This is a genomic window from Otariodibacter sp. (assembly GCF_029256985.1).
GTDB lineage: Bacteria > Pseudomonadota > Gammaproteobacteria > Enterobacterales > Pasteurellaceae > Otariodibacter.
On record NZ_JARIDQ010000048.1, the window covers coordinates 1 to 46,296 of the forward strand.

Genomic DNA, 46,296 nt, shown 5'->3' on the forward strand with positions numbered 1-46,296 from the left:
AGTCGAATATCACTACGTTGGAATTGATCCCTTACTCCATCAAAATAGGTCAATAATTTTTGCAAAGCACTGCGGTTTGGGTGTTGTACTAGCAACTGCCAGCGATAGTATCCTGCTTTTTTTGCCATAGCAGAGCTAATAGGTCCGAGTAATTGGAAGTTTTGCCATTGATATTGAGTAATCGCACTATCTAAACAAGCGGTCAGTTGTTGCACATATTCTTCAACTTTTTGATTATCCTTGCCCGTTGCTCGAAAAAGCACTTGAGAAGCATAAGGCGGTAGGCCCATAAGCTTTCGCATGTCCAATGCTTGTTGGGCAAAGGTTGCATAGCCTTCATTGAGTAAACTAGTCAGTAATGGATTATCAGGATAGTGGGTTTGTAATACCACGACGCCCTGTTTTTCTGCTCGCCCTGCTCGCCCTGCCACTTGGATATAAAGCTGTGCAAGTCGTTCTTCTGCTCTAAAGTCCGTAGAAAATAAACTGCTATCCACATTCACAATCGCAACCAACGTTACATTTGGGAAATGATGCCCTTTTGCTAACATCTGTGTGCCAATTAGAATTTGGCTTTTACCCGCTTGAATTTCACTTAAATGCTGTTCTAACGCCCCTTTTTTAGCGGTGCTATCACTATCTATTCGACTAATTTTATAAGTTGGAAATTGTTCCGCTAACACTTGCTCTAATTGCTCTGTACCTGTACCAGTAGTAATTAAATTGGTTGAGCCACAATGTTCGCATTGACGAGGAATAATATGTTGAGATCCACAATGATGGCAACGTAACACCCGATTTTTTTGATGATAAGTATAAGGCTTATCGCAGGCTTCACATTGACACATCCAACCGCATTCGTGACACAATAATACGGGAGCAAAGCCTCGACGATTGAGGAAAAGCATCACTTGATTGCCTTTTTCTAAATGGGCTTTCATCATTGTGATCAAGCCTTGAGAGATCCCAGAATGAATCTGCTCTTTCTTGAGGTCGATAAGCCTTTGCTTGGAAAATACCGCATTGCCCGCCCGATTATCGAGTTTTAATTCGATAAACTTACCGCTTTGTATATTATGCAAGCTTTCTAAACTAGGCGTTGCTGAGCCTAAAATAATGGGAATATCATTATTCTTCGCTCTGAGTATCGCTAAATCTCTAGCGTGATACCGCCAACCGTCCTGTTGCTTAAATGAGGAATCGTGCTCCTCATCAATAATAATTAAGCCTAATTGATGAAATTGAGTAAAGAGCGCAGAACGTGTGCCAATTACTATCGCACTTTCGCCTTGCTTGGCTCTTATCCAAGCATTTAAACGTTGGGTATCGTTTAAGTTGGAATGAAGTACATCCATTTCTACATTAAATCGGGCTTGAAAGCGTTGAATAGCTTGGGGTGTTAGCCCAATTTCAGGCACAAGTACTAACACTTGTTTGCCTTGTTTTAACACTTCTTCAATCACTTGCAAATAGACTTCGGTTTTACCTGAGCCTGTTACCCCATTCAGCAAAAAAGCTGCAAAGCCTTGTTGATACACTAGTCGGCTTGTGACTAAACTCTGTTGTTTATTGAGGGTTAATCGATTTTGCTGGTTGCAAATAGGTAAATTAGCTAACTTTTCTTGCCAAGATTGAGCTTGGTCTGGCACTTCCACAGGTTCGATATAACCTTTTTCAAGCAAACCTTTCCAAGCAGATGGACTACAAGCGGTCGGTTTGGTAAATAATTTTGCAAAATTAGATAGCTCCGTTAATAGCTCTTTTTGTTTCTTTGCCCGATTTAAGCTCTGATCGACTAATGCATTTTTGCCTAATTCAGTTATCGTGAAATAAGTGATGTCGGCTCTTTCAGCGGACGAGCCTTGACGAAGTTTGATTGGTAAAGCGGTTTGTAATACTTCGCCTAAAGGAGCGTGATAATACTTAGCCGCCCAAGCTAATAATTGCCAACTATCCTCATCAAAAATAGATTCGCTATCAAGCACTTCATCAATGGGTTTGAGTTTTTCTAGAGGCAAATCACTGGATTCAGGGAATTCAACCACAATACCGATTTTACGTTGTCGTCCAAAAGGAACTGCAACCCTTGCTCCGACAACAACTTCCATCATTTCTGGCAAGAGATAATCAAAATAGCGAAAAAGAGGAACAGGCAACGCAATGCGAATAACAGTCATAGTATTATGCTTTTTTACTAAAGCTATCAATAGTTAATAGTACAATGGCGACACTCAAACAAGCCATTAAAATGTAGGATTGTGAATCTAGCACTTCGCCAATGGCAAAAGAAATAATGAGCATCACCAATGGCTCAACATATCCCATTAACCCTAGCACATTAACTGGTAAAATATTACTTGAGGCAACAAAACACATAAATCCAAAACCATTTACAATGCCAAATAAGATCAGATAGTAGTATAAATACTTATTTTGACTAATGATTATAGACATATCTAATTGTAGCACATGGTATAACGCCCAAGGTAAACAGAGAATAAGCTCAATCACAAATGTCGCAAGAGTATTAATATTGAAATAGCGTCGAATCACAATATAGGTTGAATAACCAAATGCGACGACAAAAGTCGCCCAAGATATTTCACTATTTAAGAAAATACTCACGCCCACACCGATACAAGCAAAGACTAAAGCTAACCATTTGAATGGCGAAAAATACTCTTTAAATACAATCTTACCTAATGCGGCTGTAACAATAGGCAACAATAAATATCCAACAGAAACTTGGATTGCTTGGCCGTTATTCGGTGCCCATAAAAATAACCATAATTGTGTCCCTAAATTACAAGCCAACAACATAATAAATCCAATCAACCAAGGCTTTTCTTTGATTTTCCTTGCCAAATCTTTAAATGCACCTTGCTGATTAAATAAAAAGATTGCTAAAAGTAGCATAGGAATTAGCACTAAAATACGGAAACCAAACATTCCCATATCAGGTAAGGGTTGCAAAAGAATAGCAAAATAAAATCCCATGCCAAACAAGATATTTGCACCTAACGACAATAAAACTCCTTTTAGCATCTATTCCACCTTTATTCGTTGTTTTTTACGTAACAATAATATACCATCTAATCCTAAGAAAAAGAGAGCAACTGCCAGACAAATCATCAGTATATAAGCACTAGGTTGTAATGTTTCACCAATAATAAATGAAACCAATAATAATCCCAAAGGCTCTATATAGCCTAATAATCCCAGTAAATTAAATGGTACTAAAGTACTAGCCATCGTATAAGCTAACAAGGCTGCTCCACTTAATAAGCCTAATAAAAATAGGTAAATATAAATATTGTCGTTGCTTACTTTAACCTGTGTCATATCAACTTGACTAATAAAATAAATTGCTACAAAACATAGCAAAGTAATTTCTAACACAAAACTGTGAATATGACTAATATCAAATCGTTTTCGCAACATAAAATAAGCAGGATAACCCACCATGACCAAACTACTTACCCAAGATAATGTCCCCGAAAGGAAAATATTACTTAGCACGCCCACTAATGCAAAACTAATTGCTAGCCATTTATTTAAGGAAAGGTTTTCTTTATAAACAAATTTTCCTACCGCCACCATAATAATAGGCATTAACAAATAACCAATAGAAACATCAATAGCTCGCCCATTATTGGGAGCCCATAAAAAAAGCCACATTTGTACACCGACAAGACTGGCAGAAAGGAATAAAACTAAAATTAAATACGGTTCGTTTTTTATTCTATGAAGAAAACTAATAAATTCTTTTTGTTGCTTAAATCCAACAATTGCCCCCCACAAAACAGGTAACATTGCCACCATTCTAAAACCAAAGATATCTTCACCTGTAAGTGGTTTTAAAAAAGTGGCGAGATAATATAATGTACCAAACAAAACCGATGCAAATACTGAAAAGAAGATACCTTTATACATATAAAAATTGCTCTCGCTACAAAATAGGAAAATAATACAATAAAGAAAGGCGTATAACTTATAACTATACACCTTTACATCAACCTAAATTTATTTAGCTTTGGCGATATGTCTTAAGGAATTTTTCTAAACGTCCTATTGCTTCTTCTAATTGATGTACATAAGGTAAAGTCACAACTCGGAAGTGATCAGGCTTATGCCAGTTAAAACCAGAACCTTGTACAAGCAATACTCGCTCTTGTTGTAATAAATCTAAAATAAATTTTTGATCGTCTTTAATTCCAAATATTTCTGTATCAATTTTGGGGAACATATACATTGCTCCTTTTGGTTTAACACAACTAATCCCCGGAATTTGCGTTAATAATTCATAGGCTTTATTACGTTGCGCTAATAGACGCCCACCCGGTAAAATCAGTTCATTGATACTTTGATATCCACCTAATGCTGTTTGAATTGCATGTTGCATTGGAGTGTTGGCACACAAACGCATTGATGCAAGCATTTCTAGCCCCTCAATAAATCCTTTTGCTTGGTGTTTAGGTCCATTTAGTACCATCCAACCTTGACGAAAACCGGCTACACGATAAGTTTTTGATAGTCCATTATAAGTTACCGTTAATAAATCAGGAGCTAAAGCAGCAATATGGTGATGAACTGCACCATCATAAAGAATCTTTTCATAAATTTCGTCAGCAAAAATAATTAAATTATGTTGACGTGCTAATTCCGCAATTTCTAATAGTACCGCTCGACTATATACCGCACCTGTTGGGTTGTTCGGATTAATCACTAAAATTGCTTTAGTGTTTGGCGTAATCTTGGCTTTAATATCTTCAATATCAGGGAACCATTCATTTTCTTCATCACAGAGATAATGTACCGCCTTTCCACCGGCCAAGGTTGCAGCAGCTGTCCATAATGGATAATCAGGCATAGGAATTAAAATTTCATCGCCATTATTTAGCAATGCTTGCATTGACATCGTAATCAGCTCTGATACACCGTTACCAATAAACACATCATTTACATCAATCTCAAGCAAGCCTTTCAATTGATAATATTGAACGATTGCCTTACGAGCAGAATACAGCCCTTTCGAGTCGCAATAACCTTGTGCAGTAGGTAAATTTCTAATCACATCAACCAATATTTCAGCTGGAGCATCAAACCCAAAAGGAGCAGGATTCCCAATATTCAATTTGAGAATTTTATGCCCTTCTTCTTCTAGCCTAAGTGCTTCCTTATGTATTGGCCCACGAATATCATAACGCACATGAGCAAGTTTATCTGTTTTTGCAAAACGCTCCATTTCTACTTCCTAATAGATAAATTATAATATGATGAAAAATATCTCACTCTACTCTGATTTTTAAAGAAAAAAAAGAGGAATTGAGCTAGAATAACAATCTTTTTTTATCAATTGTGTTGGATTTACCGCAAAGTTTACTTATGTCTATTTTTACAGAATTAAAACAAAAATTATATACAGCATTAACAGAAATCAACACAGATCAAGGAATCGTTCAGCTGGTTGTAGAAACAACATTAGTTGCTGAAGATACTGATTTACTCGGTTGGTTAAAAGAAAATATAACTTATCCTCACTTTTTTTGGAAAAATCGTTCAGCTGAACTTACGTTTGCTTCGATAGGGCAAGTTCGCCAATTCTCCACATTAGAGTCAGCTCAACAATTTAGCCAACAAACAGGTTATAATCTCTTCGGTGGAATTAAGTTTGAATGTGAATGCAGATTTATTCTACCTCGTATCGTTATTACAAAAACCAAGGCGAAACTGACCACCTACTTATATATTGATACAACCCAACTTGCAGAAGAAAAACAACAAAGTGAAATAGCAATCAACAGCTTAGATACTATTCAACAATTAACTACACCACATTATCAAATTCTTGATCACGAAAGTGTGACTGATTTTACAACGTGGAAAAGTAATATTGAAAAAGCCATCCAGGCGATTCGAGCAAATCAATTTAGTAAAGTTGTACTAGCGAATGCCTCAACGCTTACCTTTAATCAATCGCTTTCAGCCTACGATTTACTGATAATAAGTCAACAAAAAAATCTTGGGTGTTATCATTTTCTATGGTCTGAAAAAGCGGAAAGTGCATTTATTGGCTCAAGCCCAGAAAAGCTTTATCAACGCAATGAACAACAGTTTTATACTGAAGCACTAGCTGGCACTGTGGCAGTAACGAGCGATCCACAACAGACAGAACGAAATGGCATGTGGTTATTAAGCGACTCAAAAAATATCCACGAAAATCAATTAGTGGTCGATAACATCTATCACCATATCAAAGATAGTATTGAAGATATTCAAGTAAGTAAGGCTGAAATTAAACGGTTACACAACGTTCAGCATTTACGTCGTAATATTCAGGCCACACTCAAAAAAGGTGTATCCGATGCAGATTGTCTTGAACGTATTCATCCAACAGCTGCTGTTGCTGGCTTACCTCGCTTGTTAGCCAAACAATTTATTGCAGAAAATGAAAGATTTAAACGTAATTGGTATGCAGGAACATTAGGCTATTTTAACCCAGCTCACGCAGAGTTTAGTGTTGCTCTACGCTCGGCTCAAATTGAAAAAAATAAAATCACTCTATACGCAGGAGCAGGCATTGTTGAAGGTTCTGATCCAGAATCAGAATGGCAAGAAATTGAGCGAAAATCACTTGCGATGGCAAGTTTGTTTGTGAAATAAACAGCCACACTATTTTTAGTCTCTTACAAGCGGTTAATTCGGCTCAAGTTTTTACAAAAATGTAGAGGAATCTAACCGCTTAATATAAATAAACTAATCTGAAAATCAATATCCCCAATACATACCTGAACGTCCCCATCCATGGTGATAGCCAATAGAAGGATAAATTATTGGGTAATTGTTATATACTCTAACTTTTACAACTTTATCACTATGGTTTAAATCGCTCTCATCATAATTTTGATTACCAACAGTATTTCCTGAAGCAACTCGTTGCTGATATTCCTGTACCGTTTTCATATCCATTGGTACCGTACTATGTTGTTCAGGTAGCGCACATCCAACAATAATAAAAGATGAAATAATCGGTAATAAATATTTTTTCATTCTTTACTCCTTTATTTAGCAAAAAGGCACCTCTAAGGTGCCTTTTCTCTATTCTTCAAAATTATTCAAAAAATTAAAGAGCAGATTTTGCTTTTTCAACTAAAGCTGCAAATGCAACTTGGTCAAATACTGCGATATCAGCAAGGATCTTACGATCGATTTCAACAGAAGCTTTTTTCAAGCCATTGATGAATTTGCTGTATGATAAACCGTTTTGACGAGCCGCAGCGTTGATACGTGCAATCCATAATTGACGGAATTGACGTTTACGTTGACGACGGTCACGGTAAGCATATTGTGCAGCTTTAACTACTGCTTGGAAAGCAACACGATACACACGTGAACGTGCACCATAATAACCTTTAGCAGCCTTAAGAACTTTCTTATGGCGTGCTCTTGCAATAACACCACGTTTTACACGAGCCATTATTTATCTCCTATTTGTCTAATTTAACTAAAATTTACTAATCGTACGCTCGTGCTTATGCGTATGGCAAGCACGCTACTACTAAAACTTGGTCTGCTTTTGCAACCATTGATTTATGACGTAGATGACGTTTACGTTTAGTGGTTTTCTTAGTCAAAATATGACGTAAGTGAGATTGTTTACGTTTGAAACCGCCAGAAGCTGTTTTTTTGAAACGCTTCGCAGCACCACGTACTGTTTTAATTTTAGGCATTGTTAAAATAACTCCGCATTGTTTAAGTTAATCACTAATAATAAGGCGAAAACAAGCGGTAAGTTCTGCTAAAAAATTAGCAAATCTTACCGTCATTCTACTTAGATGCACTTATTATTTCTTTTTTGGGGCTAATACCATCACAGCTTGACGTCCCTCAAGTTTGCCTGGTGCTGATTCCACCACTGCAATCTCGGCTAAATCGTTTTTAACACGATCTAACACGTCTAAACCGATCTCTTGGTGAGCCATTTCACGTCCACGATAGCGAACAGTGACTTTAGCTTTATCCCCATCTTCTAAAAAGCGAATCAGGTTGCGTAGTTTTACCTGATAGTCGCCTTCGTCTGTACCTGGACGGAATTTAACTTCCTTCACTTGTACAACTTTCTGTTTTTTCTTCTGCTCTTTTGCTGCTTTTTCTTTCTCGTAAATGAACTTACCATAGTTCATAATACGACAAACTGGTGGCTCAGCATTCGGGCTAATTTCAACTAAATCTAATTCAGCTTCTTCGGCTCTAGCTAGAGCATCTTGAATGGATACGATACCAATTTGTTCGCCATGTTGGTCTGTTAAACGAACTTCTTTTACACGAATTTCATCATTAAGGCGATGAGCGCGATTTGTTTGAACACGTTTTACGGGTTTAATAGTACTATTCCTCTAGTAAATTTAACTTACGATCATACCGCTTGCAGAAGATATGATTTCTTACTTATAGGCTCTACCTAGATAGAGCAAAACGGGGGACATTCTACTGAATTTTACATTTTCAATCAAGCCTAATTTGTATACATATTGCAAATTTACTAATCCAACAACTTTAAATTACTACTTGACTAAGCTGTGATATCGGTTCTATTTTTCGTATAATATATAATAACGCAATAATTATATTACATTATAAGGAAATTTATATGAAAAAAAGCCCATTAGCTCTGTTTCTTTTATTAAGTACTAGTACATTTGCTCAAGAGATCATTATTTTTGGAGACAGCCTTAGCGATATAGGGCAAAATAATTGGGGACATAAAGCCAGTTATTCTATCAATGGACAGGAAAATCCTTTATATAATGAATCATTAGCAAAATTATTAGATTCTGATATCAAAGCGTATACAAAAGGCGGTACAAATTACGCATACAGTGGAGGTGTGCTTTTAGCCTCTAATAGCACTAAATCAATCAAACAACCTAATATATTACTCAATAACCAAGTCGATAATTACTTAATGCATCAAGTAAATCCTGAATCGCTACATATTATGTGGATGGGAGGTAATGATATTGCTGCTATACTGCAAACTGCAATAAGCAAACAGACTTCTGGCGAACAGTTTTCTTATATTCTAAATTCAGCACAACAACTTGCTGATGAAAATGCAAAACAATGGGAAAAGCTCTTCTCAAAAGGAATAAATACAGTTGTAATGCCAACAATTCCTAATGTGCTATACACACCAGAGTTTTTTAACCAATTTGGTAATGCTATAGCTCAAAGCATCAGAGATAAGATCAATACACCACTTCAACAAAAAAACACTAGTATCAGTTTAACGGATCAATTTATTCTCAGCACTATACCATCTCATTTCGAAACAATTTTTAAAGAAGAACAAAATAAACTGCAAGATACAACACAAGAAAAATTCACTGATTTTGATCAGGCACGAAGAAGTGTATTACGAAATTCAGTAGAAAAATTGTACCAAGTATACGGTTCTCAATTAAGTAATTATTTAACAAAAGAAGAGGCTATCTTATTACTTAATTCCAAATATCAAGAAACCGCACAAAATGCTGAGCAAGTTACTTCATTGCTAAATACAACGATAACGAGAAAAATAAACCAAGTGGGTGGAAATGTTGTTCGCCTTGATACAAATGGATTATTTAAAGAATTATTATCTAATCCAACCGCCTATGGATTATCTAATACAGTTAGTATGGCTTGTACTGAAGGTACTGTTGATTTAGATGAATTATCTCATTCATGTAATAAAACAGATAGTTCAGCAAATTCAATGATGTTTGCCGATAGTTTTCACCCAAATGTATTAGTCCATAACATCATCGCTGATTATATTTTCACAACATTAAATTCACCAAAAGAGATGAAAATACTCTCTCATTTAGCCGATCATAATGCAGAAAATGCAATGAATATAGCTAGACAAGAAAGCAATCGTAATCATTTTTTACATCAAGATCCTAAAACGGTCAGTGCTATATCCATTTATGAGAAACAAAAAGATGGCGATAACCTATATGTTGGTGCAAAAATTCAATTTAATCCAGAATGGCAATTGAGTGCGATATTTGGACATCAACAACAAGATGGAAACCTTGGACTAACCAGCGCTAAAAGTAAAACAAAATTAGTTAATACTACGTTACGTTACGATGCAGAAAAATGGTGGTTCGGCTCTAGTTTACAAGTAAGTATTGCTGATTATGATAGTCAACGTAACATAAAATTAGGTAATGTTCAGCATACACACAAAGGAACAACGAGTGGTTCATCAATGTTAGCCTCATTATTTGGTGGATATGGATGGGATTGGGGAAATCATACACTTTCACCCACAATCGATATGACATATTCATTAGACAAAATTGATCCTTTTGGCGAAAAAGGAATGAAAGCGACAAGTCTAGCTTTTGATGAACAATCTCACCGTCAATTTAAAACAGGATTAGGACTTGAATATCGCTATAAAATTGCAAATTTCCAACCTTATCTATCCGCTCGTTGGGTTAATGAATGGTTACATAAAGATCAAACACTCCATGTTGGCTTAAATGGTAGCAAATTTAACGTATTACTTGAGCCACAAGATCACTCTTGGGTAGATTTACAGGCAGGAATACAATGGCAAGCAAAAAGCATTCCATTGCAAATTTATGCAGGTCTAACGCAAGAAGTGGGTAGAAAACATAGTTTAGCAAAAACAAAAGCAAACTTAGGTATTCAATATCAATTCTAAAGCCATTTCTAAGACAATAAAAAAGTTGCTATCGATATAATCTTTAGCAACTTTTATTTTCATAATTAAACTACAAATAACTTACTGCAAATATTACTCTTCTCCAAACAATTTCAACTCACGTTGTCTTACTTGGTTTTTAAGAATTTCGGTAAATTCTTCGATAGTGAATGTACCTAAGTCTTTACCTTTACGAGTACGCACTGCAACTTTGCCTGCTTCGATTTCTTTATCACCACAAACAAGCATATAAGGTACACGACGTAAGGTATGTTCACGAATCTTAAAGCCGATTTTTTCGTTACGTAAATCAGATTTAACACGTAAGCCTGCATCAGATAATGTTTTCACAACATTTTGTACATAATCTGCTTGGCTGTCAGTAATATTCAACACAACGGCTTGCACAGGTGCTAACCATGCAGGGAAGAATCCTGCGTATTCTTCTGTAATAATACCGATAAAGCGTTCTAACGATCCTAAAATTGCACGGTGGATCATTACTGGTGTCTTACGCTCATTATCTTCTGCAACATAAGATGCACTTAAACGTTCTGGTAAGAAGAAATCAAGCTGAATTGTGCCACATTGCCATGCACGATCTAAGCTATCATGTAATGTGAACTCAATTTTAGGACCATAGAATGCTCCTTCACCTTCTTGAATTTCATACTCAAGTCCGTTATGAGTCAATGCTGCTGCTAAATCTGCCTCCGCTTTTGCCCACATTTCATCTGTACCAATGCTGTTTTCCGGACGAGTTGATAATTTCACTTTGATATTATCAAAGCCGAAAGTGCTGTAGATGTCATATACCATTTTGATACATGAAGTTACTTCATTTTCCACTTGCTCTACAGTACAGAAAATATGTGCATCATCTTGAGTAAATCCACGCACACGCATGATTCCGTGTAAAGAACCCGATGGCTCATTACGGTGACAAGAGCCGAACTCCGCCATACGCAATGGTAAATCACGGTAAGATTTTAAGCCTTGGTTAAAGATTTGAATATGACCCGGACAGTTCATCGGTTTAATTGCATATTCACGGTTTTCAGATGAAGTAGTAAACATCATCGCACCGTAATTTTGCCAGTGACCTGTTTTTTCCCAAAGCACTCTATCCATCATAAATGGACCTTTTACTTCTTGGTAATCATACTGTTTTAATTTAGTACGCACGAAAGTTTCAAGTTCACGGAAGATTGTCCAACCATCATTGTGCCAGAACACCATACCCGGTGCTTCTTCTTGTAGGTGGAATAAATCTAATGCTTTACCGATTTTACGGTGGTCACGTTTTGCAGCTTCTTCTAAGCGAGTTAAGTATGCAGATAATTGTTTTTTATCCGCCCAAGCTGTTCCATAAATACGTTGCAACATTTTATTTTTGCTGTCACCACGCCAGTATGCGCCTGCCACTTTTTGTAATTTAAAATGATGACAGAAACGCATATTAGGTACATGAGGACCACGACACATATCAATATATTCTTGGTGATGATAAAGTGCAGGATGATCTGTTTTAGCAATATTTTCATCCAAAATTGCCATTTTGTATGGCTCGCCACGTTTCTCAAATACGTCGTGAGCTTCTTGCCAAGTCACACGTTTTTTAACAACATCATAATTTGTATCCGCTAACTCATGCATACGTTTTTCTAATGCATCAATATCTTCTTGAGTAAGCGAGCGATCAAGATCAACGTCATAATAGAAACCATTGTCAATCGTTGGACCAATTGCCATTTTAACGTTAGGGAAAAGTTGTTTGATTGCATGCCCTAATAAGTGTGCTGTTGAGTGACGGATGATCTCTAAGCCGTCTTCATCTTTAGCCGTAATAATTTCAAGGGTTGCATCTTGATCGATAATATCTGAGGCATCACGACGTTCGCCATTCACACGCCCTGCAATCGTTGCTTTAGCTAAACCAGCTCCAATACTTTGTGCAACTTCCATAACAGAAACAGGGTTTTCGAATTGGCGTTGAGAGCCATCAGGTAATGTAATAATTGGCATAATAAATTCCTTACAGTGGTAACCCATACGAGAGGTTACTTGTTATTAGTTTGAAGATTTTGCAAAAAAATGAAACGAAAAGACCGCTTCAAGCGGTCAGTTTAAGGTGATTTTTTGCAATTATTGAGTACTTTACTCGCCCTCACAAATGGGCGGACGAAAAAGCAGGGGGGATTTTACCATAAAAAAACATAAATTTTGATAAAAACCTAAAAATCTCACTGTTTCAATAAAATAATTATTTTTATTTTTAAAATATATTGAAATACTAAAAAATAATTCGTAAAGTATTAGTTACATTAACGTAAAAAATAATATACACAAAAGGAGATATTATGTCACCAGTTAAAAATAAAGATAGCATTCATAATGTTAATATTGCAGATGAAAAAGTGTTGATAACACCAGCGGAACTAAAGACTAAGTTACCTTTATCTTGTAATCTTGCCCAACAAATTGAGCAATCACGTCATACAATTGCCAATATCATCCATAAAAAAGACCCAAGATTACTTATTATCATTGGTCCTTGCTCTATTCATGATCTTATTTCTGCCATGGAATACGCACATAAATTAAAAACTCTTTCTGATAAGTTGCAAGATCAATTATATATTGTAATGAGAGTTTATTTTGAAAAACCAAGAACGACGGTGGGTTGGAAAGGTTTAATTAATGATCCTGATATTGATGGGAGTTTCAATGTAGAAAAAGGTTTACATCTTTCCCGCAAATTACTTTTAAACTTAGCTGAACTTGGATTACCTTTAGCAACAGAAGCACTAGATCCTATCAGTCCACAATATATTGCTGATGTATTTAGTTGGTCTGCAATTGGTGCAAGAACGACAGAATCACAAACTCACAGAGAATTAGCATCGGGACTTTCTATGCCCGTTGGTTTTAAAAATGGTACCGATGGTAGTTTAAATACTGCAATTAATGCAATGAAAGCTGCTTCACAAGGACATAGTTTCATTGGAATAAACCAAAAAGGACAAGTTAATTTACTTAAAACCAGCGGTAACCATGATGGACATATTATTTTACGAGGGGGTAAAGTCCCAAATTATCAAGCAGAATTTGTGATGGAGTGTGAAACAGCTTTATTACAAGCTAATTTAGAAACAGCTATTATGATTGATTGCAGTCACGGAAATTCCAATAAAGACTATAAACGTCAACCTGCTGTTGCTGAAGATGCTGTAAATCAAATTGTACAAGGTAATAAATCAATTATTGGATTAATGATAGAAAGTCATCTAAATGCAGGTAACCAAAATGCGAACCAGCCTCTATCAAAAATGAAATATGGTGTTTCAATTACCGATGCCTGTATTGATTGGGAAACAACAGAAACCTTATTAACTAATCTGGCTAATATATTAAAGTATAAACGACATCATATCTAATGTAATAGGTTCAATAATCTTTTTATTGAGCCTATTATTATTTTATCAAATTAGTTTTAAACTACTCTAACGTCTTACCTTTTAATTCTGGCACCAAAAAAATTGTAGCTAGTATATCTAATAAGTAAATTCCTGCTAGGAATGCGATGGCTGCTTGAAAAGAATAAATTGAAACTAATGTTCCAACAATTACTGGACCAAATCCACCAACAGCTCTGCCTATATTGAATAACACATTTTGAGCAGTTGCTCTTGCTTCCGTTGGATATGCCTCTGACATTAACGCACCATATCCGCCCATCATACCATTGACAAACATCCCTAAAATTGCCCCTGCAAACAACATATAGTTTGCATCAGATAATTGGGAATAGACTAGAATACTCACCACAGCTCCGCTTTGAAATATAAGGAAACTTGGTTTACGCCCTATCCTATCGGCTAATTGTCCAAATAACCAAATACCAAACATCATTCCGCAAATGGTAAATGCGGTCCATAACCCTGATTTAGTTAAACTTAATCCTAGCTGATTAGAAAGAAAATTTGGCATCCAAATCATAATGCCGTAGTAACCAAAATTTTGTACGGAGGTTAATACGACTACACCCAAACTCACTTTTGCTGTTGCTTTATCTTTAACTAATAATTTGAATGAATATAGCTTTGAGCTAGATTGAGATGATGATTGAGATAATTTCTCTACTTGTCTTCTCATAAACACTTCTGGCTCATGCAATCTTGAGCGTAAAAACCATGCGACAAACGCTGGAAAAATACCGACGACGAACATGCCTCGCCAACCAATTATTGGTAATAAAAATGGAGTTAATAAAGCTGCAGCTAATACGCCCAATTGCCAACCTAATGCAACATAGGAAGATGCTCTGGCCCTATGCTTAGCAGGCCATGCTTCAGCTGCTAACGCCATACCGATACCAAATTCTCCACCTAAACCAATACCTGCAATAGTGCGATATACAAGCAAATCCCAATAACCTTGTGCTAACGCACACAGTCCTGTAAAAACTGCAAATAAAAGAATGGTCCAAGTAAGCACTCGAATACGTCCATACTTATCACTTAATGCACCAAATACAATACCACCAAAAACAGCACCAATAAGTGTCCAAGTAACAAGTGAGCCTGATTGAGTGGGAGTTAATGCTAAATCAGCAGAAATTGCTGATAGCATAAAACCTAAGATGAGAAGATCGAATCCATCCATTGCATAACCGACAACAGATCCTAATAAGGCTTTCCAACCTTCTTTAGTGACTTGATTATTCATTTTGTATCCTTTTGCTACTCTCTGTTAGCCTATTAAAGTGAAATAAGATTTCTCCTCAAAGAAATCGGCAGGTATTCTACTAATTTTTTAAAAAGATAAAAGAAAAATCTCTTTCTTATAGCATTAAATTATTCATAATTTCATCACTTATAACTAAATGAATTATCTCCATTTAAAAAATCCCCAAATTACGCTATTCTATACGGCAATTTTCTCATTTAAATTCCAAGGTTATAAAATATGCAACAACAATATAATCCAAGTGTGATTGAGCCTAAAGTGCAGAAGTATTGGGCTGAAAATAAAGTATTTAAAGCGATTAAAGACGAGTCGAAAGAAAAATATTACTGCTTGTCTATGTTCCCTTACCCATCTGGTCGTTTGCATATGGGGCATGTGCGTAACTATACTATTGGTGATGTAATCTCTCGCTATCAACGTATGAATGGTAAAAATGTACTACAACCAATGGGTTGGGATGCGTTTGGTCTACCTGCGGAAGGGGCTGCGATCAAACATAAAACAGCACCAGCAAAATGGACTTACGAAAATATCGAATATATGAAAAATCAGCTCAAAATTTTGGGCTTTGGATTTGACTGGGATCGTGAAGTTACCACTTGTAAACCTGAATATTACAAATGGGAACAATGGTTCTTTACTGAATTATATAAAAAAGGCTTAATTTATCGTAAGACTTCAACAGTAAACTGGTGTCCGAATGATGAAACTGTATTAGCTAATGAACAAGTTCATGAAGGTTGTTGCTGGCGTTGTGATACTCCAGTGGAACAACGTGAAATTCCACAATGGTTTATTAAGATCACTGATTATGCAGAACAATTATTAAATGGATTAGATACTCTACCTAACTGGCCTGATCAAGTAAAAGCAATGCAACGCAACTGGATTGGTCGTTCAGAAGGGGTTGAAATCACTTTTGATATTAAAGATTCTGATGAAAAACTTCCAGTTTATACTACTCGTCCTGATACATTTTATGGAGTGAGTTATGTTGCAGTTGCAGCCGCTCATCCATTAGCAACCTTAGCTGCAAAAAATAATCCAGAACTAACCGCTTTCATCAATGAAGCAAAAAATACCAAAGTGGCAGAAGCCGAATTAGCTACAATGGAAAAGAAAGGGATGGCAACTGGCTTGTATGCTATTCATCCATTAACTAAACAAGAAGTGCCTGTTTGGGTGGCAAACTTTGTATTAATGCACTACGGAACAGGTGCTGTAATGGCAGTACCTGCACACGACCAACGTGACTTCGAATTTGCACAGAAATACGATTTACAAATTAAACAAGTGATCGCACCGCTTGATAATTCAGAGTGGGATTTCTCCCAATCAGCCTTTGTTGAACACGGTAAGTTAATTAACTCTGATGAATTTGATGGATTAGATTTTGATGAAGCATTTAATGGTATTGCAAATAAATTAGAACAGCTTGGTGTAGGTAAACGTCAAGTGAATTATCGCTTGCGTGACTGGGGTGTTTCTCGCCAACGCTATTGGGGTTCGCCAATTCCAATGCTTACATTAGAAAATGGTGATGTTGTACCTGTACCAATGGAAGATTTACCAATTGTATTACCTGAAGATGTGGTAATGGATGGCGTAAAAAGTCCGATTAAAGCGGATCCAGAATGGGCGAAAACAACCTACCAAGGTCAGCCTGCATTGAAGGAAACAGATACCTTTGATACCTTTATGGAATCATCTTGGTACTATGCTCGCTACACATCACCACAATATCAACAAGGTATGTTAGATAGTGATGAAGCAAACTATTGGTTACCGGTGGATCAATATATTGGTGGGATTGAACACGCAACAATGCACTTACTGTACTTCCGTTTCTTCCACAAATTATTACGTGATGCTGGACTAGTCAATAGTGATGAACCAAATGACAAACTACTCTGTCAAGGAATGGTACTAGCTGATGCATTCTACTATACAAGCCCAACTAACGAACGTATTTGGGTTTCACCAACAGAAGTGACTTTAGAAAAAGACGAAAAAGGCCGTATCATTAAAGCCTTTGATAAAGAAGGTCGTGAGCTTGTTCATAGTGGTATGACTAAGATGTCAAAATCCAAAAACAATGGTATCGATCCACAAGAAATGGTGGATAAATATGGTGCAGATACCGTACGTCTATTTATGATGTTTGCTTCACCGGCAGAAATGACACTTGAGTGGCAAGAGTCTGGTGTGGAAGGTGCAAAACGTTTCTTAGGTCGTTTATGGAATCTTGTATTTGAATATCAACAAGCGCCTGCGACTGTGGCATTAGATCCTTCATCACTTTCAAGCGAACAAAAAGCTTTACGTCGTGAAGTACATAAAACTATTGCTAAAGTGAGTGATGATATTGGTCGTCGTCAAACCTTTAATACTGCGATTGCAGCCATTATGGAATTGATGAATAAACTCACTAAAGCACCACTTACGCAAGCTCAAGATAAAGCTGTAATGGCAGAAGCCTTAAGTGCTATTGTGCGTATGCTCTATCCTATTACTCCACATATCTGCTTTGAATTGTGGCATGCTTTAGGTAATGAAAGCACTATCGACTTTGCCCCTTGGGTAAAAGCTGATGAATTAGCGATGGTTGAAGATGAAAAACTTGTAGTTGTTCAAGTAAATGGTAAAGTACGTGGTAAAGTTACTGTTCCTACGAATGCAACTGAAGAAGAAGTCAAAACAATAGCATTAAACGATGAAAATGTAGCTAAACATTTAAATGGATTAAATATTATTAAAGTGATTTATATTCCATTTAAAATGTTAAGTATTGTTGCTAAATAATCGTTCTCTATTTATCCTAGCTCAATAGAGCTAGGAATAGTAAGCGGTAATTTATTGGAAAAGTTTTACAAAACTTTTCCAGTTACTCATAAAATTAAAAGGAAAATCCATGTTTAATAAATGTACTTTTCTCCTCGTATTTTTACTTACTGCCTGTGGGTGGCATTTCAAAACGAGTGAACGTTTCCCTGAAGAACTCCGTACATTACATTATGAAAGTTCAGATATGTATAGTGATATGTCTCGTGTTTTACGTAATGAATTATTACTTAATGGAATTACTGTATTACCTAGTGAAGATAATTCCTCTGCGGCAACATTACGTCTAAATGCAACAGAAAATAGTTCCGTGGTAGCGTCGGTGTTTAAACAAGCAAGGGAAGCTGAAAAGATTCTTAGCCTGACTGTTAAAGCTACAATGACAATTCCAGAAAAAGGTAGCTACCCTTTAGAAGTAACCGTTCATCGAACTTTCTTTGATGATTCTCGTGCTGCACTTGCGAAATCAGAAGAAAGAACAGCCATTATTAATCAAATGTACGAACAAGCCTCACGCCAACTATTAGTAAAAATGATCGGATTACAGAAAGAATTGGCAAAACACAAATAACCTATGATTCAGCGTATTTTTTCTGAAGGATTAGATCTTGCCCTAGAAAAAGGCTTAAAGTCTTTTTATCTGCTCAATGGGCAAGATGTACTATTAGTATTGGAAAGTAAAGATAAAATTATTGCTACAGCTCACCAATATGGTTTTGATGAAAAAATAGAAATCGTTATCAATAATGAAACTAAATGGGATGATCTTGCTGATCAATTACAATCAACAGGGTTATTTTCTAGTAAACAGATCATTATTCTTAATTTTCCTGATAATCCTACCACTACGCATCAAAAGCAATTGACGAGTTTATTAGAGCTTGCCCATCCTGATGTGCTATTTATCTTGCATTTTCCTAAATTAACCAAAGTAATGGAAAAGCAACCTTGGTTATCAATCATAGAAAATAATGGAATCCAGATTCAGTGCCAAACACCTGATATTACAAAATTACCCACTTGGTTAAAACATCGAGCTAAATCAATGCAACTACAATTAGATCAAGGAACCATTGATCTACTCTGCTATAGTTATGAAGGCAATCTTCTTGCTCTCAAACAAACACTACAATTATTGCAGTTACAATATCCAAATCAAATAATCACACCACTCAAAGCTAAAGAAGTCATTGCTCAATCTGCTCAATATACGCCATTTCAATGGATTGATGCATTATTGCAAGGTAAGGTAACACGTGCAGCTCACATTCTAAATCATCTAAAAAATGAAGAAACACAACCCGTTGTACTAGTTAGAATTATTCAAAAAGAATTGATGATCTTACTTGAAATTACTCGTTCACCAATGGTGGTAAATAGTAATGAGCCACTATTTAATCGTAATTTACGAGTAGAATTTGACCGCTTGAAAGTATGGCAAAATCGTCGTCCAATTTATCAAAGTGCAGTACAACGATTAACTTATCGTAAACTTTACCAACAAATCCAAGCCCTTGCCGAACTTGAAAAACAAATCAAACAAGAATTTAGTGATGAAATTTGGGCAAGTATAGAACATTTAGGGCTATTATTTACCTAATGTATTACATAGCCAACGGGCTATTACCATCTTCTAATAACGATAATTTACAAAGCATTCCTATCATCTAATAGTTAGTTTAATACACTTAAATTTATGTTCGTATCCCATAAACATTAAATTTCCCAATAAATTGGTATTTCAAAATATACTATACTGGTGTATAGTATATTATCTATTTATATGAAGGACTAAATTTATGCCAAATTCTCTAGAAGATAAGAAAAAAATTATAACTAGAATAAAAAGAATTAAGGGACAGATTCAAGCATTAGAATCTAATCTAGATAATGTGACTGAATCCGATTGTCGCACAACTTTACAACAAATTGCGGCTATTCGAGGTGCAACAAATGGCCTAATGGCAGAAATTTTAGAAATTCATATAAAAGAGTCATTTAATTTGGAAAATAATCCTGATCCAAAAATAGATGAACCTATTAAAGACGTTATAAATATTATTAGAACTTATCTTAAATAAACCTAACTTAAGGAAAAAATAATGAAATCACGTGCAGCTGTAGCTTTTGAGCCAGGTAAACCACTAGAAATTGTAGAAATAGATGTTGAATCACCTAAAAAAGGAGAGGTTCTCATCCGTAATACTCATACGGGAGTTTGTCATACTGATGCATTCACCTTATCAGGTAATGATCCAGAGGGAGTTTTTCCTGTAATTTTAGGCCATGAAGGAGCTGGCATTGTTATTGAAGTTGGAGAAGGTGTAACAAGCGTTAAGCCTGGTGATCATGTTATACCATTATATACAGCAGAATGTGGAGAATGTGAATTCTGTAAATCAGGCAAAACTAATCTTTGCGTTGCTGTTAGAGAAACTCAAGGAAAAGGACTCATGCCTGATGGTACTACTCGATATTCTTATAAAGGACAGCCTATTTACCATTACATGGGATGTTCAACTTTTAGTGAATATTCAGTAGTTGCAGAAGTTTCTCTAGCTAAAATTAATCCTAAAGCAAATCATGAACATGTGTGCCTATTAGGTTGTGGAGTTACAACTGGTATTGGTGCAGTTCATAATACTGCAAAAGTTCAAGAAGGCGATTCTGTTGCAATCTTTGGATTAGGTGCAATTGGGTTAGCCGTGGTGCAAGGAGCAAGACAAGCCAAAGCTGGTAGAATTATTGCTATAGATATAAATTCTAGTAAATTTGAATTAGCTAAAAAATTCGGTGCCACAGATTGCATTAATCCGCAAGATTATGACAAGCCGATTAAAGATGTCTTACTTGATATCAATAAATGGGGAATTGATCATACTTTTGAATGTATTGGTAATGTCAACGTAATGAGAGATGCTCTAGAAAGCGCTCATAGAGGGTGGGGACAATCAATCATTATTGGTGTTGCTGGTGCTGGACAAGAAATATCCACGAGACCATTCCAATTAGTTACAGGGCGAGTATGGAAAGGCTCTGCTTTTGGTGGAGTAAAAGGTCGTTCACAGTTACCTAATATGGTTGAAGATGCGATGAACGGAGATATTGAATTAGCACCTTTTGTTACCCATACAATGAAATTAGACGATATTAATAAAGCATTTGATTTAATGCACGAAGGAAAATCTATTCGCTCTGTTATTACCTACTAATTTAATGAATAATACAATTGTATAATAAACTGATTATGCAATTGTATTGTTTTTGCAGGATAATCATTATGGAAAAACTTGAAGAATATTATTGTTACAATGGTACCCAAACAGTTTGGTCTCATTATTCATCTACTCTAAATTGTAATATGAAATTTGCCATTTATATTCCCGAACAAGCAACACAAACTAGACTTCCTGTCTTATATTGGCTGTCGGGTCTTACATGTACAGAACAAAATTTCATCACTAAATCAGGTTTTCAACGATATGCATCTGAAAATAACATAATTGTAGTTGCACCAGATACTAGCCCTAGAGGGGAAAATGTGCCTGATAATGACTCCTATGATTTAGGTCAAGGAGCGGGGTTTTATGTTAATGCTTCTCAAAAGCCGTGGAATGTAAATTATCATATGTATGATTATATTTTAGAAGAGCTTCCAAAACTTGTAGAAAATAATTTTCCTGTAACAGATAAAAAATCTATATCAGGTCATTCTATGGGAGGACATGGTGCTTTAGTCTTAGCATTACGTAACCCCGATATATATACCAGCGTTTCAGCTTTTGCACCTATCGTATCGCCATCTCAGGTAGAATGGGGGAAGAAAGCATTTTCTCATTATTTAGGTCAAGATGAGAAAAATTGGGAATTATATGATTCAGTTAAATTAATTTTAAATGGATATAAAGCAGATAACATTTTCATCGATCAGGGACTAGCCGATAGTTTTTACAAAACCCAACTACACACTTATCTATTAGAAGATGCCTGTAATAGTAAGCAAGTACCAATAACAATTAGATATCATAATAATTATGATCATAGTTACTATTTTATATCAACATTTATTGAAGATCATATCCGTTATCATGCAGAAAAATTAAGAGAGTAATAGAAGATAAGCAAACTCAAATTAACCTGTATAATATTTTAAATATACTTGAATTGAGTTTGCTTATCTGTAAAACCTTAATCTAGTACTTCTATACCACATTGTTTTAATAAATCAGCAGTTTCATACATTGGAAGTCCCATTACTCCGGTAAAACTTCCTGTTAGATGGCTAATAAAGCAACCGCCGATGCCTTGAATGCCATAAGCTCCAGCTTTATCCATTGGTTGTCCTGTTGCAATATACGCATTAATTTCTAAATCAGAAAGCACCTTAAAAGTTACTTCACTGGTTTGTACACAGCTATACTGTTTTTCTCCATCACTGATACAAACCGCTGTAAATACTTGATGAGTTTTACCCGATAACCTTTTCAACATTGAATAAGCTTCATCTTTATCCTTTGGTTTACCTAAAATCATCTGATCGATAGATACCGTTGTATCAGCGGTCAATATTGGAAAATTTGCTAAATTTTTTGCGGATCTAACCGCTTGTGCTGCCTTATTTTTCTCGATAGCAACTCGCAGACAGTAACTTTTCGCCTCTTCATTAGGATGAGGGGTTTCATCTATTTCACTTTGTAGTGAGTGTAAATCTAATCCCAATTGTTGCAAAAGCTCCCAACGCCTAGGGCTATTTGAGGCAAGATAAATTGATTTCATTAACTATCCTTTATTGACTGACTATTTACGCACTAGACGATACAAACGACTTAATATTGAAACAGGTAATAAACGAGGAATCGCTCGACATAAAAAAACCGCCATACCAGACATATAACTTTGTATATTTAGCCTCTGCTTTAATTTAAACAATCGCCATTCAGCCTTCGCCTGCTCAACACCTTGACGACGTCCAACCATTCCATTCCCTACTCTTGCATAGACGAGTGTATCTTCCAAATTTGCGACTTTTTTACCGGTGGCAACAAGCTTAATCCATAAATAGTAATCTTCTTGTAAATCCTCATATCCACCACAAGCTAAAACTTCACTTTTCTGATAAGCAATCGTCATATGATTAAATGGGCAACGTATTTTTGTAAATTCAATAATTTCATCGTGAGTAGTCGGCACTTGGCGATGCCCAACTACATCATCAATATTCTGTCCAAATTCGGTAATTTGCCCGCCAACAGCAATGGCATCGGGATTTGCTTCAATGAAAGCAAGCTGTTTAGCAAAACGATCGGGTAAACAGATATCATCGGTATCCATTCTAAATACCCATTCATTACTGCAATGCAATAACCCTTCATTTAAAGCTTTACCCAATCCTCTATTTTGCGGAAGTCGAATAATCACAAGCGGTAAGATTGTCGAAAAATTTTGCACAACTTGTTCTAATTCATCAGTTAATTTACCGTCAAAAACTAGCACTATTTCATCTGCTGGTTGTGTTTGAGCTTGCAAACTTTCAAAACACTCAATTAAATATTGTGGGTTTTCCTTAAAATATAAGGACATCAAAACCGAAAATTTCATTAAATAAACCTTTTTATATTAATCGCTAACTTAGGCGAAATGATCGTAACTATCGTGATTACTAAATATTTAATATTTTTACTGTGTTTAAACAATTCAAAATAATATTTTGCAGCTTTTCTCGATAAATTCATTACATAAGGGAATGCTAACATATACAACGAATTGAGCTGAAAGTTCTCGGCTTGTTCAGGTGTTTTCACAAATTTTTGTTTAATTTTTAAAATCGCTTGTTTCGTGTTGGTATTATTAGTCGATACACTTGAACGCTTAGTATGAAAGGTACATTTGGTCAGTGCTTGCGGTAAATACAATGGAGAAAAAGAGGAATCAGTAATCGCCTTCAAAACAAAATCATAATCTTCCAACGACAGTAGATCCGTTGAAAGTCCATTTAATTTCTGAAAAAACGACTTTTTCACCGCCAACATTGGCATCCCACCAATTTTATTTGCTTTTAAGATATTTTCTAAAGTAAGTTGATTGATATCCGTATAGGGATGAGTTGAATAAGAAAATCCCTCATTGACCATTTCACATTGAGCTGGATGATAGATAAAGTTAATCTCTTTATTGTTTAAAATCGCTTGTTCAATCACTTCGCACTTCTCATCGGCAAAGCGGTCATCATCATCTAGGAAAAGCAACCAGTCATACTGAGCAGATCGGACTCCTATATTGCGACTTTCTGCTGCACCTTTATTTTCTTGGTTGCGGACTAATGTCACCGTAAATGGATAATCTTGCGTGATTTCTACAGGCTCCGAAGAATTGTCATCCACTATCACCACTTCAAAATTAAAGCGAGTTTGATTGGTTAAGCTTTGCAATAAAGCAGTCACTTCACTCTTTCGATTATAAGAAGGCACAATAATACTTAACATCTGCTTTACTCCTGTAATCTAAATAACGTAATTCGTTTGCCTGCATTGCCAAATAAGGATAAAAACATCAGTAATACCATCATAATTCCGGGAAAGGCGTAAGTATCTGCTTTAACATTTAATACGCTCAAAATAACCAAAGTTGATAAAATAAATTTCCAACTGCCCTCAAACCAGTTTTGGGCAATACGGAAAACAAAATAAGCGGTAAAAGCAAAACACACAATCAGATAACCGATTCCGCCATACAATACTTGACGAATAAATCCAGAATCTGTTCCGCCATAGTAACCACCTTCAGGCGCATAGTAATATCCATCACCCCATAAAATTTGTTTTAGTTCAGGCATAAACAAGTGTTTTTGAACCAAGGTTTCTGTGGATGAGCTAATATGTCCCGTACCGTGAATAATGTTGATTAATGGCTCTAAAGCGTGAGCAACGTATTTATGCTCTGGATAATTGAAAGCTAAAAATAGACAAATCCCAGCAAATAATAGCAATGAAGGAATATATCGCCATTTAAAATAGATAAGAATACTCACTACCGATAAAGCTAGAAATGTTCTGCCCGATATTAACCCAATAAAGAGTAATAAAAATAGGAAAACACTATTAATCGTATTGTGCTTTGCGTTATAGGCAAGTAAAAAATGCAATAGCATTAAGTAAAAAATACTTAATTGGAAAAATGCCGATGAGGTCAAATTATATAAGCGATACTCTTGTTCAGAACCATAAAAACGAGGTAGCACAATATTGCTTGAGAGTGCAAAATCGATCATAAAAGGAATGCCAAGCAAAGCTAAAAAACCAATGATGGCTTGTACACTAATGCCAATTTTAAAATCGCTAATCAATTTTTCGGGTGGCTGTTTAACATAAAAAACATTATAAATTGCCACCCCTAATCCAAATAAAAGCAGTCCTTTGATATACATTAATGTGACAGAAAAGTCAGATGTGCCATAAACTAGAGCAGGAATTACACTAATTACAATTAACCCTAAAACAACACCTAAACTATCAACAGGAAGAATAATGCCTTGTTGAAATTCCCCTTTTATTTTTTTGTAGAGTATCCAAAAAACGGTAATCACTCCGACAAAGAGTGCCATTCTAAAAAAATGGAATAACCAAGGATCATAAATGTAAAATAAATTCACTAATGCTGACATATTACGTTCCTGATAACTTCAAATTACGCTTGATCGCCAGTAATTTTTTAAATGGATATTTGATTAACTTTTTGATGAGATTATTAGACACTGAACCTCTGATTGATTCTAAATTACTGTTTAATTTTGGATTTTCAATTGCCATCAATGGGCGAACATATTGAATATCGAAACCAAATTTATCACCAAAAAGGATAAAGTCATCTGCTAACCAATAAGGTTTATTACTCATTTCCTCAATAAATTTTTTCGCCACTGATTTCTTAATTAAATAAGCTACAGTGCCTGCGAAATAGTTTTTATAGGGGTAAACCATATTAAAATAACATCCATCCATTCTCTTTTGTAGGAATTGATAAGTTGTTGGATAATTGATTTCAAGCTCCAGATGGTTAAAATCGGCAATTTTAGATTGTCCCACTAAGACTAAATCTGCTGATATGCCTTGCCGAATAAGTTGTGTAAGTTGAGCCTGAAAATCCTGATTAAATAACGCATCATCTTCACAAATTAGACAGAACTCGTCATCAGCAATACTTTCATCATCAATAATCTGTTGATAAACACCTAAATGGCTTAACGTGCATCCCACTTCACCTTTTGTTACAGCCCTACCATATTTTTGCAAAAAATACTTACAATCAAACCGCTTACTAAGGCTATCTAGATCATCATTCATCGTATTAAATGCAGAAAAAACCTGAAAATCGCTTGTATCAGGTTGTGTAAAAAATAATTCTCTACGATGTTCATCTTTATCTAATGAAATCAAATATTTTTTCATCTTATTCTCGAATATCAATAATATTAATTCCTACTTTTTCAAGTAAAGCATAACTCTCAATAAAAGCAGGTTCATTCGTATCAATTCTTAGTCCAATCACTTCTATATTTTTATTATGATAAATATTCAATACTGCGCTACTAAAATATGTATAAATTTTACACTTTTTATTCTTTACCACTTGAGCGAGGTAATCTTCCAAAATAAGTGGTGTATGAATATATTCCACTTGATTTAATTGATACTGCTCCCTTGGGTGAGGTAAATAATATTGAATGTTAAACCGTTCAATTACTTTTTTAGCCAGCGTTATATTTTTCTCATTATCTAAATAAACAGGCTGACCTAATAATATAGAAATTGAATCATTATCATTGGATAAGGCTGACGATGGAAATAGATCAATATTAATCGTATTTTCGATAATATTAGAAAAATCGGGATAAATTGTATAATGGGCCTCAGATAATGATTTAAGCTTTGCTACGCTATACTTATTCTTTAATCCCCGATTGATTGCTTTACGAATAAACGTATTCGGCTCATCTTTATAATAGACACTCGAAGGAACAATATTAGCAGTACCATCATCAAAAGTATAAAAATGCTCAAAACCGATTGCACTCAGCAAAAATTGAATTTGAATATCATTAATGCTTGCCACAAACACACGCTGAAATACTTTACGAGAAAATCGGTATTTTAATTCTATGATTTCTTTAAGTAGGTTAAAACGATCCGTATGCTGATGTAATGAGAAAAATTGCTCACATTTAGCTTCTAATCGATCCGCATAATATTGATATTTTGCATTAGCTACTGGATAGATCATTACTCCATAAAACTGCTCATTGGGATAAAGATCAATGATTCGCTCCGCGATCAACACTTGTAACGGTGTATAACAAACTATTAAGTTCATACTTTCTCTCCTGCTTTACCAACTCGTGCAGTCATAAAATATAAAATAGGAATAATAGAAATTGAGCCTAAAATGCCGGCATAAGGAATATACTCAATTTTGGTATAAGTTAATCCAACTAAACTCACTAAATAAATGAGAGTTGATAAAACCGAACAAACAGAAATAAATTTGTTTTTCCCATAATAAAATAAGTAATTGACTAAAATAAAATAAGGAATCGTCATTGCTACTGATAATAAAAACAGCACCATATAGTATTTTGAACCTAAAAACTGATCACCCAACAACCATACCACAACGGATTCTGGGATCAGCCACATTACGATAGCAGGTATCGGCACGATAAGAAAAGAGAGTAAAGCCCATTTATGCACATCTTTTACATCAATCTTTTTCTGTTTCAATGCATCAAAAAAGTACGGAATACTCGCCTTATTCACGGCTTGTAATAGGATCATCAATATAGCTGCAATTTGAGCTCCCATCGCATATAAGCCTAAATCTGTTTCACTAAATTTATGAAAGATAAAAATTCGATCTAATTGCCCTTTTAGGAATAAACTGGAATTATGCAAAATGAGAGGCACACCAAATCCCAATAAATAGAACAATGCAGACTTATATTGTTTTAGGGAAAAGAATGTGGTTGTGACCTTTTTTCTATATAGTAAATAACTTCCCGCAAAAACGGTAATATTCCCCAATAAAATCGCAATTAGGCGCTTTTCAACTAAATCTGTATTAAATATTTCCAGTAATAAAATCGTAAAAAGTACCGATGTGATACTTGAGAAGAATTGAATGACGGTATAAGGAATTGCTTGTTTTTGGCATTGGCGAATACTGAGCTGAACCCCTAAAAAAGACTGAAAAATCGCAGATAATGCAACATACAGCAATATTTCATTATGAAAGATCAAACAAACCAGCAGAACGATTATCCCTGTAAACACCGTATAGGCATAACCTGTCGATACGACTAAATCAAGAGAACGCTTTCCATAAACATAAAAATAGCGAGTGATCGCACCTTCTTGGCTTAAGCCTACAATGATAAAAAATAAAACGGTAAATGTTTGGTAGTAAGAAAGCTCTCCAAACCCCTCTACCCCGAGTTTTCGAGATAAATAAGGCAATAGCAAAAATGGCATTGCTCGAGAGGCTAATTCACCGATTAGGTAAATAAAACTATCCTTAACCGCTTTCATTACATATCTTTCTCAATCAAACTTTCCGCCAATTGGAGATCTTGTGTCGCATCAATATCAACAGAACGGTAAGTAGGCATTAGATAAAATTTAACTTGGGGAATAAAGAAATTCTTTTCTTGCAATAAGCTACGAATATCATTGATATAAATTGCACCATTTGCTCGATACATTTTAGGGAGTTGTTGTCTTGGTGCTTCAAAGTCACTGAGTTCACGCACAGGCACAACATTATCACCCTCTAACGAGAAAGATTTATAGGGATGATGTTCACACTCACAGGCAGACACAACTGATTTACAGCTTCCTGAATGAAACAGCTCCATAGCGTTACGCACATCTAATGCAGTACGTAGTGGACTAGTGGGTTGAAACAATGCAGTTATCCCCTCTGTGATTGATAGTTCATTTAAAGCGTGTAACACCGCATCAATCGTTTTGGTATTGCTCTGGGCCAATTCAATAGGTCTATGCAACGATTTTGCGCCGTATTTTTCAGCCTCAGCTAAAATACGCTCACCATCAGAGCTGACAATAATCTCATCAAACATATCAGATTCTTTAGCAGCCAATACTGCTCTTCCCACTAAAGAAATACCGCCAACTAACTGTAAATTTTTATCTTTAATCCCTTTCGATCCTGCTCTAGCAGGAATAATTGCAATACGTTTCATTAAAGTGACCGCTTATATAATTTTTAAAGGTTATCATTCTAAAGTCAAAGGCTAATTTAAACAATAGCAAGCGAAATAATGGACAAGATCAAGTGAATCATGAATAATAACTCCCCTTTATTTCGTTTATTAGTAAAATATGTTTGCACTCACAAAAATTATTACAACTATTGTGTTATCACCTTTCAATGTACTAATTCTCTGGATACTATCGCTTATCCTATCTGCACTGAAGTATAAAAAACTAAGCTATTTTACTACGTTTCTAGGTATTTTTATTCTATATGCATTTAGTATTCCCTATACCTCTCAAAAATTACAGGATTCACTTGTTACTGAAGATAACCTCACCTTAGATGATTATAAATCAGCGCAAGCAATTGTATTATTGGGTGGTGGATTGCGTGATAGCAAGGAATTATTTTCTAAACTTGCTATCAGTGAAGTTGCTCTTGAAAGAGTACGTTATGCTGCTTACTTGCAAAAAGAAACAAAATTGCCCCTATTAATAACAGGAAGTAGCCCAAATGGAACTTCAGAAGCGGCAGTTATGGCTAGAGAGCTTAATATGTTCTTTAACGTACCAACAACATGGATCGAAGAAAAAGCCAAAACAACAAAAGAAAATGCGGAATTCAGTCACAAAATATTAGCAAAAGAAGGAATTAATAAAATTATCGTTGTAACAAATCAGTGGCATATGCAACGTGCAAAATTCTTATTTGAACGAGAAGGGTTTGAAGTGCTACCCGCTAGTGTTGGAGCTGGGATTACACCCGCAACCTATGGTTTAAACATAATGTATTTCATCCCGCAATCGGGGGCATTACACAGCAATATGCTAGCCGTAAAAGAATGGCTGGGATATTGGAAAGAAAAGTGGTAAAAATAAAAATACCCAGTCTAGTGTGACAAAATAGGTAACATTAAACTGGGTATAATTTCTACAAAATTAGAATTTCACTGGTGTGGCAGTTTTTTCTAAGACTTCAAGCAATTCACTGATATTTTTCTTACCTTGTGTTTTTAACCATTCACGTGCGGCATCAACACCTTTTTCTTTGTAGGTTTCTGCTGCACCAGCCCAAGTTGCACGACCGCATAACACACCATTAAATTGGCTACCTGCTTCTTTAGCAAACTTCAATGTATCTTGGAATAGTTTTGCTGAAACGCCCGCACTTAAGAAGATAAATGGTAATGGCGTTGCTTCACTTTGTTGTCTAAAGAAGACTTTTGCTTCTTCTTGAGTATAAAGTACTTCATCTTCAGCAAATCCTTCAACATAATTCATTGCCACAGGTACTTCTACCTTAAGTACATCGACACCAAAACGAGGATCTGCGAAGAATTTCATTGCTTCAATCACTTTACGCGGTTTCACTTTGGCATTATAAACTTTATCGTCATTACTTCCGTCATAAACAACAATTTCTAAAAATAGCGGTAATCCTTCTGTTTTAGCTTCAGAACCTACACGTTCAACAAATGCTGCTTTGCGATCATTAATTTCTTTTGGTTCATCAATATCAAAATAAATCAATAACTTAACTGCTTCCGCTTCTTTTTCTTTTAAGCGTAATACAGATACATCATCAATTAAATCAGGGAAACGTCCAACGGTTGTTTTATCATAACCAGTTTTTTCATAAGCCATAATTAAACCGCAATTTTCAGCACGTTTAGCAGATGCTGGCCAACCAAACTCTGGATCTAATAAAATAGATGAAGCATAAGGAGTTAATTCTTGTGAAATAAGTACTTTAAATTCGCTAACTTGTGCTGGTGTAATATCATCACCCATCATTCTGCGTAATGCACCACGTTGGTCAATAGCCAATGCTGCAATAATACCATCTTTAGTGGAAAGTTTTTTTAAGAAATCTTTTTTAGCCATCGGTTACTCCTTATTCATCATCATCTGAAGCTAAATTTTTTAATTGATATGCTACATCATAAATTTGCTCTTTAGCATTATCTAGCAAGCCTTCCGTACCTTCTTCGCTGACATAACTAATCACCATTGGTAAATTCATACCGCTATATAAACCCGATAATTGACTTAAATAACGCATTGCAACATTGCAAGGTGTGCCTCCCATAATGTCACAGAAGACAACAATTTCGCCTGTTGCTTTAGCGAGTGCTTGCTCGAATTTTTGTTGGAAATCTTCTGTCCCTTCATGCGGGTATAGACAGACGGTTTGAGCATTTTCAATCTCACCCAAAATCATTTCTGCGGTTTCCAATAATCCTTCGGCAAATTCACCATGGCTGATTAAAATTAAACTCATCATTTGCTCCTATTTAAAATTACAAATTCTTCGTATTTAATTGCTTATAAATTGGTTTATCACTGAATGTTAATTCTGTTGGTCTTACACCTTCTGTTTCAAACACAATAATCTGATTTTTACCCTTGTGGAGTAATGGTGCTGGCAGATAAAGGTAGCAAGTTGGGCCTTCATTCCAATAACGCCCTAGATTTTCGCCATTAACGATGATTATCCCTTTGCCTAATTTGCTAGTATCAATAAAGGTGTCTTTTGGTTCATCCTCAATCGTTAAATTAAATTGATAGAAAGAAGGAGTTTGTGGATCTTGCTTGCCTAAAAAATCAATCTGATCTAATTTTTCAAAATCAATCGCATATTGTTCCCATCCAGTATGGAAATGCAGATCGAGAATCGCCCCTGCCCCAATACCTTTATGTTGTGTTGGTGCAAGTAACTTACCGCCATAATTGACCCGTCCCATATTTTCAACCAATAGATCTAATTGAAATTGTCCATTTGGTGTTTGCAACATAATGTCATTACCAATTTCGTGTTGATATTGAGTTGCGACCTTTTGATGATCATTAAAGACTTGAACACGATCTCGGCATTGGTAAATTCTTAGCTTGATCTCACCGCTATGAGAGATAGGTTTTGCTCGATAAAGCATATAGCCATAATAATGTTCTAAGGTTTCCATTGTTTGAGTAAATGGACTATCGTGGCGTTTGCTAATGGTATCTAGAGTGCTAAATAGCGAAACTTCTTGCTCTACTGAAATAGCGGGATAAGCTGTAATTTGAGGTAAAATTGGATTTTTGATCTGACTAGCATCAGGATAAGTGGCGAGGAGTTTTTGCAACAAATAATATTTTTCTGACGGCTCTCCCCATTCTCGAACGGGAGCATCATAATCATAGGAAGTTACTTGCGGTAAATCGGTATCTAAACGAGCAGAACAGCCATTTAAAAAGCCAAAGTTTGTGCCACCTTGGAACATATAAAAATTGATACTGGCACGATCAAGTAACTCTTTGGTGCAATCTACCAGATCTTGTGCATCACGAGTAATAACAGGCTCTTTCCAGCGGTTAAACCAACCATCCCAGAACTCCATACACATTAACGGATAAGACTTATTATGATTATCAAAATAACGTTGTAATTCATCTAAATTTTGATTGGAACGAGAGCCAAAATTGCCCGTTGGTAGAATATCATCCTCAATCAATGCACCTGCTTCGAGTGCGTTTTGCCAAGCACCATCAGAGGTAAATAGCGGTACGTTCACCCCATACTTTTGTATTAATGCTTTAATCGCTCTTAAATAATCTTTGTCGTTACCAAAAGAACCATATTCGTTCTCGATTTGCATCATTAAAATATTACCCCCTTGGGTAAATTGATAAGGGGTAACACGTGGCAATAATCGTGAGAAATAACGATCTACTTGTGCAAGGAAAATAGGATCATTTTGACGTAGACGAATATTCGGAATATTCAAAAGCCAAGCCGGTAATCCGCCAAATTCCCATTCTGCACAAATATAAGGGGTTGGGCGTAAAATGACATATAAACCTAACTCTTGTGAAATTTGCAAAAATTTAGGCAAATCTGCCCGCTTGCTAAAATTAAATTGATCAGATTGCGGTTGGTGTAAATTCCAAGCAACGTAAGTTTCGACGGTATTGCAGCCCATCGCTTTCAAGTTATATAGGGTTTTATACCAATATTCCGGCACAATGCGGAAATAATGCACGGCTCCAGAAATAATTTTGAAAGGTTTACCATTTAATAAAAAGTCTTTTTGTCCGATTTCAAACTGCATATATCGTCCTTATTTTTCCAATTTTTATTCTGAGTAAAGTTGCTGAATAATAGCTAAAATCGCTTGCATATCTTTGCCTTTATAATCAGCTAGGCTTTGATCCATTGCGATACGATTTTCTTCATAAGCGATCACTTTTATTCCTGCACCTTTGGCAGATTTAATCCCGTGAGTTGAATCCTCAATAGCAATAGCCTGATCTGCTGATAAATTAAAATGCGCTAATACGTGCTGATAAATTTCTGGGTGTGGTTTACTTTTAGGGAAAACTGTGCCACTGACAACATAATCAAAATACTGTCTGATACCACAATCTGTGAGAATCTGTTCCATTCTTTTAGCTTCCGATGAGGAGGCTAACGCAAGCTTAATATTATTTTGTTTAGCAAATTGAATTATGTGTAGAATGTCTTTACGGAAGATAGAAAGATAATCAATATTACTTAAATGTTGTTTACTAAATTCACCTAGTTTTATGCCGATCTCTTTAATAGAGAGATCAGAGTGGCTTACATTTTTAATGGCAAGATAGAAATCATCATAAGATCGTCCAATGATTGCTGAATATTCTTCGTGGCTAATTGGAGTGGTTCTTTGCTTTATTTGCTCAACAAATTGTTGTAAATAACTAAAGCCTACAAATTCACTATCAACAATCACACCATCCATATCAAAAATGATTAAATTCAACATACACTCTCCTATTTATTTTTATTACAGCTTTAGGATTAGTAATCCAATCAATCTGATAAGTTTCAATATTCGTCCAAAACTAGCTCGTTATACAAAAAGATTCCCCTCCACATTGAGAGGAGAATCACTCAAACTATTAGCCTTTTGCTAATAATCCAGCCCAAGAGAGCAAGATACACAATAGGATAATAATCATAATCGCTTTATTGGAGTTCATTTTTGGTCTACCGATTAACCAATAGATAAAGAACACCACTAACGCAGGGACTAATCTTGGTAAAATTAAGTCTAAGTTAGCTTGTGCTGACACAACTTTCTCACCAATGGTTGCTGTTAATGGTACGTTGACATTCACCATAGTGGCACACATAACCCCTACAACGAATACCCCCAATACCGTTGCCGCATTAGTTAAGGCATTGAGTTTATGCCCTAAATTAGTCACAAGGTTTACCCCTTCACGATACGCAATTTTGAGTTGAACCCAACGGAATACCATTGTTGCAATCGCAACTAACACCCACAAACCAACACCAAGAGGATTACCATTTACTGCCATTGTTGCAGCGATTGCCCCCATAATTGCCGGAACAAGTGAACCGAAAATTGCATCACCGATTGCAGCGAAAGGTCCCATTAAACCAGATTTAATCCCTGCTACTGCTTCTAATGAATCGGTACCTTGTTTTTCTTCAAGCGCAAGGTCAATCCCTTTTATAATAGTGTTAAAGAACGGGCTGGTATTAAAGAATTGGTTATGCATTACCATCATTTTTTGTAATTCAGGAGTGTTATCACCATACATCTTACGAAGCTGTGGTAATATAATCCAAAGGTAACCAGAACCTTGCATACGTTCATAGTTCCAACCCAATTGGTTGAAAAATAAGTTACGAATGTTAATTTGGCGGAAGTCGGCTTCTGTTAATTTATAGCCTTTTGGATTACCTACTTGTTGATTAGAGTTCGTCATCTTCAATTTCTCCTTCTACAGAAGTTGCTGTATTTTTTGCAACAGGTGCTGAACCACCTTCTACACTACGTTGATAAACCATATAAGCGAATGCAAAACCGATAGCTGCCATTGCAAGCATTGGTACGCTGTTGTAAGAACGTCCAAGTGATTCTGGGAGTAAGCCATCTAACGCATTACCAATTGCAGCAACGTTGCCGAATAAAGTAATAAAGATTGCAGTTAAAGAGAAACTTAAAATTAAGTATGCAATATGACGTTTTGTTGGTAAGTAACGAAGTAAGATTGCAAAACCTAGAGCTGGTAATACACCACCTGCAAGGGTTAAACCATCTGCAATAACTTTTAAGAAACCGTGTTGCATTGCTTCTGCTAAGCTTGCAACAAATGGACCACCGAACACTAATGCGAGGAAGATTGGTAACGCACGAGAAAGCCCCCAAGCGATCATACCTGATAGATAATTGATACTGATTGATCTGTATGCGTGATCTTGGATATTTTTATCAATGCGGTGAGCAAAGAATACGTTAGACATTCTTGCTAAGATATCGGTATAAACCATTAATGCAGCAATTGGCACAGCCAATGTTGTTAATGCAAGTTGTGGATCCATACCCGCTGCAACAGAGAATGCTGTTGCAATAACAGTTCCTGAATTAGCATCAATACGAGATGCACCACCGAATGTACCTACACCAAGTACGGTTAATTGCATTGAACCACCAATTAACAACCCTGTGGTTAAATCGCCCATAATTAACCCTGTAACAAGACCTGCAAACACAGGAGAACCCGCACTAGAAACGATAGTAAGTTCATCTAAGATTTGATAAAACGCATAGATCGTTATCAAAAGGATCTGCCACCATTCGATCATAATCATTACTCCTCTATAAAAGTTTCATTAAGTCCACTTTTTCTTCATTAGGTACTAGCTGTGCTGTTAAATTAATACCTTTTGCAGAAAGTTTTTTAAACACTTCAACATCATCATCAGTTACGTGAACTGTTTTTCTAATAGGACGTGTTTGATCGGTTTTTGGCATATTTCCTGCATTGATATCAGTTAATACCACACCCTGTTCAACAAGTCTTAGTAAAGTTTGTGGATTACGAACAACAATTAATACTCGTTGAGAATCATAACGCCCATCTTTAATATTAGTTGCTGCTTTTTCAACAGGTAATACACTCAACTTAACACCTGCTGGACAAGCTAAGCGTAAGCCTGCTTTATCAATATCGCTCGCTGCTGCTACATCATCAATTACCATAATACGAGTAATATCAAGATATGATGTCCATAGATTTGCGACTTGACCGTGAATCAGACGGCCATCAATTCTTACATTCAAAATTGCCATACTAAGCTCCCTAAAAAATTATTTGTATGAATAGAGCGTAACACCTTGCACTACTCGATTTACCTCACCTGTTGGACAAGGATTGTCAGTGGTATAACCAAGATGTAATGAACTGTAAAATGAATAAAGCTGACCAATCACTAAGAATGGAAAAATTCTCGCTGCATCATTTAATTTGTAAATTTCTGCCTTAAACTGACCGCTTTCATCACCAAGTAATAACACTTGATTAGCTTTTTTATCTTTGACTAACTCGTTATACAGATCACGATCATATTTTGCGGTATACGCATTTTGAGAAAGGAAAACGAAAATTAATGTTTCATTTTGTACTAATGATTTTGGCCCGTGACGGAATCCCATTGCAGACTCGAAAAATCCTAAACGTTCACCTGCAGTTAATTCCAATAATTTTAAGGATGTTTCTCTCGCTAAGCCTTGGAAATGTCCACTCCCTAAATAAACAATCCGTTTAACAGGCAAATGTGCTAATTCTTGTATTTTTTTCGCATCATCATTTAGCAATTGCTCTGTCACTTGAGCAAACTGCTCAACCCATTGTTGATTAAACGCTTCAGGGGCAAATGTCATTAATGCCGCAACCATCATATTGCTCGCACTTGATGTCATAGCAAAACCTTGGTCGTGGGTTGAATCAGGAAGGGCTAAAGGATAAGCGGTCGGATTGTCACTACATTTTGTAAAAAGCGATCCTTTTACGTTGTTTGTTATCGCTAAATGATAAGCTTCTTTGACTATATCGTTTACACGATCAACTGCGCCAATACTTTCAGGACTGTTCCCAGAACGGGCAAAAGAAACTAATAAGGTAGGTTTATCTTCAAAAAGATATTGATAAGGGCTTGAAACAAGATCGGTACTGGCAATCGCTTCTACTACACAACCTAATTTCTCACTCAAGACAGGTGCAACCACTTCGCCAATAAATGCGGAAGTTCCTGCACCAGTAAAAATAATTCGTAACTCGCCTTTTTTAGCACGAGCAATCAATGGACTCACAAAAGACTGAACATCAGAATTTGCAATAATATTGCTGGTTTCTAACCAAGTTGCTGGCTGTTGAGCAATTTCTTTTGCTGTCCAAAAAGCATTTTGATTCTCTAATGTTTGATTTGAAATATTGAGGATCATTCCACTTTACCTCACTATATAATAAATATTTGTTCAGAAAAAATGAAAAGATGCTTAAATTAAAAATATCTCAAACAAGCTTTTAGACAATCAAGACTGAAACACCTGAATTTTCGAGATACTCTTGATAATTTCTCGGTATTTTATCGTCTGTCACTAATACATCGATCTGATTAACTGTACAAATAACAAAATCACTATATTGCCCAAATTTGCTTGAATCTGTTACAACAATAACTTGCTCTGTGGCCTCACACATTAAACGATTTAACTGTGCTTCTTGCTCATTAAAAGTTGTCACGCCTTTATGCAAGTCAAATCCATCAACCCCAAGAAAAACTTTATCAAAACGATACTGGCGTAAATTATTGTCTGCCATCACACCAGAAAAAGACATCGCATTCTTACGCAACACTCCACCTGTCATACGAATTTCTATGTTTGGACAATTAACTAATTCCAGTGCAATATCCAATCCATTGGTTAATACGGTTAATGATAAGTCCTTTAGATATCTTACGATTGCTTTCGTTGTTGTACCAGAATCTAAAATAACCCGCTCACCATTACTTAATAGTGAAGCCGCCATTTTGCCAATCTTTTGTTTTAATTCCGGACAATGAGTACCTTTATCTGCAATTGAAAGTTCTGTAATCAATCGAGAATTTAATACAGCAAATCCATGAGAGCGAGTTATGAAACCTTGCTCTTCTAAGTTATTTAAATCACTACGAATTGTTACTGTCGATACGCCAAAATGTTGTGCTAGAGCCTCGACTCTTTGGCTATTCGTTTGTTGTAACAACGTTAAAATATCGGCACGTCTTTCAACGCTACTTTTCATTTTTTCTCCTAAACCAAACAACCACAACACACTTCGATTGTTTTCGATAAGATTATAAAAAATACAAAAAACAAAAACAAACGAAAACATTCGAAAATGAGAGAAAGATCACAAAAATAAAAAATAAAAAAAGCGGTAAGATTTGCAAAAAAATGCAAGGATCTTACCGCTTGTATATAATGATTCGTTTTTTTACGTCTTTATTTAGCTAACTTCACTTCGTGTAGCCATTTATCAATTAAACGTTTTCCTTCTTCGCTTTTACCAAACTGCTCGAAGTCAATATTTACTAGATTTACTTCATCAAGTTTTACTGATTGTGGTGCAACTTCAGCAAATTTATTGGTTGGGATTTGATAAACGCCGTGTTCTCTCCAAGGGATTTCTTGTGCTTCTTTTGATAAGACCCAATCCATAAATAATTTAGCATTATCTAAATTTCTTGCGCCTTTAATAATACTCACACCACCCAATGCATACCCTGCGCCATCTTTTGGTAAGACATAATCTACTTTTGCACCTTTTTCTTTTTCTGTTTCGTAACTATGTACAAATCCAACTGAAACAGCACTTTCGCCACGGGATAAATTAGATGTTACTAAGCTACTTTTCACATACTGGGAAACATTACCATTTAATTTTTTAAAAAATTCGAAGGCTTTTTCTTCACCCCAAAGCTGAATAAGTGTCGCCATAATAGTATATGCAGTACCTGAACTACGAGGATCAGGAAGTTGTAATTCACCTTTTAACTTAGGATTAAGCAAGTCTTGCCAAGTTTGAGGAGCTGAAATGCCAAGTTTTTCTAATTTTTCAGTATTCACTCCAATTCCTAATACCAAAGCATAAACAAGTGAAGTATAATCGCCGTGTTCATCTTCAATAAGATGTTTAAATTGCTCAACGGTTTCGGCTTGTAAAGGTGAACGATATTTCTCTAACAAGCCTAACTCTCCTGCTTGTAAATGAGGTTCTAAGGTACCCCCATACCAAATATCCGCCTGAGGATTATTTTTTTCTGCTTTGATTCGACCTAAAATAGTACCTGTCCCGCCGTGCACGAATTGTGTTTCAACATTATGAGCTTCAGCAAATTGCTTGGTCATATCCTCACATACTACTGTTTGAACAGTACAATACACGGTCAATCTTCCCTCTGCTTGTGCAGAATGTGAAAATAAGATTACTGAACTTAGTAATAAGCTTGCCATAATAGGCTTAATTGTTGCTTGCATTTTATTCTTCCTAAAAAAAGTGAGCATCGAGTGTAACATCTACACTCTACATTGGAAATCAGAAGCCAAGAAATTTTATGCTAAAATACTCAAAACAAAGCGAATAATCAGGAAACTAAATGGAAATACTACATAATATTAAAATTGTTTTAATTGAAACCTCTCACAGTGGCAATATCGGATCTACTGCTCGAGCAATAAAAACAATGGGATTAACCCAACTTCGCTTAGTATCTCCAAAACAAGAAATTGATGAACAGGCTATTGCACTCTCGGCAGGAGCAAAAGATGTACTCGAAAACGTTGAAGTATTTGATAGCTTTAATAGTGCCGTTGCAGATTGTCAGTTAGTGATAGGCACGAGTGCAAGACTTAGACATTTACAAAGCACCTTAATTGAACCGAGAGCTTGTGGTGAATTAGCAATTCAACGAGCCAATCAAGGAAATGTTGCCATTGTATTTGGACGTGAACGTGTAGGACTAACCAACGAAGAATTACTCAAGTGCCATTATCACTTAAATGTTCCAACCAATCCAGACTATGGATCTTTAAATCTAGCGATGGCAGTCCAGTTAGTTAGCTATGAAATTAGAATGGCATGGCTAAATTTGCAAAATAAACCGCAGAACTTACCGCTTGTAGATTATCCAACAGCAGAAGCCTTAGAGCATTTTTTTGCCCATACGGAATCACTGTATAAAGAATTAGGTTTTATTAAAAATGATGCGGTGATGCTAAAACTCCGCCGTTTATACCAACGGGCAGAGTTAGAAAATACAGAATTGAATTTATTGCGTGGGATGCTAACTGCGGTAGAGAAATATAAAAAATAACTTAGTTAAATATTATAGGGCTTGTCGAAGTTTTCCTTGATTATCGGCAAGCAATTTTTCGGCAGTCGCTTTATCAATCTTAGCTAAGATCATCATAATGGCTAATTTCGCATTGTTATTGGCGATAGCTAATGTTTTTTCAGCCTCTTCTTTACTACATTCTGTCGCTTGCATCACAATACGAATGGCTCGAGCCACTAATTTTTGATTACTTGCTTGCACATCTACCATCAGATTTTGGTAGCACTTACCCATCAACACCATACTCGCTGTTGTGAGCATATTGAGTACCAATTTTTGGGCGGTGCCTGATTTTAAACGACTAGAGCCTGTTAGCACTTCTGCTCCGACAATCGTATCAATCACAATCTCAGCGATTTTACTCATAGCAGAATCAGGATTGCTGGCAATAGATACCGTTGTTGCACCTAATGATTTTGCATATTCTAATGCACCAATCACATAAGGTGTACGACCACTTGCTGCGATTCCCACTAAGACATCATTGTTAGAAAAATTGATACTTCGTAAATCAGCTTGTCCCTGTTGAGCATTATCTTCTGCTCCTTCAATTGGATGACGTAATGCCCTTTCTCCGCCCGCAATAATACCTTTAACCATCTCTGGTGATACACCAAAGGTTGGTGGACATTCAGAAGCGTCTAACACGCCTAAGCGTCCACTTGTACCCGCGCCGATATAAACCAATCGTCCACCTCGCTGAAAAGCTTCAACGATTTTTTCAACAGCTTGAGCAATCTGTGGTAAGACTTTTTCTATGGCTTGTGGCACTAATTTATCTTCTTGATTCATTAAGGTAACAATTTCTAAGGCTGACAAACGATCTAAATTCATTGAATGAGGATTGCGTTGTTCAGTGATGAGTTGAGTTAAAGTCTTTAATAAATCTTGTTGTGCCATTGTGTTGTCCTATGCTCTATGGGTAAAATGCTATTTCAAATTATTTTGGAAAAATCACACCTAAACTCACCGCTTGCGTTGCCCCTGTTACACTCGGTAAATTGGAAGGTAAATCATGCATACGTTGATAAGCCAGCCATGCAAATGCTGTCGCTTCAACATAATCCACATTAATACCGTACTCCGTAGTGGTAGAAACTTGCCAATCAGGTAATAATGTAGCTAATCGTTCCATCAACAATGGATTTCTTGCCCCTCCGCCACAAACTAATAATAAGCAAGGTAAGGTTTTCTGTTGAGAAATTTTTGTCAGATCTTGAGCAATACTTCTTGCAGTAAATTCAACTAAGGTTGCTTGAACATCTTGCGGTGCAAGCGGTGAGATCAATGCCAACTTTTGCAATAACCACGCTAAATTAAATAATTCTCGCCCAGTACTTTTAGGTGGTAACTGATGGAAAAAAGGTTCATCAAGTAATGCTTCCAGTAAATCATCATTCACTTTACCCGTTTTTGCCCATTGTGCATCTTTATCAAAACGCTGACCTAAATGCTTTTCAATCCAAATATCTAATAATGTATTACCGGGACCAATATCATATCCGATTGTATTTTGATTAGGGTCTAGCAATGAAATATTACTGATTCCGCCAATATTCAAGACTCCGACAATTCGGTTCGGATCACTGAATACGGCTTGATGAAAAGCGGGTACTAAAGGCGCTCCTTGCCCACCTAGTGCCATATCCTTACGACGAAAATCGGCAATTGTGGTGATACCTGTTTTTGTTGCAACCAGATTCATATCCCCAATTTGCATCGTAAATGGAAATTCACCTTTAGGAGAGTGCCAAACCGTTTGACCATGACAGCCAATAGCTTGAATTTGATGAGGTTGTAATTGTTGTTTTGACAAAAATTGATTAATACTATCGGCATACAATAAGCCAAGTTGATGATCTATTTCACCTAATTGCTGAAGGGTAATTTCCCCTGTTTTTAAAAGTTGAGATAGTGATACTCTAAGTGAATCAGGCATCGGTAAAAAATCACTAGCAATCAATTTGGGTATTGATGAGCTAAATTCTACTAATACAAGATCAACACCATCAAGGCTAGTACCTGACATTACTCCAATATAATACTGTTGCATACTACACCTTATTTGAATTGATTAACCCACTCTTGCGCTTGTTGTAAATCCTGTTGCCATTCATCTTGAAGTTGTTTTACCCACTTCTCGATATTCTCATCCCAAAATTCTTGACTATCTGTTTGCGCTTGTTGAGCTACATCTTGCAGTTTAATTAAGCCCACAGATGCTAACGCTCCTTTAATTTTGTGCGCTTCATCCAATACAGCTTTACGGCTTTCTTCACCCTTATTTTTAGTCCATTTTTTAAACAATGAAGATAAATTATCAAGATATTCAGGCATCAGTTTAGAAAATAATTCAAAATTCGCTAAGACAGAATTTTTGCCCATCACCTCAATCAACTCTCTTAATATACTACGATCAAATGCTAACTCATCTAGCGTCTTATCCGTAACATCAAAAGAAGAAATTACTTGTTCATTCAAGCTATTATCTAAAAAATTATCATCAAAATTGTGACTTAAACAATCAGCTAATGCCTCTAAAGAAAGTGGTTTACGCAATACATCATCCATTCCACGGTGTTGATAATCTTCTCTGGTATGAATAATATTAGCAGTCAAAGCAACTAATAACGGTAAGTAGTCAATTTCACCTTCTTCATACTGTTCTCGCCATTTTTTTGCAATATCAAAACCTGTCATATCGGGTAGTTGAATATCCAGTAAGACTAAATCATAACTATTCTGCTTAAATAATTCGAAAGCCTCTGCCCCTGTCATTGCTACATCAACATCACATCCAAATTTATTAAGCATAGCTCTTGCAACCACTACATTGACTTGAATATCCTCAACCAGTAATATTTTCAATGCATGATTATTAATTTCTACTGTTTTGCTATGAGCAACCTCATCTGCCTTAATTGTTAAAGTAAAAGTTGATCCCTTGTTAAGCTTACTATCAACAGTCAGATCTCCACCCATTAATTTAGCAATACGTTTAGAAATAGCTAATCCAATACCACTCCCAATTACTTTTTCACCTTGATTATTTTCTGCTTGATAAAACATAGCAAAAATCTTACGCTGATCTTTCTTATGTATACCAATTCCTGTATCTTTTAAAATAAAGCTAAAATGATTTTGATCATTACGAACAACATTCAAACAAATATGTCCTCCAGATGGTGTAAACTTCACTGCATTACTCACTAAATTCCATAAAATTTGGCTTAAACGAGCATTATCTACAAAAATAAATGTGGGTAAATCACAACTACATTGAATATGAAAATGGATCTTTTTCTGCTCTGCCATTAAATTTGCAAAATGGCTGATATTACTAATCAACTGAGAAAACTCAATTTCTTTTGGAAATAGTTCAATGCGACGACTATCGATCTTTTCTAAATCAATAATATCGCTAAAAATATGGCCTAAGGAAACCGCACTTACATTGATTGTTTTTAAATATTCACGTTGCTGATCGGATAATCCCCCCTCCAATAAAATCTGACTCAATCCGATAATACCATTTAATGGAGTACGTAATTCATGGCTAATCGTCGCCATTAAGACTGTTTTATCACGACTGTTTTTTTCTATTACTTCTTGGTAGCGTTTACGTTCAGTAATATCTCGACCAAATCCCATAATACAATGACGATCTTGAACCCTATCATAATAAGGAACTTTACGAACTTCAAAACAAGACAATTTATTATTTGAATAACGAATCCATTGCTCGTAAGTAACCCCTGTATTACTAATCAATGTATCTCTATCTGTAGAAAGAATTAATTTAGCCGTTTCTTCTGAATAAACATCACTAGGAGTTAAGTTTATTAATTCTTTTTCCGTTCTTCCCGTAAGTAATTCCATTGCACGATTACATCCTAAAAATCTTCCCTGATCATCACGGTAAAAAACTAAATCTGGTGAAGCATCAATAAAGGAACGAAGAAACTCTGCTTTTTGCTCTAATTTTACATTTAACCGTGCATCTTGTTCTCTTAATAAAGATAAATCTTTCAATGATTTTTCTAGTCTCATACGAGAACGTTCTAATTTTTCCACAATTAAATTGAAAAAATATAATACAAAAGGTGCAGAAAAAAGCCCTAAAGTCATTGAGCGAATAATATCTTGAGTATTTACTTTTCCAGTGAATAATAAACTAAAAAAAGATTGAGTACTAATAGCTAAAATAGCTAATACAACCAACCCTAAAAGTAAAGCTTTCACTCTTCCTAACCTAAGGACCCAATTCACATAATTTTGTGCATATTCCTTTGGATTTCTCATTTCAATACCTTTTATATTTCGTAGTAAAGCGAGTTATTAATTATCGCCAATAAAATAGACATAAAATTGCAACAATAGCAATGACTACACCAATATAATTAATTTTATTGATTTTTTCTTTAAATAAGAATACACCTACTAGTGAACCTAAACAGATTACGCCTAAATTCATGCCTGTAAAAACTAAGGTTGAATCATCTTTCATTGCTTGGTGAGCTTTAATATAAAATAAAATATTACAAAAATTCAATATACCCAATAATACACCTGTTAATAAGCTAGCAAAATCCCATTTTGTGCGTTTTAGTGTAAGATAAATAAACATCACACATCCAGCACCAATAAAAGAAATAAGCAAAGTTAATGAAAAACTTGAGCCTGTTTTTGCCATTTGTTTGAATAGAATATCGATAATTCCAAACCCTCCCCAAACTAAAATAAGGCTAATTAGAGCAATCTTTCCCTCTTTTCCCGTTCCTTCATTACTTTTCCACAATAAACAAATCAAAGCACCAAAGGCGAGTACTAACGCAATTAATTTATTTTGAGTGATAGTCTCACCAAATAAAGTGAAAGCAGCTAAAATAGGTAGAAAAAGAGAAAGGCGTTGAGCAGCATCAGTACGAATAATTCCTGCATACTCTAAAGATTTTGCTTGAATTAAAAATATTGTAGGTAACAGAATACCTAATGCGAAGAAAAGATAAGAAGACGGATTATCCTGAACAATTTCAACTAGATTTTGTCCATTAAAATCTGGCTGTAATAGGAAATATGATAATATAGTTGCAATGACATAGTTCATTGCAATGCTTTGCGCAATTGCAATCCCTTTCCCTCTTGCAATCTTAATTAAAATACCCACCATAACACTGCATAATACTGCAAGTAAAAGCTCTAACATTTAATCTCCTTAACTTAATATGGGTTAGATAAAAATTCATCATTCTAATTGAGATAGAGATAATTTGTTGGTTTAATCTAGCTGGTCAGATGAGCCTATATCAAATTTTGTGTAAATACCTATTTATTTGTGAAGCTGGGTTATTATCTAACATTTCTCCAACTTGGTCTTTATAATATTCCACATCTTCTTTAGCTGAATCTCGTAGCCTCTCTATTAAAATTGAGTTATTCTCCACCGCATTCTTGGCTATACCCATTCCTGTGCCGATGGTATTAAGTGTTTCTGCACTGGTGCCACTTGC

General features: G+C 35.7%; 44 protein-coding genes. 11 read left to right on the forward strand and 33 right to left on the reverse strand.

All coding sequences use genetic code 11. From position 1 onward, the window contains the following. The 4 genes from priA to Q1J40_RS05245 all read right to left on the reverse strand — a co-directional run. A partial coding sequence (gene priA, locus Q1J40_RS05230; protein WP_301098994.1) for a primosomal protein N' occupies nt 1-2,177 on the reverse strand: 2,177 nt, incomplete at its 3' end. Between the two features lie 4 nt (nt 2,178-2,181). Next, nucleotides 2,182-3,045 (reverse strand): EamA family transporter RarD, encoded by an 864-nt coding sequence (gene rarD, locus Q1J40_RS05235; RefSeq protein ID WP_301098996.1) that lies wholly within the window; start codon nt 3,043-3,045, stop codon nt 2,182-2,184. After that, the gene (rarD, locus tag Q1J40_RS05240) at nt 3,046-3,933 is read right to left on the reverse strand and encodes an EamA family transporter RarD (RefSeq protein ID WP_301098997.1); all 888 of its coding nucleotides are present in this window, start codon (nt 3,931-3,933) and stop codon (nt 3,046-3,048) included. A gap of 94 nt (nt 3,934-4,027) precedes the next feature. Continuing rightward, nucleotides 4,028-5,245, reverse strand: a complete 1,218-nt coding sequence (locus Q1J40_RS05245; protein ID WP_301098998.1) for a pyridoxal phosphate-dependent aminotransferase — start codon at nt 5,243-5,245, stop codon at nt 4,028-4,030. Between the two features lie 140 nt (nt 5,246-5,385). On the opposite strand from Q1J40_RS05245, the gene Q1J40_RS05250 reads away from it, so the two are divergent. Continuing rightward, nucleotides 5,386-6,663: an isochorismate synthase gene (locus tag Q1J40_RS05250; RefSeq protein WP_301099000.1), complete on the forward strand. Its 1,278-nt coding sequence runs from the start codon at nt 5,386-5,388 to the stop codon at nt 6,661-6,663. 105 nt (nt 6,664-6,768) lie between these two features. Here the strand turns inward: Q1J40_RS05250 and Q1J40_RS05255 are convergent, their stop codons facing one another. The 4 genes from Q1J40_RS05255 to infC all read right to left on the reverse strand — a co-directional run bounded on the left by Q1J40_RS05255 (nt 6,769) and on the right by infC (nt 8,384). Then, nucleotides 6,769-7,050 (reverse strand): hypothetical protein, encoded by a 282-nt coding sequence (locus Q1J40_RS05255; protein ID WP_301099001.1) that lies wholly within the window; start codon nt 7,048-7,050, stop codon nt 6,769-6,771. A 73-nt stretch (nt 7,051-7,123) separates the two neighbouring features. Beyond that, nucleotides 7,124-7,477 (reverse strand): 50S ribosomal protein L20, encoded by a 354-nt coding sequence (rplT, locus tag Q1J40_RS05260; RefSeq protein ID WP_121120859.1) that lies wholly within the window; start codon nt 7,475-7,477, stop codon nt 7,124-7,126. A gap of 55 nt (nt 7,478-7,532) precedes the next feature. Further along, a complete protein-coding gene (gene rpmI, locus Q1J40_RS05265) occupies nt 7,533-7,730 on the reverse strand; it encodes a 50S ribosomal protein L35 (protein ID WP_005596065.1) in 198 nt (65 codons plus the stop codon). Between the two features lie 114 nt (nt 7,731-7,844). Beyond that, nucleotides 7,845-8,384, reverse strand: a complete 540-nt coding sequence (gene infC / locus Q1J40_RS05270; protein WP_301099038.1) for a translation initiation factor IF-3 — start codon at nt 8,382-8,384, stop codon at nt 7,845-7,847. Nucleotides 8,385-8,650: 266 nt separating this feature from the next. Here infC and Q1J40_RS05275 point away from each other — a divergent pair, with 266 nt between their 5' ends. After that, entirely contained in the window at nt 8,651-10,720 is a 2,070-nt protein-coding gene (locus Q1J40_RS05275) for an autotransporter domain-containing protein (protein ID WP_301099002.1), read from the forward strand. 93 nt (nt 10,721-10,813) lie between these two features. Here Q1J40_RS05275 and thrS read toward each other — a convergent pair whose 3' ends face one another. Beyond that, nucleotides 10,814-12,745 (reverse strand): threonine--tRNA ligase, encoded by a 1,932-nt coding sequence (thrS, locus tag Q1J40_RS05280; protein ID WP_301099003.1) that lies wholly within the window; start codon nt 12,743-12,745, stop codon nt 10,814-10,816. Nucleotides 12,746-13,080: 335 nt separating this feature from the next. Between thrS and Q1J40_RS05285 the strand changes: the two genes are divergently transcribed. Next, a complete protein-coding gene (locus Q1J40_RS05285; RefSeq protein WP_301099004.1) occupies nt 13,081-14,157 on the forward strand; it encodes a 3-deoxy-7-phosphoheptulonate synthase in 1,077 nt (358 codons plus the stop codon). 61 nt (nt 14,158-14,218) lie between these two features. Here Q1J40_RS05285 and Q1J40_RS05290 read toward each other — a convergent pair whose 3' ends face one another. Then, a complete protein-coding gene (locus tag Q1J40_RS05290; RefSeq protein WP_301099005.1) occupies nt 14,219-15,448 on the reverse strand; it encodes an MFS transporter in 1,230 nt (409 codons plus the stop codon). A 240-nt stretch (nt 15,449-15,688) separates the two neighbouring features. On the opposite strand from Q1J40_RS05290, the gene leuS reads away from it, so the two are divergent. The 6 genes from leuS (at nt 15,689) to fghA (ending at nt 22,421) form a co-directional block, all read left to right on the forward strand. After that, nucleotides 15,689-18,271 (forward strand): leucine--tRNA ligase, encoded by a 2,583-nt coding sequence (gene leuS / locus Q1J40_RS05295; RefSeq protein WP_301099006.1) that lies wholly within the window; start codon nt 15,689-15,691, stop codon nt 18,269-18,271. Between the two features lie 109 nt (nt 18,272-18,380). After that, nucleotides 18,381-18,881 carry an LPS-assembly lipoprotein LptE gene (locus Q1J40_RS05300; protein ID WP_301099007.1) on the forward strand — a complete coding sequence of 167 codons (501 nt, stop codon included), beginning with the start codon at nt 18,381-18,383 and terminating at the stop codon, nt 18,879-18,881. A 6-nt stretch (nt 18,882-18,887) separates the two neighbouring features. Beyond that, complete coding sequence (holA, locus tag Q1J40_RS05305; protein WP_301099039.1) at nt 18,888-19,910, forward strand: DNA polymerase III subunit delta; 1,023 nt, start codon at nt 18,888-18,890, stop codon at nt 19,908-19,910. A gap of 199 nt (nt 19,911-20,109) precedes the next feature. Further along, nucleotides 20,110-20,391 carry a metal/formaldehyde-sensitive transcriptional repressor gene (locus Q1J40_RS05310; RefSeq protein WP_301099008.1) on the forward strand — a complete coding sequence of 94 codons (282 nt, stop codon included), beginning with the start codon at nt 20,110-20,112 and terminating at the stop codon, nt 20,389-20,391. A gap of 21 nt (nt 20,392-20,412) precedes the next feature. Continuing rightward, nucleotides 20,413-21,522 carry an S-(hydroxymethyl)glutathione dehydrogenase/class III alcohol dehydrogenase gene (locus Q1J40_RS05315; protein ID WP_301099009.1) on the forward strand — a complete coding sequence of 370 codons (1,110 nt, stop codon included), beginning with the start codon at nt 20,413-20,415 and terminating at the stop codon, nt 21,520-21,522. Nucleotides 21,523-21,590: 68 nt separating this feature from the next. Then, nucleotides 21,591-22,421, forward strand: a complete 831-nt coding sequence (fghA, locus tag Q1J40_RS05320; protein WP_301099010.1) for an S-formylglutathione hydrolase — start codon at nt 21,591-21,593, stop codon at nt 22,419-22,421. 77 nt (nt 22,422-22,498) lie between these two features. Here the strand turns inward: fghA and Q1J40_RS05325 are convergent, their stop codons facing one another. Genes Q1J40_RS05325 through Q1J40_RS05360 form a run of 8 tightly spaced genes read right to left on the reverse strand, consistent with a single transcriptional unit; the run spans nt 22,499 to nt 29,561 of the window. Next, nucleotides 22,499-23,086, reverse strand: coding sequence for a Maf family protein (locus tag Q1J40_RS05325; RefSeq protein ID WP_301099011.1), 588 nt, complete (start codon nt 23,084-23,086; stop codon nt 22,499-22,501). A gap of 21 nt (nt 23,087-23,107) precedes the next feature. Beyond that, complete coding sequence (locus tag Q1J40_RS05330; RefSeq protein ID WP_301099012.1) at nt 23,108-23,908, reverse strand: glycosyltransferase family 2 protein; 801 nt, start codon at nt 23,906-23,908, stop codon at nt 23,108-23,110. After that, nucleotides 23,908-24,792: a glycosyltransferase family 2 protein gene (locus tag Q1J40_RS05335; protein WP_301099014.1), complete on the reverse strand. Its 885-nt coding sequence runs from the start codon at nt 24,790-24,792 to the stop codon at nt 23,908-23,910. Before Q1J40_RS05335 ends, Q1J40_RS05330 begins: the two co-directional genes overlap by 1 nt. Nucleotides 24,793-24,797: 5 nt before the next feature. Beyond that, complete coding sequence (locus tag Q1J40_RS05340; RefSeq protein ID WP_301099015.1) at nt 24,798-25,970, reverse strand: hypothetical protein; 1,173 nt, start codon at nt 25,968-25,970, stop codon at nt 24,798-24,800. Nucleotide 25,971: 1 nt separating this feature from the next. Further along, nucleotides 25,972-26,754, reverse strand: coding sequence for a glycosyltransferase family 25 protein (locus tag Q1J40_RS05345; protein ID WP_301099016.1), 783 nt, complete (start codon nt 26,752-26,754; stop codon nt 25,972-25,974). Nucleotide 26,755: 1 nt separating this feature from the next. Next, a complete protein-coding gene (locus Q1J40_RS05350; protein ID WP_301099017.1) occupies nt 26,756-27,676 on the reverse strand; it encodes a glycosyltransferase family 52 in 921 nt (306 codons plus the stop codon). After that, the gene (locus Q1J40_RS05355) at nt 27,673-28,887 is read right to left on the reverse strand and encodes a flippase (RefSeq protein ID WP_301099018.1); all 1,215 of its coding nucleotides are present in this window, start codon (nt 28,885-28,887) and stop codon (nt 27,673-27,675) included. Before Q1J40_RS05355 ends, Q1J40_RS05350 begins: the two co-directional genes overlap by 4 nt. After that, nucleotides 28,887-29,561, reverse strand: a complete 675-nt coding sequence (locus Q1J40_RS05360; RefSeq protein WP_301099019.1) for an acylneuraminate cytidylyltransferase family protein — start codon at nt 29,559-29,561, stop codon at nt 28,887-28,889. The genes Q1J40_RS05355 and Q1J40_RS05360 overlap by 1 nt, the downstream gene beginning before the upstream one ends. A 139-nt stretch (nt 29,562-29,700) precedes the next feature. On the opposite strand from Q1J40_RS05360, the gene Q1J40_RS05365 reads away from it, so the two are divergent. Beyond that, nucleotides 29,701-30,447 carry a YdcF family protein gene (locus Q1J40_RS05365; RefSeq protein WP_301099020.1) on the forward strand — a complete coding sequence of 249 codons (747 nt, stop codon included), beginning with the start codon at nt 29,701-29,703 and terminating at the stop codon, nt 30,445-30,447. 66 nt (nt 30,448-30,513) lie between these two features. On the opposite strand, the gene lacD is transcribed toward Q1J40_RS05365, so the two are convergent. The 10 genes from lacD to Q1J40_RS05415 all read right to left on the reverse strand — a co-directional run bounded on the left by lacD (nt 30,514) and on the right by Q1J40_RS05415 (nt 39,929). Then, nucleotides 30,514-31,458 carry a tagatose-bisphosphate aldolase gene (lacD, locus tag Q1J40_RS05370; RefSeq protein WP_301099021.1) on the reverse strand — a complete coding sequence of 315 codons (945 nt, stop codon included), beginning with the start codon at nt 31,456-31,458 and terminating at the stop codon, nt 30,514-30,516. Nucleotides 31,459-31,468: 10 nt separating this feature from the next. Beyond that, the gene (locus Q1J40_RS05375) at nt 31,469-31,858 is read right to left on the reverse strand and encodes a PTS sugar transporter subunit IIA (RefSeq protein ID WP_301099022.1); all 390 of its coding nucleotides are present in this window, start codon (nt 31,856-31,858) and stop codon (nt 31,469-31,471) included. A 16-nt stretch (nt 31,859-31,874) separates the two neighbouring features. Beyond that, nucleotides 31,875-33,665 (reverse strand): glycoside hydrolase family 35 protein, encoded by a 1,791-nt coding sequence (locus Q1J40_RS05380; protein WP_301099024.1) that lies wholly within the window; start codon nt 33,663-33,665, stop codon nt 31,875-31,877. 24 nt (nt 33,666-33,689) lie between these two features. Further along, nucleotides 33,690-34,358 carry an HAD family hydrolase gene (locus Q1J40_RS05385; protein WP_301099025.1) on the reverse strand — a complete coding sequence of 223 codons (669 nt, stop codon included), beginning with the start codon at nt 34,356-34,358 and terminating at the stop codon, nt 33,690-33,692. A 136-nt stretch (nt 34,359-34,494) separates the two neighbouring features. Then, complete coding sequence (locus Q1J40_RS05390) at nt 34,495-35,331, reverse strand: PTS system mannose/fructose/sorbose family transporter subunit IID (protein ID WP_301099026.1); 837 nt, start codon at nt 35,329-35,331, stop codon at nt 34,495-34,497. Then, nucleotides 35,318-36,211 carry a PTS mannose/fructose/sorbose/N-acetylgalactosamine transporter subunit IIC gene (locus Q1J40_RS05395; RefSeq protein ID WP_301099027.1) on the reverse strand — a complete coding sequence of 298 codons (894 nt, stop codon included), beginning with the start codon at nt 36,209-36,211 and terminating at the stop codon, nt 35,318-35,320. Before Q1J40_RS05395 ends, Q1J40_RS05390 begins: the two co-directional genes overlap by 14 nt. Nucleotides 36,212-36,224: 13 nt before the next feature. After that, nucleotides 36,225-36,698 (reverse strand): PTS sugar transporter subunit IIB, encoded by a 474-nt coding sequence (locus Q1J40_RS05400; RefSeq protein ID WP_301099028.1) that lies wholly within the window; start codon nt 36,696-36,698, stop codon nt 36,225-36,227. Nucleotides 36,699-36,716: 18 nt separating this feature from the next. Then, nucleotides 36,717-37,850, reverse strand: a complete 1,134-nt coding sequence (locus Q1J40_RS05405; protein WP_301099029.1) for an SIS domain-containing protein — start codon at nt 37,848-37,850, stop codon at nt 36,717-36,719. A gap of 82 nt (nt 37,851-37,932) precedes the next feature. Further along, nucleotides 37,933-38,694, reverse strand: a complete 762-nt coding sequence (gene agaR / locus Q1J40_RS05410; RefSeq protein WP_301099030.1) for a transcriptional repressor AgaR — start codon at nt 38,692-38,694, stop codon at nt 37,933-37,935. 200 nt (nt 38,695-38,894) lie between these two features. Beyond that, nucleotides 38,895-39,929: an ABC transporter substrate-binding protein gene (locus Q1J40_RS05415; protein ID WP_301099031.1), complete on the reverse strand. Its 1,035-nt coding sequence runs from the start codon at nt 39,927-39,929 to the stop codon at nt 38,895-38,897. 119 nt (nt 39,930-40,048) lie between these two features. On the opposite strand from Q1J40_RS05415, the gene trmJ reads away from it, so the two are divergent. Continuing rightward, entirely contained in the window at nt 40,049-40,765 is a 717-nt protein-coding gene (trmJ, locus tag Q1J40_RS05420; protein ID WP_301099032.1) for a tRNA (cytosine(32)/uridine(32)-2'-O)-methyltransferase TrmJ, read from the forward strand. 12 nt (nt 40,766-40,777) lie between these two features. Here trmJ and murQ read toward each other — a convergent pair whose 3' ends face one another. The 5 genes from murQ to Q1J40_RS05445 form a co-directional block, all read right to left on the reverse strand. After that, nucleotides 40,778-41,686 (reverse strand): N-acetylmuramic acid 6-phosphate etherase, encoded by a 909-nt coding sequence (gene murQ, locus Q1J40_RS05425; protein WP_301099033.1) that lies wholly within the window; start codon nt 41,684-41,686, stop codon nt 40,778-40,780. Nucleotides 41,687-41,726: 40 nt separating this feature from the next. Next, a complete protein-coding gene (locus Q1J40_RS05430) occupies nt 41,727-42,839 on the reverse strand; it encodes an anhydro-N-acetylmuramic acid kinase (protein ID WP_301099034.1) in 1,113 nt (370 codons plus the stop codon). A gap of 8 nt (nt 42,840-42,847) precedes the next feature. After that, on the reverse strand, nt 42,848-45,088 hold the full coding sequence (locus Q1J40_RS05435; RefSeq protein WP_301099035.1) for an ATP-binding protein: 2,241 nt from the start codon (nt 45,086-45,088) through the stop codon (nt 42,848-42,850). Nucleotides 45,089-45,128: 40 nt separating this feature from the next. After that, a complete protein-coding gene (locus Q1J40_RS05440; RefSeq protein WP_301099036.1) occupies nt 45,129-45,992 on the reverse strand; it encodes a DMT family transporter in 864 nt (287 codons plus the stop codon). Between the two features lie 100 nt (nt 45,993-46,092). Next, the coding region (locus Q1J40_RS05445) for a VENN motif pre-toxin domain-containing protein (protein ID WP_301099037.1) at nt 46,093-46,296 on the reverse strand (204 nt) is incomplete at its 5' end.

Coding starts and splice junctions, on each gene's coding strand:
- Q1J40_RS05345 (WP_301099016.1), bottom strand. CDS start 26,754: ATGAAAAAATATTTGATTTCATTAGATAAAGATGAACATCGTAGAGAA.
- Q1J40_RS05245 (WP_301098998.1), bottom strand. CDS start 5,245: ATGGAGCGTTTTGCAAAAACAGATAAACTTGCTCATGTGCGTTATGAT.
- Q1J40_RS05415 (WP_301099031.1), bottom strand. CDS start 39,929: ATGCAAGCAACAATTAAGCCTATTATGGCAAGCTTATTACTAAGTTCA.
- Q1J40_RS05300 (WP_301099007.1), top strand. CDS start 18,381: ATGTTTAATAAATGTACTTTTCTCCTCGTATTTTTACTTACTGCCTGT.
- murQ (WP_301099033.1), bottom strand. CDS start 41,686: ATGGCACAACAAGATTTATTAAAGACTTTAACTCAACTCATCACTGAA.
- Q1J40_RS05375 (WP_301099022.1), bottom strand. CDS start 31,858: ATGATGAGTTTAATTTTAATCAGCCATGGTGAATTTGCCGAAGGATTA.
- Q1J40_RS05355 (WP_301099018.1), bottom strand. CDS start 28,887: ATGAAAGCGGTTAAGGATAGTTTTATTTACCTAATCGGTGAATTAGCC.
- Q1J40_RS05285 (WP_301099004.1), top strand. CDS start 13,081: ATGTCACCAGTTAAAAATAAAGATAGCATTCATAATGTTAATATTGCA.
- Q1J40_RS05365 (WP_301099020.1), top strand. CDS start 29,701: ATGTTTGCACTCACAAAAATTATTACAACTATTGTGTTATCACCTTTC.
- rarD (WP_301098997.1), bottom strand. CDS start 3,933: ATGTATAAAGGTATCTTCTTTTCAGTATTTGCATCGGTTTTGTTTGGT.
- Q1J40_RS05395 (WP_301099027.1), bottom strand. CDS start 36,211: ATGATCGAATGGTGGCAGATCCTTTTGATAACGATCTATGCGTTTTAT.
- Q1J40_RS05335 (WP_301099014.1), bottom strand. CDS start 24,792: ATGTTAAGTATTATTGTGCCTTCTTATAATCGAAAGAGTGAAGTGACT.
- Q1J40_RS05405 (WP_301099029.1), bottom strand. CDS start 37,850: ATGATCCTCAATATTTCAAATCAAACATTAGAGAATCAAAATGCTTTT.
- fghA (WP_301099010.1), top strand. CDS start 21,591: ATGGAAAAACTTGAAGAATATTATTGTTACAATGGTACCCAAACAGTT.
- thrS (WP_301099003.1), bottom strand. CDS start 12,745: ATGCCAATTATTACATTACCTGATGGCTCTCAACGCCAATTCGAAAAC.
- Q1J40_RS05440 (WP_301099036.1), bottom strand. CDS start 45,992: ATGTTAGAGCTTTTACTTGCAGTATTATGCAGTGTTATGGTGGGTATT.
- Q1J40_RS05390 (WP_301099026.1), bottom strand. CDS start 35,331: ATGACGAACTCTAATCAACAAGTAGGTAATCCAAAAGGCTATAAATTA.
- rarD (WP_301098996.1), bottom strand. CDS start 3,045: ATGCTAAAAGGAGTTTTATTGTCGTTAGGTGCAAATATCTTGTTTGGC.
- rpmI (WP_005596065.1), bottom strand. CDS start 7,730: ATGCCTAAAATTAAAACAGTACGTGGTGCTGCGAAGCGTTTCAAAAAA.
- Q1J40_RS05340 (WP_301099015.1), bottom strand. CDS start 25,970: ATGTCAGCATTAGTGAATTTATTTTACATTTATGATCCTTGGTTATTC.
- Q1J40_RS05310 (WP_301099008.1), top strand. CDS start 20,110: ATGCCAAATTCTCTAGAAGATAAGAAAAAAATTATAACTAGAATAAAA.
- Q1J40_RS05290 (WP_301099005.1), bottom strand. CDS start 15,448: ATGAATAATCAAGTCACTAAAGAAGGTTGGAAAGCCTTATTAGGATCT.
- rplT (WP_121120859.1), bottom strand. CDS start 7,477: ATGGCTCGTGTAAAACGTGGTGTTATTGCAAGAGCACGCCATAAGAAA.
- Q1J40_RS05385 (WP_301099025.1), bottom strand. CDS start 34,358: ATGTTGAATTTAATCATTTTTGATATGGATGGTGTGATTGTTGATAGT.
- Q1J40_RS05275 (WP_301099002.1), top strand. CDS start 8,651: ATGAAAAAAAGCCCATTAGCTCTGTTTCTTTTATTAAGTACTAGTACA.
- Q1J40_RS05325 (WP_301099011.1), bottom strand. CDS start 23,086: ATGAAATCAATTTATCTTGCCTCAAATAGCCCTAGGCGTTGGGAGCTT.
- Q1J40_RS05250 (WP_301099000.1), top strand. CDS start 5,386: ATGTCTATTTTTACAGAATTAAAACAAAAATTATATACAGCATTAACA.
- leuS (WP_301099006.1), top strand. CDS start 15,689: ATGCAACAACAATATAATCCAAGTGTGATTGAGCCTAAAGTGCAGAAG.
- trmJ (WP_301099032.1), top strand. CDS start 40,049: ATGGAAATACTACATAATATTAAAATTGTTTTAATTGAAACCTCTCAC.
- Q1J40_RS05400 (WP_301099028.1), bottom strand. CDS start 36,698: ATGGCAATTTTGAATGTAAGAATTGATGGCCGTCTGATTCACGGTCAA.
- lacD (WP_301099021.1), bottom strand. CDS start 31,458: ATGGCTAAAAAAGATTTCTTAAAAAAACTTTCCACTAAAGATGGTATT.
- Q1J40_RS05435 (WP_301099035.1), bottom strand. CDS start 45,088: ATGAGAAATCCAAAGGAATATGCACAAAATTATGTGAATTGGGTCCTT.
- Q1J40_RS05430 (WP_301099034.1), bottom strand. CDS start 42,839: ATGCAACAGTATTATATTGGAGTAATGTCAGGTACTAGCCTTGATGGT.
- Q1J40_RS05255 (WP_301099001.1), bottom strand. CDS start 7,050: ATGAAAAAATATTTATTACCGATTATTTCATCTTTTATTATTGTTGGA.
- Q1J40_RS05360 (WP_301099019.1), bottom strand. CDS start 29,561: ATGAAACGTATTGCAATTATTCCTGCTAGAGCAGGATCGAAAGGGATT.
- Q1J40_RS05330 (WP_301099012.1), bottom strand. CDS start 23,908: ATGAAATTTTCGGTTTTGATGTCCTTATATTTTAAGGAAAACCCACAA.
- Q1J40_RS05380 (WP_301099024.1), bottom strand. CDS start 33,665: ATGCAGTTTGAAATCGGACAAAAAGACTTTTTATTAAATGGTAAACCT.
- Q1J40_RS05315 (WP_301099009.1), top strand. CDS start 20,413: ATGAAATCACGTGCAGCTGTAGCTTTTGAGCCAGGTAAACCACTAGAA.
- agaR (WP_301099030.1), bottom strand. CDS start 38,694: ATGAAAAGTAGCGTTGAAAGACGTGCCGATATTTTAACGTTGTTACAA.
- Q1J40_RS05350 (WP_301099017.1), bottom strand. CDS start 27,676: ATGAACTTAATAGTTTGTTATACACCGTTACAAGTGTTGATCGCGGAG.